General features: G+C 60.7%; 49 protein-coding genes and 1 tRNA gene (2 of these 50 only partly in view). 33 read left to right on the top strand and 17 right to left on the bottom strand.

The window, feature by feature from the left end:
* A protein-coding gene (locus A6U86_RS25895) for a succinoglycan biosynthesis transport protein (RefSeq protein ID WP_068397089.1) crosses the window boundary here: on the top strand, positions 1 to 1016 show its 3' portion. It extends 913 nt beyond the left edge of the window; the window shows 1016 of its 1929 coding nt (coding positions 914-1929); its start codon lies beyond the left edge, outside the window; the stop codon is at positions 1014 to 1016.
* A 117-nt stretch (positions 1017 to 1133) separates the two neighbouring features.
* Positions 1134 to 2033 (top strand): bifunctional methylenetetrahydrofolate dehydrogenase/methenyltetrahydrofolate cyclohydrolase FolD, encoded by a 900-nt coding sequence (gene folD / locus A6U86_RS25890; protein ID WP_068397086.1) that lies wholly within the window; start codon positions 1134 to 1136, stop codon positions 2031 to 2033.
* A 109-nt stretch (positions 2034 to 2142) separates the two neighbouring features.
* Here folD and A6U86_RS25885 read toward each other — a convergent pair whose 3' ends face one another.
* The gene (locus A6U86_RS25885) at positions 2143 to 3168 is read right to left on the bottom strand and encodes a substrate-binding domain-containing protein (RefSeq protein WP_068397898.1); all 1026 of its coding nucleotides are present in this window, start codon (positions 3166 to 3168) and stop codon (positions 2143 to 2145) included.
* Between the two features lie 310 nt (positions 3169 to 3478).
* Between A6U86_RS25885 and A6U86_RS25880 the strand changes: the two genes are divergently transcribed.
* The 6 genes from A6U86_RS25880 to A6U86_RS25855 all read left to right on the top strand — a co-directional run bounded on the left by A6U86_RS25880 (position 3479) and on the right by A6U86_RS25855 (position 10500).
* On the top strand, positions 3479 to 4840 hold the full coding sequence (locus tag A6U86_RS25880; protein WP_068397083.1) for an ABC transporter substrate-binding protein: 1362 nt from the start codon (positions 3479 to 3481) through the stop codon (positions 4838 to 4840).
* A 124-nt stretch (positions 4841 to 4964) separates the two neighbouring features.
* The gene (locus A6U86_RS25875; protein WP_068397080.1) at positions 4965 to 5981 is read left to right on the top strand and encodes a carbohydrate ABC transporter permease; all 1017 of its coding nucleotides are present in this window, start codon (positions 4965 to 4967) and stop codon (positions 5979 to 5981) included.
* Between the two features lies 1 nt (position 5982).
* Entirely contained in the window at positions 5983 to 7146 is a 1164-nt protein-coding gene (locus A6U86_RS25870; protein ID WP_068397077.1) for a carbohydrate ABC transporter permease, read from the top strand.
* Between the two features lie 35 nt (positions 7147 to 7181).
* Positions 7182 to 8834 carry an alpha-glucosidase family protein gene (locus A6U86_RS25865; RefSeq protein WP_068397074.1) on the top strand — a complete coding sequence of 551 codons (1653 nt, stop codon included), beginning with the start codon at positions 7182 to 7184 and terminating at the stop codon, positions 8832 to 8834.
* A gap of 23 nt (positions 8835 to 8857) precedes the next feature.
* On the top strand, positions 8858 to 9949 hold the full coding sequence (locus A6U86_RS25860; RefSeq protein ID WP_068397071.1) for an ABC transporter ATP-binding protein: 1092 nt from the start codon (positions 8858 to 8860) through the stop codon (positions 9947 to 9949).
* Positions 9950 to 10146: 197 nt separating this feature from the next.
* A complete protein-coding gene (locus A6U86_RS25855) occupies positions 10147 to 10500 on the top strand; it encodes a hypothetical protein (protein WP_068397068.1) in 354 nt (117 codons plus the stop codon).
* Positions 10501 to 10519: 19 nt separating this feature from the next.
* Here A6U86_RS25855 and A6U86_RS25850 read toward each other — a convergent pair whose 3' ends face one another.
* The gene (locus A6U86_RS25850) at positions 10520 to 11128 is read right to left on the bottom strand and encodes a TetR/AcrR family transcriptional regulator (protein WP_068397065.1); all 609 of its coding nucleotides are present in this window, start codon (positions 11126 to 11128) and stop codon (positions 10520 to 10522) included.
* Between the two features lie 211 nt (positions 11129 to 11339).
* Between A6U86_RS25850 and A6U86_RS25845 the strand changes: the two genes are divergently transcribed.
* Positions 11340 to 12266, top strand: coding sequence for a DUF3313 domain-containing protein (locus A6U86_RS25845; protein WP_068397894.1), 927 nt, complete (start codon positions 11340 to 11342; stop codon positions 12264 to 12266).
* Between the two features lie 42 nt (positions 12267 to 12308).
* Here the strand turns inward: A6U86_RS25845 and edd are convergent, their stop codons facing one another.
* The 5 genes from edd to A6U86_RS25820 form a co-directional block, all read right to left on the bottom strand.
* The gene (gene edd, locus A6U86_RS25840; RefSeq protein ID WP_068397061.1) at positions 12309 to 14132 is read right to left on the bottom strand and encodes a phosphogluconate dehydratase; all 1824 of its coding nucleotides are present in this window, start codon (positions 14130 to 14132) and stop codon (positions 12309 to 12311) included.
* Positions 14133 to 14310: 178 nt separating this feature from the next.
* The gene (pgl, locus tag A6U86_RS25835; protein WP_068397058.1) at positions 14311 to 15009 is read right to left on the bottom strand and encodes a 6-phosphogluconolactonase; all 699 of its coding nucleotides are present in this window, start codon (positions 15007 to 15009) and stop codon (positions 14311 to 14313) included.
* Between the two features lie 15 nt (positions 15010 to 15024).
* The gene (gene zwf / locus A6U86_RS25830; RefSeq protein WP_068397055.1) at positions 15025 to 16500 is read right to left on the bottom strand and encodes a glucose-6-phosphate dehydrogenase; all 1476 of its coding nucleotides are present in this window, start codon (positions 16498 to 16500) and stop codon (positions 15025 to 15027) included.
* A 130-nt stretch (positions 16501 to 16630) separates the two neighbouring features.
* Positions 16631 to 17929, bottom strand: coding sequence for an FAD-binding oxidoreductase (locus A6U86_RS25825; protein ID WP_068397052.1), 1299 nt, complete (start codon positions 17927 to 17929; stop codon positions 16631 to 16633).
* A gap of 12 nt (positions 17930 to 17941) precedes the next feature.
* Positions 17942 to 19378, bottom strand: a complete 1437-nt coding sequence (locus A6U86_RS25820; protein ID WP_068397049.1) for a glutamine synthetase family protein — start codon at positions 19376 to 19378, stop codon at positions 17942 to 17944.
* A gap of 119 nt (positions 19379 to 19497) precedes the next feature.
* On the opposite strand from A6U86_RS25820, the gene A6U86_RS25815 reads away from it, so the two are divergent.
* The 3 genes from A6U86_RS25815 to A6U86_RS25810 all read left to right on the top strand — a co-directional run bounded on the left by A6U86_RS25815 (position 19498) and on the right by A6U86_RS25810 (position 23867).
* Positions 19498 to 20697, top strand: a complete 1200-nt coding sequence (locus A6U86_RS25815) for an NAD(P)/FAD-dependent oxidoreductase (RefSeq protein ID WP_068397046.1) — start codon at positions 19498 to 19500, stop codon at positions 20695 to 20697.
* Between the two features lie 166 nt (positions 20698 to 20863).
* Positions 20864 to 21007, top strand: coding sequence for a hypothetical protein (locus tag A6U86_RS35695; protein WP_169055370.1), 144 nt, complete (start codon positions 20864 to 20866; stop codon positions 21005 to 21007).
* 322 nt (positions 21008 to 21329) lie between these two features.
* Complete coding sequence (locus A6U86_RS25810) at positions 21330 to 23867, top strand: methyl-accepting chemotaxis protein (protein ID WP_068397044.1); 2538 nt, start codon at positions 21330 to 21332, stop codon at positions 23865 to 23867.
* Here the strand turns inward: A6U86_RS25810 and A6U86_RS25805 are convergent.
* On the bottom strand, positions 23843 to 24082 hold the full coding sequence (locus A6U86_RS25805; RefSeq protein ID WP_141683816.1) for a hypothetical protein: 240 nt from the start codon (positions 24080 to 24082) through the stop codon (positions 23843 to 23845). The two genes, A6U86_RS25810 and A6U86_RS25805, sit on opposite strands and share 25 nt — an antisense overlap.
* Positions 24083 to 24188: 106 nt before the next feature.
* On the opposite strand from A6U86_RS25805, the gene A6U86_RS25800 reads away from it, so the two are divergent.
* A complete protein-coding gene (locus tag A6U86_RS25800; protein WP_068397038.1) occupies positions 24189 to 25061 on the top strand; it encodes a LysR family transcriptional regulator in 873 nt (290 codons plus the stop codon).
* A gap of 35 nt (positions 25062 to 25096) precedes the next feature.
* Here the strand turns inward: A6U86_RS25800 and A6U86_RS25795 are convergent, their stop codons facing one another.
* The gene (locus A6U86_RS25795) at positions 25097 to 26095 is read right to left on the bottom strand and encodes an aldo/keto reductase (RefSeq protein WP_068397035.1); all 999 of its coding nucleotides are present in this window, start codon (positions 26093 to 26095) and stop codon (positions 25097 to 25099) included.
* A 330-nt stretch (positions 26096 to 26425) separates the two neighbouring features.
* On the opposite strand from A6U86_RS25795, the gene A6U86_RS25790 reads away from it, so the two are divergent.
* From A6U86_RS25790 to A6U86_RS25775, 4 genes are all read left to right on the top strand, one after another.
* Positions 26426 to 27514: a polyamine ABC transporter substrate-binding protein gene (locus A6U86_RS25790; protein ID WP_234906161.1), complete on the top strand. Its 1089-nt coding sequence runs from the start codon at positions 26426 to 26428 to the stop codon at positions 27512 to 27514.
* Between the two features lie 229 nt (positions 27515 to 27743).
* A complete protein-coding gene (locus A6U86_RS25785) occupies positions 27744 to 28886 on the top strand; it encodes an ABC transporter ATP-binding protein (protein ID WP_068397029.1) in 1143 nt (380 codons plus the stop codon).
* Positions 28887 to 28888: 2 nt separating this feature from the next.
* Positions 28889 to 29800 (top strand): ABC transporter permease subunit, encoded by a 912-nt coding sequence (locus A6U86_RS25780; protein WP_068397026.1) that lies wholly within the window; start codon positions 28889 to 28891, stop codon positions 29798 to 29800.
* Between the two features lie 3 nt (positions 29801 to 29803).
* Positions 29804 to 30619 (top strand): ABC transporter permease subunit, encoded by an 816-nt coding sequence (locus tag A6U86_RS25775; protein WP_068397023.1) that lies wholly within the window; start codon positions 29804 to 29806, stop codon positions 30617 to 30619.
* A gap of 30 nt (positions 30620 to 30649) precedes the next feature.
* Here the strand turns inward: A6U86_RS25775 and A6U86_RS25770 are convergent, their stop codons facing one another.
* Complete coding sequence (locus A6U86_RS25770) at positions 30650 to 32551, bottom strand: AsmA family protein (RefSeq protein ID WP_068397020.1); 1902 nt, start codon at positions 32549 to 32551, stop codon at positions 30650 to 30652.
* 164 nt (positions 32552 to 32715) lie between these two features.
* Between A6U86_RS25770 and A6U86_RS25765 the strand changes: the two genes are divergently transcribed.
* A complete protein-coding gene (locus A6U86_RS25765) occupies positions 32716 to 34668 on the top strand; it encodes an acetoacetate--CoA ligase (RefSeq protein WP_068397017.1) in 1953 nt (650 codons plus the stop codon).
* Positions 34669 to 35022: 354 nt separating this feature from the next.
* A complete protein-coding gene (locus A6U86_RS25760) occupies positions 35023 to 36981 on the top strand; it encodes a DEAD/DEAH box helicase (RefSeq protein WP_068397014.1) in 1959 nt (652 codons plus the stop codon).
* A 17-nt stretch (positions 36982 to 36998) separates the two neighbouring features.
* Here the strand turns inward: A6U86_RS25760 and A6U86_RS25755 are convergent, their stop codons facing one another.
* Positions 36999 to 37352: a hypothetical protein gene (locus tag A6U86_RS25755; RefSeq protein WP_068397011.1), complete on the bottom strand. Its 354-nt coding sequence runs from the start codon at positions 37350 to 37352 to the stop codon at positions 36999 to 37001.
* 207 nt (positions 37353 to 37559) lie between these two features.
* On the bottom strand, positions 37560 to 38456 hold the full coding sequence (locus A6U86_RS25750; protein ID WP_068397008.1) for a DMT family transporter: 897 nt from the start codon (positions 38454 to 38456) through the stop codon (positions 37560 to 37562).
* Between the two features lie 176 nt (positions 38457 to 38632).
* On the opposite strand from A6U86_RS25750, the gene A6U86_RS25745 reads away from it, so the two are divergent.
* Positions 38633 to 39523, top strand: coding sequence for a LysR family transcriptional regulator (locus A6U86_RS25745; protein WP_068397005.1), 891 nt, complete (start codon positions 38633 to 38635; stop codon positions 39521 to 39523).
* A gap of 118 nt (positions 39524 to 39641) precedes the next feature.
* Positions 39642 to 40043, top strand: a complete 402-nt coding sequence (locus tag A6U86_RS25740; RefSeq protein ID WP_068397890.1) for a GFA family protein — start codon at positions 39642 to 39644, stop codon at positions 40041 to 40043.
* Between the two features lie 20 nt (positions 40044 to 40063).
* Here the strand turns inward: A6U86_RS25740 and A6U86_RS25735 are convergent, their stop codons facing one another.
* On the bottom strand, positions 40064 to 43711 hold the full coding sequence (locus A6U86_RS25735) for an ATP-binding protein (protein WP_068397001.1): 3648 nt from the start codon (positions 43709 to 43711) through the stop codon (positions 40064 to 40066).
* 222 nt (positions 43712 to 43933) lie between these two features.
* On the opposite strand from A6U86_RS25735, the gene A6U86_RS25730 reads away from it, so the two are divergent.
* The gene (locus A6U86_RS25730; RefSeq protein ID WP_068396997.1) at positions 43934 to 44380 is read left to right on the top strand and encodes a phasin; all 447 of its coding nucleotides are present in this window, start codon (positions 43934 to 43936) and stop codon (positions 44378 to 44380) included.
* A gap of 222 nt (positions 44381 to 44602) precedes the next feature.
* Positions 44603 to 44679, top strand: a tRNA-His gene (locus tag A6U86_RS25725).
* A 52-nt stretch (positions 44680 to 44731) separates the two neighbouring features.
* Here the strand turns inward: A6U86_RS25725 and A6U86_RS35690 are convergent.
* Entirely contained in the window at positions 44732 to 44878 is a 147-nt protein-coding gene (locus tag A6U86_RS35690; protein WP_169055369.1) for a hypothetical protein, read from the bottom strand.
* 157 nt (positions 44879 to 45035) lie between these two features.
* Here A6U86_RS35690 and A6U86_RS25720 point away from each other — a divergent pair, with 157 nt between their 5' ends.
* A complete protein-coding gene (locus A6U86_RS25720) occupies positions 45036 to 45281 on the top strand; it encodes a hypothetical protein (protein WP_068396994.1) in 246 nt (81 codons plus the stop codon).
* 146 nt (positions 45282 to 45427) lie between these two features.
* Here the strand turns inward: A6U86_RS25720 and A6U86_RS25715 are convergent, their stop codons facing one another.
* Positions 45428 to 46309, bottom strand: coding sequence for a LysR family transcriptional regulator (locus A6U86_RS25715; RefSeq protein ID WP_068396991.1), 882 nt, complete (start codon positions 46307 to 46309; stop codon positions 45428 to 45430).
* Between the two features lie 112 nt (positions 46310 to 46421).
* Here A6U86_RS25715 and A6U86_RS25710 point away from each other — a divergent pair, with 112 nt between their 5' ends.
* The 9 genes from A6U86_RS25710 (at position 46422) to A6U86_RS25670 (ending at position 55586) form a co-directional block, all read left to right on the top strand.
* Entirely contained in the window at positions 46422 to 47918 is a 1497-nt protein-coding gene (locus tag A6U86_RS25710) for a CoA-acylating methylmalonate-semialdehyde dehydrogenase (RefSeq protein ID WP_068396989.1), read from the top strand.
* A 143-nt stretch (positions 47919 to 48061) separates the two neighbouring features.
* On the top strand, positions 48062 to 48409 hold the full coding sequence (locus A6U86_RS25705) for a glyoxalase/bleomycin resistance/extradiol dioxygenase family protein (protein WP_068396986.1): 348 nt from the start codon (positions 48062 to 48064) through the stop codon (positions 48407 to 48409).
* Positions 48410 to 48595: 186 nt separating this feature from the next.
* Positions 48596 to 49084, top strand: a complete 489-nt coding sequence (gene rirA, locus A6U86_RS25700) for an iron-responsive transcriptional regulator RirA (RefSeq protein ID WP_068396983.1) — start codon at positions 48596 to 48598, stop codon at positions 49082 to 49084.
* 342 nt (positions 49085 to 49426) lie between these two features.
* Positions 49427 to 51022 (top strand): ABC transporter substrate-binding protein, encoded by a 1596-nt coding sequence (locus A6U86_RS25695; protein WP_068396980.1) that lies wholly within the window; start codon positions 49427 to 49429, stop codon positions 51020 to 51022.
* 88 nt (positions 51023 to 51110) lie between these two features.
* Positions 51111 to 52115 (top strand): ABC transporter permease subunit, encoded by a 1005-nt coding sequence (locus tag A6U86_RS25690; RefSeq protein WP_068396977.1) that lies wholly within the window; start codon positions 51111 to 51113, stop codon positions 52113 to 52115.
* A gap of 9 nt (positions 52116 to 52124) precedes the next feature.
* Positions 52125 to 53018 carry an ABC transporter permease subunit gene (locus tag A6U86_RS25685; RefSeq protein WP_068396974.1) on the top strand — a complete coding sequence of 298 codons (894 nt, stop codon included), beginning with the start codon at positions 52125 to 52127 and terminating at the stop codon, positions 53016 to 53018.
* Positions 53018 to 54034 (top strand): ABC transporter ATP-binding protein, encoded by a 1017-nt coding sequence (locus A6U86_RS25680; protein ID WP_068396972.1) that lies wholly within the window; start codon positions 53018 to 53020, stop codon positions 54032 to 54034. The genes A6U86_RS25685 and A6U86_RS25680 overlap by 1 nt, the downstream gene beginning before the upstream one ends.
* Positions 54031 to 54984: a peptide ABC transporter ATP-binding protein gene (locus A6U86_RS25675; protein WP_068396969.1), complete on the top strand. Its 954-nt coding sequence runs from the start codon at positions 54031 to 54033 to the stop codon at positions 54982 to 54984. Before A6U86_RS25680 ends, A6U86_RS25675 begins: the two co-directional genes overlap by 4 nt.
* Positions 54985 to 55058: 74 nt before the next feature.
* On the top strand, positions 55059 to 55586 hold the full coding sequence (locus A6U86_RS25670) for a gluconokinase (RefSeq protein ID WP_068396966.1): 528 nt from the start codon (positions 55059 to 55061) through the stop codon (positions 55584 to 55586).
* Between the two features lie 8 nt (positions 55587 to 55594).
* Here the strand turns inward: A6U86_RS25670 and A6U86_RS25665 are convergent, their stop codons facing one another.
* Both A6U86_RS25665 and A6U86_RS25660 read right to left on the bottom strand, forming a co-directional pair.
* On the bottom strand, positions 55595 to 56842 hold the full coding sequence (locus A6U86_RS25665) for an FAD-binding oxidoreductase (RefSeq protein WP_068396963.1): 1248 nt from the start codon (positions 56840 to 56842) through the stop codon (positions 55595 to 55597).
* A 118-nt stretch (positions 56843 to 56960) separates the two neighbouring features.
* A protein-coding gene (locus A6U86_RS25660; RefSeq protein ID WP_068397889.1) for an isoprenylcysteine carboxyl methyltransferase family protein crosses the window boundary here: on the bottom strand, positions 56961 to 57205 show its final stretch. The gene runs 253 nt beyond the window's last position; the window shows 245 of its 498 coding nt (coding positions 254-498); its start codon lies off the right edge, out of view — the gene reads right to left on this strand; it ends in the stop codon at positions 56961 to 56963.

Here is a 57205-nt window from a genome sequence, read left to right as displayed (position 1 = left end):
AGGCCGCCGGAGCATCCGGCGCAGGCGGCACAGCGGTCGATCGCAGCCGCAAGGAGCTTGATCGCGCCTCGGCCGCACTTGCCAGTTTCAAGGCTCAGTATGGCGAAGACAAGATAACGGCGGCCGTGGCTCTTCAACAGCAGCGTCAGCAGCTGGATAATGACATCAAGGCGGCGGAACTGGCGGTGCGTAGCGCCAGAGCCAATGTCTCGGCAGCGAAAGCCGCAACGCCCGCTTCCCTGATGAGCGGTGCATTGCCACCGGATCTGGCCGCAGCTGGCCTCGATGATATTCGCAGCCGCTACAGCGCCGCCAAGGCGCAGCTCGCCCAGCTTGCGATCCAGCTCGGCCCGCGCCATCCGCGCCTGCTCGCACAGCAGGCGACAGTGAATGATCTTGCCGCTGGTATCCGTAGCCAGCTGCAGCGGCTTGTCGTCAGCAGCGATGCGGCGTTGAAAGCCGCTCTTGCGCAGCAGGACGCGCTTTCCGCGCGCATGACCGCGCTCAGTCAGAAGGGCGTCGATGTCGACATCGCCCATCTTACGCAATTGCAGGAGGCAGTTGCCGCCGCGCAAGCTCGCTTTGAGGCCGACCAGCAAAGCGCCGTTTTCGCTCCGCCGGAAGCCAAGCCGCCGATGACGGTGATTTCGCAGGCCGTCGCGGCCGTCGCGCCGCTTGACGACAATCTCGCCGGCAATCAGGCGATCGGCTTTCTGGCCGGTCTCGGCCTGTCGCTCTGCGTGATCTTCCTGCGAAAATCGCGGGATGACGTCACGTCAGCGGAAGACCATGAGGTCGAGGAAACCGGCGTACGCGATCCCGTTTTCCCTGATCTTATCGAGCCGGCATCTACGGTGCTCCCCGATCCCTCTCATGATCCGGCCGCGGTCGCTGTTACGGATATCGAAGCCCGACCGGTCAGTCTCGATGAATGGGCGGGCATTCAGGAAGAGCTGGCGCTGCTGCGTGCCAAAGTCCAGACATATGCGGCTCGCAGGCATGCCGGGATCGATTGATCCGGCCGCCGTTTCTCCTTGCAATTACCGCTTTCAGACACCATAGGGCGTTGGCAGGCAATTCCAGCGCGCCGATGATTTGTAGATTGGCGCCGAGTTCATATCGGAGAGACCATCGTGACGACAGTGATCGACGGCAAGGTTGCAGCGGCTTCGGTGATCGAGGCTGTGAAGGTGGCGGCGGCAGGGCTTGAGACGGAGACCGGCGTGAAGACCGGGCTTGCGGTCGTCATCGTCGGCGACGATCCGGCCAGCCACGCCTATGTGAATTCCAAGAGCAAGATGGCCAAGGAATGCGGCTTCAAATCGGTGCAGCACACGCTGCCGGCCGAGACGACCCAGGAAGCGCTTGCAAGCCTCGTGGCATCGCTGAACGAAGATCCGTCCATCCACGGCATTCTGGTGCAGCTGCCGCTGCCGAAACATCTGGATTCCGATCCAATCATCCAGTCGATCCGGCCGGACAAGGATGTCGATGGATTGCATGTCGTCAATGCCGGGAAGCTGGCAACCGGCGATCTCGAGACCGGGCTGATCTCCTGCACGCCGGCCGGCGCCATGCTTCTGGTGCGCCGTATCCATGGCGACGACCTGTCGGGACTGAACGCCGTGGTCATCGGCCGTTCCAACCTGTTCGGCAAGCCGATGGCGCAATTGCTGCTGAATGCCAATGCGACAGTGACGACGGCGCATTCGAGGACGAAGGATCTGGCCTCGGTCTCGCGCGGTGCAGACATTCTGGTGGCGGCTGTGGGACGTCCAGAGATGGTCAAGGCTGACTGGATCAAGCCAGGCGCGACTGTTATCGATGTCGGCATCAACCGCATTGCGGCACCGGAGCGGGGCGAGGGCAAGAGCCGGCTGGTGGGCGATGTCGCCTATGCCGAAGCCTCTGACGTTGCCGCTGCCATCACGCCGGTTCCGGGCGGTGTCGGACCGATGACCATTGCCATGCTTATGGCCAATACCGTCATTGCCGCTCATCGCACCGCGGGAAAACAGCCACCGAAGTTCTAGAGCAATTCCAGGAAAAGTGTGCAGCGGTTTTCCGTCTGGAGTTGCGTAAAAACAACAGCTGAGAGCGGTTAGGTATTTCCGTGAAACGCTTGACCGCTATAAGCCGACCTCAAGCGTCCGGCGCGACGCCGGTCGAGGCGCGGACGATCAGCTCCGTCTTCCAGAGCTCCTGCGATGGAAACTCGTCGCTATGCTTGATCTCGCCGATCAGCCGTTCGGCAATCCGGTTGCCGGCGGCACGCAGCGATGAGCGCGTCGTCGTCAGCGGTACGGTGAAATTTTCCGGCTTCAGCAAAGTCAGCACGTCGTCATGGGCGATCAGCGAGATGTCTTCGCCCAGCTTGAGCTTTGCCTGGTTGATGGCACGCACTGCGCCGAGCGCCAGCACGGTACTGGAACAGAGGATAGCGGTTGGACGCTGCTCCATCTGCAGGAGGCGCTCCATGACGAGAAGGCCTTGTTCGTCCGTCATGGCCGTGTGGCTGACACAGGCCTCATCCAGCGTCAGGCCCCGTTCGGCAAGTGCCGCCTCGACACCGTTCTTCCGGCGGATGGCGAAATCGAGATAGACCAGGCCGTTCAGCAGCGCGAAGCGCTTGTGCCCAAGCTGCAGCAACAGCTTCGTGGCATCGTAGAAGGCGGCCTCGTTGTCGATGTCGAGATAGGGGTAGTCCGGCTCCGAGCCGATGGAGCGCCCATGCACGAGGAAGGGGATGGAGAGCGTCTTCAGCATCTCCAGACGCGGATCGTGGCCGCGCAGATAGTTGACGAATAGGGCATCGACATTGCCGCTCGCCGCCAGCCGTCTCAAGGCGCCGACTTCGTCGTTCGGATCTGCCGGCGTCAGCACGAAATGGAAATCATGCCGCAAGGCCTCTTCGCCGAGCCCGGTCAGGAATTCGCTGAAATGCACGTCGGACGAATTGCCGGGTGAGGTCGGCATGACAAGTCCGATCGAGCCCGCCTTGCCGGTCGCGAGCCTCTGCGCCGCCTTATTGGGCCGATAGCCGGTTTCCCGAACCGCTTTGAGGACGCGCTCGCGCGTCTCGCGATTGACCTCCGGATATCCGTTCAATGCCCGGCTGACTGTCGTCTGCGACAGCCCCAGCATTTGCGATAGCTGTTTCAGATTCACGAATTTCGGCTCCTCCAACTCCTGCCGCTAAGATGCCAACGTAACCTCCCGAAACGTCCACGGCTTCCAAAGCGCTTTCAATTATGTAGCAGGCGGAGCGCGTGAGACAAGACGATTGGCGAAAATATTGGCGGTTATTTTATGCTGCAATGCGAGATTTTCCGTGTATACGGGCCGAAATCTGAAAATCGCTTGACTTTCTCCTGTCCTCAATGGATGAGAGAAGGTAGCCAAAGCGCTTTGAGGAACGGAGCGCGCAGCACGATATCGTGTTTCGGCTCGTGGGTTTTATGTTTGGGAGGACAACCACATGAAGAAGTTGTTTTTGATGACCGTTGCCGCCGCCGCTTTGATGGCAGGCACGGCGATTGCTGCCGATCTGAAGTTCCAGCCCGGCCAGGATGCCAAGTTCAATTGGAGGAGCTATGACGACTTCAAGGCCGCTCATACGGACCTGAAGGGTGAGACGCTCACCATTTTCGGCCCCTGGCGCGGCGAAGACGAAGCGCTCTTTACCAGCGTCCTCAACTATTTCACCGAAGCGACGGGCGTGAACGCCAAATATTCGTCCTCGGAAAATTACGAGCAGCAGATCGTTATCGACACGCAGGCCGGCTCGCCGCCGAACGTCGCCATCCTGCCGCAGCCGGGTCTTCTCGCCAATCTCGCCAGCAAGGGCTATCTGACGCCGCTCGGCGATGACCTGGCCTCCTGGGTCAAGACCAATTACGGCGCCGGCGACAGCTGGGTCGGTTATGGCACCTACAAGGGCAAGGACGGCAAGGATGCCTTCTACGCCTTCCCTTATAAGGCCGACCTGAAGTCGCTGGTCTGGTATGTACCGGAGAACTTCGAAGAAGCCGGCTACAAGGTTCCCACCACGATGGAGGACCTGCTCAAGCTTTCCGACCAGATCGTCAAGGATGGCGGCACCCCCTGGTGCATCGGTCTCGGTTCCGGTGGTGCCACCGGCTGGCCGGCAACCGACTGGGTCGAAGATCTGATGCTGCGCCTGAACTCACCGCAGGATTATGATCACTGGGTCGACAACACGTTGAAGTTCAACGACCCGAAGGTCGTCGCCGCAATCGAGGCATTCGGCACGTTCGCGAAGAATCCGAAATACGTCGCCGGTGGCGTCGCAGCGGTTGCTTCCACGGACTTCCGCGACAGCCCGAAGGGTCTCTTCTCGGTGCCGCCGAAGTGCTACCTGCACAAGCAGGCATCCTTCATCCCGTCCTTCTTCCCGGACGGCACCAAGCTCGGCCAGGATGCGGACTTCTTCTACTTCCCGCCCTATGCCGCACATCCTGAACTCGGCAAGCCGGTCGAAGGTGCTGGTACGCTTGCGACCATCACCAAGGACTCGAAGGCCGCTCGCGCCTTCATCCAGTTCCTGCAGACGCCGATCGCCCAGGAAGTCTGGATGGCGCAGTCCGGCTTCCTGACGCCGTACAAGGGTGTCAACACGGCCGCCTATGCCAACGATACGCTGCGCAAGGAAGGTGCACTTCTGACCTCCGCGACCACGTTCCGCTTCGACGGGTCTGACCTGATGCCGGGCAAGATCGGCGCCGGTTCGTTCTGGACAGGCATGGTGGACTTCGTCGGCGGCAAGTCCGCACAGGATGTTGCCGACGGCATCCAGAAGTCCTGGGACGCCATCAAGTAAGACTTAACGAGCCAAGCGTCGCCGGCAGGTTCCGGCGACGCCATGCACCATGTCGCGGCGCGCATTTCGTGCGCGGCCGATGTCGGACGGGTGGTCTCAAGAAGGTCAATTCGGGGAGGGAAGGATGTTTTCGCAGATCGTGTCGGCGATTGGAGCCATGATATTCGGCGTTGCCTTTTGTGCCGCCTATTTCTGGTGTTCCAACAAGCTTCTGGACGTAATTTTCCCGGCAAAGGAAGGGACCGAGGTCCATGCGGCCGCCGTCAACCTGCGCCGCCGTGGCCTGATCCGCCCCTGGCTCTTCCTGGGCCCGGCGATTTTCCTGCTGGTCGTCTACCTCGTCTATCCGGTGATCGCGACCCTCATCCTGTCCTTCTACGGGCCTGACGGCAGCCAGTTCGTCGGCGGCGCCAATTATGTCTGGGCCTTCTACGACACCGAATTCCGCCAGTCGATCTTCAACAACATCCTCTGGCTCGCCGTCGTGCCGGCCGCCTGCACCTTCTTCGGCCTCGTCATCGCCGTCATGACCGACCGCATCTGGTGGGGCAACATCGCCAAGGCCGTCATCTTCATGCCGATGGCGATTTCCTTTGTCGGCGCCTCGGTCATCTGGAAGTTCATCTACGAATATCGCGGCGGTACAGACGCGCAGATCGGCTTGCTGAATGCCGTCGTCCAGCTTTTCGGCGGCACGCCGGAGGTCTGGATCACCATTCCGTTCTGGAACAACTTCTTCCTCATGGTCATGCTGATCTGGATCCAGACCGGCTTTGCCATGGTCATACTGTCGGCTGCATTGCGCGGCATCCCCGAGGAAACCATCGAGGCAGCCGTCATCGACGGCGCCAATGGCTGGCAGATCTTCTGGAAGATCATGGTTCCGCAGGTCTGGGGCACGATCGCCACCGTCTGGACCACCATCACCATTCTCGTCCTCAAGGTCTTCGACATCGTGCTCACCATGACCAACGGTCAATGGAACACGATGGTGCTCGCCAACCTGATGTTCAACTGGATGTTCCGCGGCGGCGGCGACAGCGGCCGAAGCGCCGTTATCGCGCTCGTCATCATGGCGGCTGTGACGCCGATCATGATCTGGAACATTCGTCGTGCAAACGCAGAAACGAAGGGGCGCTGACATGATTGGAACTCTCGGTCGCATCGGCCCCGCCCGCATCTTCGTTCATGCCGCGGTGCTGCTCATCGTTCTCCTCTGGCTGCTGCCGACGCTCGGCATCTTCGTCACCGCTATCCGCGACAAGGACCAGATCGTCGTCTCCGGCTGGTGGACGGCTTTCTCCGGCTCGTCGCAGACGGCGGCCGTCCGTCTCGATGGCCCGGACAAGGCAAAACAGGACGGCGCCAATTACGTTATCTCGGGTACGGTTGCCGGCGAAGGCAACAGCGGCAACGGCAAGATCCAGTCCTTCGGCCTGCGCGTGCAGGAGCCGGCTGCCTACAAGGTCGGCTCAGCCGCCGATCTCGGCAATGGTGAAACACTCACGGTCAATGCTGATGGCAGCTATCGCTATCAGAAAACCGGTCCTTTCGAAGCCGACGCCCGCAGCAAGCGCGTCTATCTGACCATCGCCACACCGCCGCAGTTCACCTTCGACAACTATCGCTCCGTGCTTGGCGGTGAGGGCATCGGCCAATCCTTCATCAATTCGCTGACGGTGACGATCCCGGCAACGGTCATTCCGATCCTGATCGCCGCTTTTGCTGCCTATGCGCTTGCCTGGATGGATTTCCCGGGCCGCGCCTTGCTGATCGCGCTCGTGGTCGGCCTGATCGTCGTGCCGCTGCAGATGTCGCTGATCCCGCTTCTGCGCATCTATAACGAGATCGGCCAGATCTTCGGCGTACCATCGAAGACCTATCCGGGCATATGGCTCGCGCATACGGCCTTCGGCCTGCCGCTCGCCATCTATCTGCTGCGCAATTACATTGCCGGCCTGCCGAAGGAGATCATCGAATCCGCGCGCGTCGATGGCGCCAGCGATTTCGACATCTTCGTCAAGATCATCCTGCCGCTATCCTTCCCGGCTCTGGCCTCCTTCGCGATCTTCCAGTTCTTGTGGGTCTGGAACGACCTGCTGATCGCCATGGTGTTCCTCGGCACGGACAAGGATCACCTGGTCCTGACGGCGGCCCTGAACGCGCTGCTCGGTTCTCGCGGCGGCAACTGGGAAATCCTGACGGCCTCGGCTTTCGTTACCATCCTTATTCCGCTCCTCGTCTTCTTCGGTCTGCAGCGCTATCTCGTGCGCGGTCTGCTCGCCGGGTCGGTGAAGGGGGGCTGATCCAAGACCATCCCAATCCAACAGGACCTACTAGCATGAGCATTGCCCCTCAATCGATTTCGGCCGTTGACAAGGACTGGTGGCGCGGCGCGGTGATCTACCAGATCTATCCGCGCTCCTACCAGGACTCGAATGGCGATGGCATCGGCGACCTCAAGGGGATCGCCGTTCGGCTGCCGCATGTTGCGGCCCTCGGTGTCGACGCGATCTGGGTCTCGCCTTTCTTCACCTCGCCGATGCGCGATTTCGGCTATGACGTCTCCAACTATGAAGATGTCGACCCGATCTTCGGCTCGCTCGCCGATTTCGATGCGATGGTCGCGGAAGCCCACCGCCTCGGCATCAAGGTGATGATCGATCTAGTGCTGTCGCACAGCTCGGATCGTCATCCCTGGTTTGTCGAAAGCCGCTCGAGCAGAGACAATCCCAAGGCCGACTGGTACGTCTGGGCCGATGCCAAGCCGGACGGCACCCCGCCCAACAACTGGCTGTCGATCTTCGGCGGCTCGGCCTGGGCGTGGGATCCGACCCGCATGCAATATTACATGCACAACTTCCTGACCTCGCAGCCGGACATGAACCTGCATAATCCGGAAGTGCAGGACAGGCTGCTGGATGTCGTGCGTTTCTGGCTCGACCGCGGCGTCGATGGCTTCCGGCTCGACACCATCAATTTCTACTTCCATGACAAGGAATTGCGCGACAACCCGGCGCTGGAACCTTCCCGCCGCAACGCCTCGACGGCGCCGGCGGTCAATCCCTATAATTTCCAGGAGCATCTCTACGACAAGAACCGTCCGGAGAACCTGAAGTTCCTCAAGCGTTTCCGCGCCGTCCTCGATGAATATCCGGCGATTGCAGCCGTCGGCGAAGTGGGTGACAGCCAGCGCGGTCTCGAGATCGTCGGCGAATACACCTCCGGCGGCGACAAGATGCATATGTGCTACGCCTTCGAGTTTCTGGCACCCGACGCTCTGTCACCGGAGCGTGTCGAAGAGGTGATGAAGGATTTCGATGCCGCCGCTCCCGAAGGCTGGGCCTGCTGGGCATTCTCCAACCATGACGTCGTGCGCCACGTCAGCCGCTGGGGCAGCCTGGTTGCCGACCGCGATGCCTTCGCCAAGCTCTACGCAGCGCTGCTGCTGACCTTGCGCGGCTCCGTCTGCCTTTATCAGGGTGAAGAGCTGGCGCTCACCGAAGCCGACCTTGCCTATCAGGATCTGCAGGACCCCTATGGCATCCAGTTCTGGCCGGAATTCAAGGGCCGCGACGGCTGCCGCACACCGATGGTCTGGGACAGCCAGGTCGCACAGGGCGGCTTTTCCACGGTCAAGCCCTGGCTGCCCGTGCCTGTCGAACACATCCTGCGCGCGGTCAGCGTGCAGCAGGGCGACGAGAACTCGGTGCTGGAGCAGTATCGTCGCTTCCTCGCCTTCCGCAAGCAATATCCGGCCTTCGCCAAGGGCGAGATCGCCTTTGTGGATCCGCAGGGCGACATACTCATCTTTACCCGCACCTACGGCAACGAGACCATTCTCTGCGCCTTCAATATGAGCGCGGTCGAAGCGCTGGCAACCTTGCCGGAGGGGCAGTGGCAAGCGTTGACGGGGCATGGCTTTAACAGCAACAACTACGGCAACAAGATCGATATTCCGGCATGGGGCGCTTATTTCGCGCGTCTTGCCTGAGCCCTTGGGAGGAGGAAGAACACATGACGGGACTTGTTCTGAAGGATATAAGAAAATCCTATGGCAACGTGCATGTTCTGCACGGCATCGATCTGGAGATCAACGAGGGTGAATTCATCGTCTTCGTGGGTCCTTCCGGTTGCGGCAAGTCCACCTTGCTGCGCATGATCGCCGGGCTGGAGAGCATCACCGCGGGCGACATGCTCATTGCCGGGCAGAAGGTGAACGAGGTTCCGCCTTCCAGGCGCGGCATCGCCATGGTCTTCCAATCCTACGCGCTCTATCCGCACATGACGGTCTACGACAACATGGCATTCGGCATGCGGATCGCCGGCGAAAGCAAGCAGGAGATCGACCGTCGCGTTCGCGCGGCAGCCGCCAGCCTGCAGCTCACCCAATATCTCGAACGTCTGCCGAAAGCTCTCTCGGGTGGCCAGCGTCAGCGCGTCGCCATCGGCCGCGCCATCTGCCGTAACCCGAAGGTCTTCCTCTTCGACGAGCCGTTGTCGAACCTGGATGCCGCGCTTCGCGTCGCGACCCGCATCGAGATCGCCAAGCTCAGCGATTCCATGCCCGAGACGACGATGATCTACGTCACCCACGACCAGGTGGAGGCCATGACGCTTGCCGACCGCATCGTCGTGCTGTCGGCCGGCCGCGTCGAGCAGGTGGGCGCGCCGCTCGAACTCTACGAACGCCCGGCCAACCTCTTCGTCGCCAAGTTCATCGGCTCTCCGGCGATGAACATCATTCCGGCGACCGTGACGGACACCGGCGCGACGACGACCGTGACGCTTAAGGGCGGCAAGTCGGTGACGCTGGATGTGCCCACGCAGGCGTCCGAGAAGGGCAAGTCCGCGAGCTTCGGCGTTCGCCCGGAGGACCTGCGCATTGCGACCGACGAAAACTATCTTTTCGAAGGCGAGGTCTCCATCGTCGAAGCGCTCGGCGAAGTGACGCAGCTCTATATCGAAGGTCTGGTGGATGGCGAGCCGATCATCGTCAAGATCCCGGGCATCACCGATATCCAGCGCGGCCACAAGATGCGCTTTGCCGCCGACCGACAGAAACTGCATCTCTTCGATGCCGATGGTCATAGCTATCGCAAGCAATAGTTGACCGCATTTACGAAACGACGCCGGCCCAAGCAAAGACCAACGACAAAATTCAATTTGGGCCGGCGCCTTCAAACCTTCTGTTAAAGACCCGCTGATAGTCTCGTCCCTGAAATATACTCCAGGGATTTACTCAGATGGCTGCTTTCGGCAGAGCTAATTCAGGTCAGCATTTCCTTAATAAAGAAGAATCCTTCATGTATGACCGCGAAGTGCGGTTCCGCATGGAAGACACGATGAACGCGGCGCGGCTGGAATACACCGAAAAGGGTGTGATGAACCTGGCCTCTCGCCGCTGCGATATCATCCGCATTTCGCAGAGCAGCGCCGTTCTGGCGATCCTCACCCAGTATAATCTGCCGAAGCAATTCTACCTGGATATTCCCGACGCGCGCATCAGCAAGGTCGGCTGCGTGCTGATGAAGGTCTTCCCCAACAACACGGTGGAAGTCCGTTTCCTGCGCCTCCTCACGGAGAAGGAAATGAACAAGATCTTCGTCTACAGCACCCACCCGGCGCACAAGAACCGCGTGCTCGATATCAGGGCATGACCGGGATCCCGAAATAAAGTTATGACCGGACGGCGGATCGGATTTCTTCGCGGAATTTCGTGAGCGCATCTTCAACGTATTCGATCAGCGGCCGCCTGCCATCTTGCTCGATCCAATTGTCGACCGCCATGCGCGTTGGACTTACCGATATCATCGAAATCAGCCGCAATCCGTCCTTGTCCTTGGCTGGAAACAACTCGCACAGGCTCTCATAGACAGCCTGTTCGAGCTGCAGGTAGTTGCCGTGTCTGCGGGCGCGCAATGCCTCGCTTTGCCGCATAAGGCGGGCGGTCGCCAGAAGCTCCGGGCCCTGCAGGCGTGTTATGAGCTTCCGTATCGCGTCATGGACGACATCGATCGGTTGCTTGGCCGAGTCGCTCTCCAGAATGCAGGCCCTGATCCTTTCCATATGCCCGCGTTGATGAGCGAGTAGAATCTCGTCCTTGCTCTTGAAGTAATAGAAGAAGGTCCGACGGGAGATACCGGCTGCCGCCGCAATGTCGTCGAGGGTCGTTTCCTGATAGCCCTTCGAAAGAAAGGATTTCAGTCCAGCATCCACAATACGTTGAAATGTCAGCCGCCGCTTTTGTTCGCGCAGGCTTTCCGGTTTTGAGGCGGGGTCTTGCATGGCTCAATTCTGCCATAAATCATCGCAGCGTACAAACCATGGCGCCTTGCTTCGCCACGCATGCCTCGTTTTGCCACCGCTATTTCCGGCGAAATAATTCTGCATCCTCGTTCACCAACCGCCGCAAAGTAGCCAACATTAATTTTTACACCAAGTGTAATATTTAATGTTGGCACGAAAACCCTGAGGGGTGCGGGAGAGCGATACGTCAATGTCAATCAACCTAATCACGGATCATGAAACTGCTGCGATATCAGGTTCACTCGCCGCCGCAGGCGTCAGACCCGGTCGGTTCAACATAGTGACGATCGTTCTTTCGATGAGCCTATTGGCGGGCTGCGCTGCCGCGCCATTGGATCGTTCAGGATCCCTGCGATCCTATGACGGTCTGACGAAGTCGAATGGGCTCGTCGCCCACTCGCTTCTGAGGGTGAGCAAGGACGATGTTCTGGCGGCAAAGACCGTGAAGATCATTCCCACTGCCTTTTCGATGCAAGCCGAAAGCGCTGCTTTCACATCCGCGCAGCGAAATCTCGTCACCAACGCCGTCGACAGGACGCTTTGCTCCAGCCTGAGCGAACGCTTCGTCGTTGTCGGTCTGTCGGAACCGGCTGATCTGACCGTTCGCGCCGTCGTGACCCAGGTGAAGGCTACAAACGCGACGGCCGTCGGTGCGTCGAAGGTCGCATCGGTGGCGAAAAGCGTGCTGCTGCCTGGCGTCCCCGTGCCTGTTCCGCGCATTCCGATCGGCATGGGCAGCCTTTCGCTCGAGGCCGAGGCGCTCGATCGCCAGGGCGTGCAGAAGGCCGTCATGATCTGGGGACGCGGCGCCAACGCATTTCTCGATTCAGGAACCGTCGCCAAGGAAGGCGACGCCTATAGTCTGGCTGCGAAATTCGGCGACGATTTCAGCAAGCTCTTGGTCAATGGCAAGACGCCGTTCGGAACGATGCCTTCCATGCTTTCCAAAGCGAAACTGGCGGCCCTCGTCGGGCGCGCTCCGAAATACGAGGCATGCAAGGTCTTCGGAAAATCGCCGGGTGTCGCGGGCTTCGTAGGATCACGCCTCGGCCTTCCGCCGAAATGGACGGACAAGGCTCCGGAGAATGCAGAGGCAACGGCATCGAAGGCCCCCTGATCGGCCTTCGATGCAGTCCTACCAAATTCCGGTGCCGCAGCCTTAATGGCGGAACAGGACGCTTGCGCCCTGGTCCGCCGGCCCGGAGGCGTGGCGGAAGGGAGCGAAGAGCTCGCGGCCCATGCCGAATTCGTTTTCGGAGAGGTCCGCGGTCACCGGTTCGCGTTCGGCCATGTCTGCGGCGTCGACAAGCACTTCCAGCGTGCCGGCGATCGCGTCGATGCGGATCATGTCGCCTTCGCGGATGCGGGCGATCGGGCCGCCGTCAACGGCTTCTGGCGTGACATGGATTGCAGCCGGCACCTTGCCCGATGCGCCGGACATGCGCCCGTCGGTCAGAAGCGCCACGCGGAAGCCGCGATCCTGCAGCACGCCGAGCGCCGGCGTCAGCTTATGCAGTTCGGGCATACCGTTGGCCTTCGGGCCCTGGAATCGGACGACCGCAACGAAGTCGCGGTTCAGCTTGCCGTCCTTGAAAGCCTGCTGCATCTCCAACTGGTCGTGGAAGATCACGGCCGGTGCCTCGACGATGTGGCGTTCCAGCTTAACCGCCGAAATCTTGATGACCGCCTTGCCGATATTGCCGCGCAGCATCTTCAAGCCGCCGCTGCCCTGGAACGGTGTCTCGATGCTCGCCAGCACCTTCGGGTCATGGCTCTTCTCCGGCGCAGGCTCGCGGGCGACATTGCCGTCGGCGCCAAGCTTGACGTCGATGGAGTAGTTGCCGAGGCCATGGCCGTAAACGGTGCGCACGTCGTCGTGCAGCAATCCCTTCTTCAAGAGCTCCTTGATGAGAAAGCCCATGCCGCCGGCTGCGTGAAAATGGTTCACGTCGGCAAGCCCGTTTGGATAGACGCGGGCAAGCAGCGGGATGATGTCGGAAAGTTCGGAAATATCCTGCCAGGTCAGCACGATGCCGGCGGCGCGCGCCATGGCGACGATATGCATCGTGTGGTTGGTAGAGCCGCCTGTCGCATGCAGGCCGACGACGCCGTTGACGATCGAGCGCTCGTCGATCATCTCGCCGGCGGGTGTGAATTCATTGCCCATGGCGGTGATCGCAAGCGCACGCTTGGTTGCCTCGCGGGTCAGTGCTTCGCGCAGCGGCGTGCCGGGGTTGACGAAGGATGCGCCGGGCATATGGAAGCCCATGATCTCCATCAGCATCTGGTTGGAATTGGCGGTGCCGTAGAAGGTGCAGGTGCCGGGACCATGATAGGACTTCGATTCCGCTTCCAGCAGTTCGGCGCGTCCGACCTTGCCCTCGGCATAGAGCTGGCGCACGCGCGACTTCTCGTCATTCGGCAGGCCCGAGGTCATCGGCCCGGCCGGAATGAAGACGGCTGGCAGGTGTCCGAAGGAGAGGGCGGCGATGACGAGGCCGGGCACGATCTTGTCGCAGACGCCGAGGAAAACGGCCGCATCGAACATGTTGTGCGAGAGGCCGACCGCTGCCGACATGGCAATCAGGTCACGCGAGAACAGCGAAAGCTCCATACCCGGCTGTCCTTGCGTGACGCCGTCGCACATGGCGGGCACGCCGCCTGCTACCTGGGCGATGCCGCCGACTTGCGCCGCTGCCTCGCGAATGATCGCGGGGTAGGTCTCGAATGGCTGATGCGCCGAGAGCATGTCGTTGTAGGAGGTGATGATTCCGAGATTGGGCACGCGGTCACCCGCCAGTGCATCCTTCTCGGAGGGGGAACAGACTGCGAAGCCATGCGCGAGGTTGGCGCAGCCGAGCACGGAGCGCTGCGCGCCCTTCGTTGCAGCGTTGCGCAGGCGGTCCAGGTAGCGCTCGCGTGTCGGCTTCGAGCGCTCGACGATGCGTGCGGTAATCTTGGAAATGCGGGCGTCAGCGGCCATGGTCGATCTGCCTCCGTCTGTTTGCGCTGTGCCCCGGAAGATCGCCTCGGATCTGTCTCGGTTGAGGGCATGGCGCGGGGTCAAAAGTCAATGCTTTTCCGATACGCCCTTGCGGGCGCATGGCGCAGCACATGTTGCTGTGTCTTTCAGGGTTCGATGACGAGGCCTGTCGGCTGTGTCAGGGAGCCCAATAAATCTCGACCGGGGAGGCCGCCCGGCGCAGCATGGCGCGGATCGGCATCTCGGTTTCTTCGCCTGGCGCTTCCGCCTTGGCAAGAACGTCCTTCTTGCCCGCTCCCTCGATATGGAGCGCGAGCAATCGGGCATCCTGAAGGCTGGAGAAGGTGAACGTCAGCCGTGGCTCGCCCGCATCCTGCGCTTCCATCGTGATGATGCCGCGCGGGGTGTTCGGATCGAGAGCGGTCAGAAGATTGTTGCCGCCGGGAAAGAACGAGGCAGTGTGGCCGTCATTGCCCATGCCGAGGATGGCGACATCGAAGGGATGGCCGACAGCCCTGGTCTTTTCCGTGGCGATGGCGGCCGCCTCCTCGACGGAAGCCACAGCCTGATAGAGCGGAAGAAACTTGGCCGTAGCGGCCTTGTCCTTCAGCAGGTTTTCCTGGACGAGCAGGTGGTTCGAGCGCGGGTTATCCGCCGGCACGAACCGTTCGTCGACGAGGGTGATCGTCACCTTGCCCCAGTCGATCGAACGCGACGACAGCGCCTGGAAAAAGGCCTTCGGCGTCGAGCCGCCGGAGACCGCTATGCTTGCGGAGCCGCGCGCTTCGATGGCAGCCGAGAGGGTCTCGGCCACCTTGTCCGCGAGCTTGCCGGCGAGTTCGGCGCCATTGGCGAAAGCATGCATATTTGCTGTCATCGTTATCGTCCTGGATTAGATATCGTCATGCCAAGTGCGGCCGTCGCGCTCGATGAGAGCGATGGCCTGGCTCGGACCCCAGGTGCCGGCGGTATAGCCCTGCACCTGCTGGCCTGCCTCTTCCCAACCCTTGAGGATCGGATCGACCCATTCCCATGCCGCCTCGACTTCGTCGCGGCGCATGAAGAGCGTCTGGTTGGAGCGGATGACGTCCATCAGCAGGCGTTCGTAGGCATCCGGATTGCGGACGTTGAAGGCCGATGCGAAGCTCATATCGAGCGAGACGTTGCGCAGGCGCATGCCGCCCGGCCCCGGGTCCTTGATCATCAGCGACTGCTTGACGCCTTCGTCGGGCTGCAGGCGGATGATCAGCTGGTTGGCGACGGTGCGACCGGCGGCCTGATCGAAAATATTGTGCGGGATCGGCTTGAAGGTGATGACGATCTCCGACATGCGGCCGGCAAGACGCTTGCCGGTGCGGATGTAGAAGGGAACGCCGGCCCAGCGCCAGTTGCCGATCTCGGCCTTGATGGCGACGAAGGTTTCCGTGTTGGAAACGCCGCCTTCGAGTTCATCGAGGTAGCCCTTGACCGGGCCGCCCGAGGAAGCGCCGGCGCGGTACTGGCCGCGAACCGTTGCCTGCTCGACATTGGAAGCATTGATCGGCTTCAGTGCGCGCAGCACCTTCAGCTTCTCGTCGCGCACGGCTTCGGAATCCATCGAGGAGGGAATTTCCATCGCGGTCAGGCAAAGCAGCTGCAGAATGTGGTTCTGCACCATGTCACGCAGGGCGCCAGCGGTATCGTAGTAGCCGGCGCGGCCTTCGAGACCGACCGATTCCGCGACCGTGATCTGTACGTGGTCGATATGGTTGGCGTTCCATAGCGGCTCGTAAAGGGCGTTGGCGAAGCGCAGCGCCATCAGGTTCTGCACCGTCTCCTTGCCAAGATAGTGGTCGATGCGGAAGATCTGCTCTTCCTTGAAGACCTTGCCGATCGTGTCGTTGAGCTGCAGCGCCGAGGCGAGGTCGCGGCCGATCGGCTTTTCGACGACGATACGCGTCGACTTGGTGATCAGCTTGTGATCATGGATCTTCTGCGAGATGTCGCCAAAGATGCCCGGAGCGACGGCGAGGTAGAAGGCGCGAACGCGATCCTTGCCCTCGTCGAGGATTTTCTTGAGCTGGTCCCAGCCGGCATCGCTGCGCGCATCGACCGGAACATAGAACAGGCGTGCCAGGAATTTCTTGACTTCCGGCTCGTCATATTCGCCCTTTTTCAGGTGTTCCTTGAGGGCGGCGTCGGCAAACTTGCGGTATTCCTCGTTCGAAAGCGCGCTGCGCGATGCGCCGATAATGCGGGTCGGCTCGGAGAACTGGCCTTCGATCTGGCGATGATAAAGAGCGGGCAGGAGCTTGCGCTCGGCAAGGTCGCCGCTGCCGCCGAAAACGACATAATCAAATGGTTCAACGGGAATGATTTGGCTGCTCATGAGGTATCTCTCAATCGGTCTTGGTTGAGGCCCCTTTTAATCTAATCGATTTAAAAAGGCCAGTGTGCATCGCAAAATTCAGACTCGGCTTTTAGAGCGGATCGCCGGTGGAAGAAATCGTCTTCCAGTTTCAAAACCTGTCGCGCAGCGCAAACCACGAGAGCGCCAGGAACAGCAGAGGCGCCCGCATGCGCGCGCCGCCGGGGAAGGGCGGGACGTTCAGCTCCTTGAAAAGGTGCAGCTCGTCCGCATTCCCGAGAACTGTTTTCGCATAGAGTTTACCGCAATAGTTTGACAGCATGACCCCATGGCCAGAATAGCCGCCGATCGAGGTGACGCCCGGCATGATCTCGCGCACGAAGGGCTGGCGCGGCATGGTGATGCCGACCGATCCACCCCAGGCATAGTCGATGTTGATATCAGCCAGAGCCGGATAAATCTCGGCGATCTGCCGGCGTATGTGCTGCGTTATGTCGCGCGGGTTATCTGCGGTATAGGCCTCGCGCCCGCCGAACAGCAGCCGCCCGTCCTTCGATTTGCGGAAGTAGCGCACCACGAACCGCGAATCGGCCACGGCTTCATTGCCGGGGAGAACGGTCGGAAAGCGATCGAGCGGTTCGGTGGCGCCGATGAAGGAGCGGATCGGCATGACGTGGCTTGCCGTCACCGGTTCCAGATTGTCGATATAGCCGTTGCAGGCGATCAGCACCCGATCGGCGGTAATTTCCCCGCCATCCGTTTCGATGATCGTCTTGCCCTCCGATTGCCGGAAGGCTTTCGCCTTGGTCATCTCATAAAGGGAGGCGCCGGCTTCGACGGCGACCCGCGCCAGACCGATCAGCAGTTTCATCGGATGAATATGGCCAGTGCCCATATCCCGGACGCCATAGAGATAGAATTCCGAGCCCAGCCGCTCCTGCGTCTCTGCCCGATCCATGAATTTGACATGCGGATAGCCGTAGCGCGCCGCGGCGATCTCGGCATTGTCGATATAGGCCTGCTTGTAGCTCTGCTTGTGCGTGACATTCATCTGGCCGGGCAGAAAGTCGATGTCGATACCGTGCTCGGTTGCGAAATCGAGCAGATGACGTTTCGCATCCTCGGCAAGGTCGAAAAGCGCCTTCGAGCGCTCGTAGCCGATCTTCTCTTCGATCTCCTCAGGCCAGGAGCGCTGCCCGGTGCCGAGCTGACCGCCATTGCGGCCGGAGGCGCCGTCTCCGAAGCGGTTGCCGTCGATCAGCACGACATCGACACCGCCCTTGGCGAGATTGTAGGCGGCCTGCAGCCCGGTATAGCCGCCGCCAATAATGGCAACATCGGCACGGCGCGAGCCATCCAGCCTAGGATAGCTCGGACGCGGGCCGACGGTTGCCTGATAGAAGGAAAGTCCGGGCGCGATGGGGCTCTGCCATGTTTCCTGCAATGTCATGGGCGATCTCCTTCACACGTTGAGCAGAAGGAATTCCCGCTCCCACGGGCTGATCACCTGCATGAAGGTTTCGAACTCGCCGCGTTTGACGCCGGCATAGATGTCGATGAACTCCTTGCCGAGGACCTCCTCGAAGGCCGGTTCATCTTCCAGCAGCGCAATGGCCTCCAGAAGACCGCGCGGCAGATCGATCGAGCCCTCATTGGCCGAATCCTCGGTCGGTGCCGTCGGGTCCACCTGCTTCATGATGCCGAGCAGGCCGGAGGCGAGCGAGGCGGCAAGCGCCAGATAAGGGTTGGCATCGGAACTCGGCAGCCGGTTCTCCACGCGGCGGGCCTGCGGATCAGAAACCGGCACACGGAAGGCGGTGGTGCGGTTGTCGTAGCCCCAGGCATTGTTGACCGGGCACGACATGTTCGGCGCTAGCCGCCGGTAGGAATTCACATAGGGCGCCAGCATGGCGAGCGCATTAGGCACGTAACGCTGCATGCCGCCGATGAAGTAGAAGAACTCCTGTGATGGGCTGCCGTCCGGATTGGTGAAGACGTTCTTGCCGGTCTCGATATTCACGACGGACTGGTGGATATGCATCGCCGAACCCGCCTGGCTCTGCATCGGCTTGGCCATGAAGGTCGCGTAGATACCGTGCTTCAGCGCCGCCTCGCGAATGGTTCGCTTGAACATGAACACCTGGTCGGCAAGCTCGATCGGATCGCCGTGGCGCAGGTTGATTTCGAGCTGCGCCGGACCTTCTTCATGGATCAGCGTGTCGATCTCCAGACCCTGCTTCTCGGAGAAGTGGTAGATATCGTCGATCAGCTCGTCGAACTCGTTGATCCCGGCGATCGAATAGCCTTGACCGCCGAGGATCGAGCGGCCGGAGCGGCCTTTCGGCGGATGCAGCGGATAGTCGGGGTCGTCATTCTTGGCGACCAGATAGAATTCGATCTCGGGTGCAACCACAGGCTTCCAGCCGCGATCGCGATAGAGTCCCATGATCTTCTTCAAGAGGTTGCGCGGCGTGTAGGACACCGCGTGCCCTTCGGAATTGACGATATCGCAGATCACCTGCGCCGTCGGGTCGGTTTCCCAGGGCACGACGGAAAGCGTCGAAAGGTCCGGCACCAGCTTCAGATCGCTGTCGCGCGGCTCGTAACGGAAGCTTTCGGTCTCTTCCGGATATTCCCCCGAAATCGTGTGGCGATAGATCGCGGAGGGCAACGCCAGCGACGTATTGGAGGTGAATTTCGAGGTCGGCATCATCTTGCCGCGGGGAACGCCGGCAAGGTCTGGCGTGATGCATTCGATGTCTTCGATCCCGCGTGCCCGCAGCCATTGGGCCGCTTCCTTCCAGTTTGCCACGCCGCGTGCCGATCGCAGGCTGGGAGGCACCGTCGGGATTTTCGAGGCAGGCACTGAAGCTTTCAGCGGGGTCTTTCTCGCAGGCATAAAACACCGTATTTGGGTTGATCGGTGATTGCATCATAACCGCAGTTTGCCAATTGGCGAGGGGGAAAACCGCTCGGACTTTCGCCGTATGATGGAAAAGTGGTGAGAGCGCACGGCGAATGATTAGGGGTTCAAGCGTGGTCGGCAAATATGATGTGATCGTTCTCGGAGCGGGTGCGGCGGGCATGATGTGTGCCATCCGCGCCGGCCAGCGCGGGCGCTCCGTTGCGGTGCTGGACCACGCTTCGGCACCGGGAGACAAAATCCGCATTTCCGGCGGCGGACGCTGCAATTTCACCAATATCCATGCCGGCCCGAAGAACTTCCTGTCTGCCAATCCGCATTTCGCCAAGTCGGCCCTGGCGCGTTTCACGCCGAAGGATTTTCTCGCCATGGTGGAGCGCCATGGCATCGCCTGGCATGAAAAGACGCTCGGCCAGCTCTTTTGCGACAACAGCGCCAAGGACATCATCCGCATGCTGACGGATGAGATGCGCGCGGTGGGTGCCGAGCTATGGTTGCGCACGGAAATAAGCGGCGTCGAACAGGCAGGCGACGGTTATCGGGTCAGCACGTCCGAAGGCGTCTTCGAGGCATCCTCACTCGTTGTCGCGACCGGCGGCAAGTCGATCCCGAAAATGGGCGCCACCGGCTTTGCCTATCGCATAGCCGAGCAGTTCGGATTGCCTATGGTCGAGACGCGGCCCGGCCTGGTGCCGCTGACCCTCGATCCGCAACTCCTCCAGCGTCTGGCGCCATTGTCCGGTATCGCCGCACCTGCAGAAATCCGTCACGGCAAGACGGCATTCCGCGAGGCGCTGCTCTTCACCCATCGCGGCTTCAGCGGCCCTGCCATCCTGCAGATTTCCTCCTATTGGCGGGAAGGCGAGGAGATCATCATCGCGATTGAACCCGATGTCGACCTCCTGGCGCTCTTGAAGAAGGCGAAGCAGCTCAACGGCCGGCAGTCGGCGCAGACAGCCCTTGCCGAAATCCTGCCGAAACGGCTCGCGCAGCATTTCGTCGAGAGCGACGGCATGTCGGGCAATCTGGCCGATCAGTCCGACAAGCGCCTGCAGCAGCTTGCGGCCGCCATCCAGTCATGGCCGGTCAAACCGTCCGGCTCGGAAGGCTATCGCACGGCGGAAGTGACGTTGGGTGGTATCGACACCGCCTGCCTCGATTCAAAAACCATGCAGGTAAAAACCATCCCCGGCCTCTTCTTCATCGGCGAATGCGTCGATGTCACAGGCTGGCTCGGCGGCTATAATTTCCAATGGGCATGGGCATCCGGCCATGTTGCCGGCGAGGCCGCCTGAGCTTTCATTTCGATAGTTTGTTCAATAGTTTGTGTGCTGTCCGGGAAAATGGAACCTGGCTCTGGTTCTCGCGTTTTCCTTTCCTACATCATTGTTGAATATATTGGCAGTTGCCGAGATGGCCATTTGCCGGTTATCGTGTCAGTGCGAAAATGGGAATATACTCATGAACAGAACACAGCGTCGCGCTCGCGCCATTGCAATCGCTCAGACCCGGGACAATGCCAAGCTCCTGGCCGCAAGGCTCCTGATGTTGGCGACAGGCGTAACCGCGGCCTGCATCGCATATCTCGCGGTGCGCGGTTACTGATCTGCGCCTCCTGCCGCTCGTGGCCGCCGCCTGGCGACGGCCTTTTTCCATGCGCCGGTGCATATCCGAGGCCTCCATCGCCGCAGCTGATTGCATGCGGCGGCCCGCATTTGGCCCCTTATCCGAAAATTAATTAATCAGACCCACAATCCCCGCTGATTTCATGGGGCGCTCTACTACACGCTAGAGCCGAAGCAATGATTGCTTCCCGTTATGACTCGGGAACCCCGCCTGCGAATATTTTCAAGGATGATGGTTATACATCCGGTCAGCGCCGAGTCGGCGTCGACGGGGGAGCGGTGTGTGAGAGGTCTGGGCCACTATGTTCATTGATAAAATATTATCGCGTTTCAAGATCAAGACGAAGGTTCTCATATTCGTCCTGCCCTTCGTCATCAGCATTTCCGCCGTCGGCCTTACCGGGCTCTATGCCTCCGGCCTTCTGCAGGGGCGCATGGAAATCTCCAACAGCGTGCTGCAATCGCTGACCGGCTTCAAGAACCTCTATGCCTCCATGGATGACTTCCTGCGCATTACCAATACGCAACAGCGCGACAAGCTCTATGAGGACATCAAGTCCCAGCAGGGCGTGCTCAACGCGACGCTCGGCCAGCTCGGCGCGGATGCGGATGGCCGCGACAATCTGACCGAAGCGACCGCCAAGACCGCCGACACCGCCACTCTCGTTGGTACACTGTGGACGCTGCATGAGCAGGAACTCGCATTTCGCAAGACGATCGACGATGCGCAGAGAGCGCTGATCAGCGCCCGCTTCAACGTCGACTTCAACAGCCAGCAGCTTGAAGATCAGATGCGGCAGGATCAGGCCGATGCGACTTCGACGCTGCGCTCCGCCGACCGCCTGCTCAAGGGCGGCGACATGCTGGGTTCCGTGGCGGAAGACTTCAACAAGGCCGCAACCCCGGCTGACAAGGTCAAGCTCCTCAAGGACCGGCTCCCGGATCTGAACAAGGCGCAGCGCTCCATCGATCTGGCTCTGCCGCAGAACCAGAAAAGCGTCGTCCAGTCGCTGGTCGGCACGATCAAGGATCTGACCGCCTTCACCGAAAGCACGGATGTGCCGACCGACGATACCGTCGCCAATATCAGCCGTCTTCTTTCGCGCTTCCGCCAGACGTCGACCTACACGCAGCTGACGGCAACGCAGATGATGCGCCAGGCGACCACCAGCTTCGTATCGCTCGACGCCCGCGTCGCGCAGACCAATTCCGTTCTGCAGGATACGCGCCGGCTGGAAGACTCGGTCTATTCGCTCCAGCTCGTCCTTGCCGAGTTCAACGCCAATACCAACAAGGACAATCTCGTCCGCCTGCGCCAGGAAATCTCCAAGCTCGGCGGTGATATCGATACGCTGAACCAGAGCGCCAAGAGCATGGATTTTGCCGGCGACATCGATGCGGCCATCCGCCCGGCGATCAAATCGATGGATGATGCCGGCGGCAAGCTGGTCGATACCATCACGCAGCGCATCGCCGAATATGCAACCGCTCGCCAGCAGCTCGATCAGGTCTGGGGCCAGCTCACCGCCTTTGCCGAAACACAGAAGCAGAGCGCCGGCACCGAACGCGAGCAGGCAAACTACATATCAATCCTCGCGACGGCTCTGGGCATCATCCTCTCGGTCGCCGGTGGCATCGCGCTGGTGCTGACCCTGCAGCGCCCGATCGGCCAGATCACCGCCGCCATGCGCCGGATTGCCGATGGCATGCTGGAGACCTCGATCTCCGGCGAGCAGCGTCATGACGAAATCGGCGACATGGCGCGGGCGCTCGGCATCTTCAAGGAAAATGCCATCTCGAAGATCCGCATCGAGGAGCAGAGCGACGAGGAGCGCGCTGCCGCCGAACACGAACGCCAGCGCAACGATACCGAAAAGCGCGAGCTCGACCGCCAGATCGACTTTGCGGTGAGCGAACTCGCAGCAGGCCTCGAACGCCTTGCGCAGGGTGATATTTCCGCGACCATCGAGACGCCTTTCATCGGCCGCCTCGAACAGCTCCGCCAGGACTTCAACAGCTCGTTGTCACGCCTGCAGGAGACGCTGAGCCAGGTCCGCGGCAATGTCGAGATGATCCAGAGCAATGGCAGCCAGATGGCCGCCTCCGCCGAGAACCTTTCCAAGCGCACCGAGCAGCAGGCCGCATCGCTCGAACAGACGGCCGCGGCCGTCGACGAGATCACGGTCACCGTCCGCTCCTCGGCCGAGCGCGCCAAGGATGCGGATGCCATCGTGCGCGAAGCCAAGCGCAGCGCCGATGACAGTTCCGTCGTTGTCGGCAATGCCATCGACGCCATGGCACGTATCGAAGATGCGTCACGCAAGATCGAGCAGATCATCGGCGTCATCGACGAGATCGCCTTCCAGACGAACCTGCTGGCGCTCAATGCCGGTATCGAAGCCGCCCGCGCCGGCGATGCCGGCAAGGGCTTCGCCGTCGTCGCCATGGAAGTGCGCGAACTAGCACAGCGCTCCGCCGCCGCCGCCAAGGAAATCAAGGGGCTGATCAACAAGTCGACGCAGGAGGTCAATTCCGGCTCGCAGTTCGTGCAGGAGGCCGGTTCGGTGCTCGCACAGATCAGCAGCCAGATCGTCACGATCAGCCAGCATGTGGAAATGATTGCCCGCGCCAGCCACGACCAGGCAAGCGCGCTGCAGGAAGTGAATGCTTCGGTCAACCACATGGATCAGATGACCCAGCAGAATGCCGGTATGGTCGAAGAGACCACGGCGGCAAGTCGCGAACTCGCCACCGAGGCCGATGCCTTGCTCAGCCTTATCCAGCAGTTCAAGATCGAAGCCGGATACAATGCGGGCTATGCGCGGCAGGAAGCAGCCTGATCGCAGCAACGATCGTTAGCACAGGCGGACCGGCTGATCTCCAGCCGGTCCGCCTTTTTTGTTGCCTTGCGACGCGAGATCAAGCCGGCAAGCATCCGTCCGAGCCACTGGACAAATGGCGAAGGATCGCGCGCATTGTCGCGGTAGAACAGGTCTTCGTTTCGACGCCATTTCTCTTCGCGCGCCCGGCTTTCTATCTCAAGGGCCTTGGCCAAAGCTAAGCTTTCCATCATGGGATGTCTCCTTGTTGTGAGGCATCTCTTCAATTACGCATGGAAATTTGCTTTATAAACAGCCGTTTTCGCCCTATGTTTTTCAATTATGAAAAACACCACATGGGATTCCTATCAGCTCTTTCTGGATGTCGCCCGCGGCGGCGGGCTGACGGGCGCGGTCGCCTCAAGCGGCCTGAGCCCGGCGACGATTGGCCGGCGTATGCTGGAGCTGGAAGGACAGATCGGCCGGCCGCTTTTCGAGCGCAGTCAGGCGGGTTACGCGCTGACGGGTGATGGCCAGGCGCTGTTCGATCAGCTTCTGGAGATGGAGGCCGCTGCCCGCAAGGTCGATAGCTGGCAGCGCGATGCGCACGGAAGCTCGATCGTCCGGATTGCCGCCGGCACCTGGGTCGGCTGGTTGCTCAGCCAGAACATGCCGTCGATCTGCTCGGAACGTGACGGCTTTCGCATCGACCTTTACCTCGGCGAGCGCCGCGCCAGCCTGGCTCATCGCGAAAGCGATATCGGCATCCGGGCCTTCGAGCCGGAGGAGACCAATCTCGCCGCCATCAAGACCGGCGATGTCGCCTATGCCGCTTATCAGGCCCGCAACATGCGCTTTGCCGGCCCGCAGCGCTGGATCGCGGTGGCGGAGGAGGAGGCCATATCCGCCTATCTCCGCTGGCCGCATCAGAACAAGCATGAAGAGATCGCCTTCACGGTCAGCCGGCCGCGATCGCTTCACGATCTGGCGCTGGCGGGATCTGGGATTGCGGTTCTGCCCTGCTTCGTCGGCGATCAGGAGCCGAGGCTGGAGCGGGTCGGCGAGGAGATCGCCTCGCTGCGCCACCGGCAATGGATCGTCATGAACAATGCCGATCGTCATCGCCGGGAAATCCGCACAGTGGTCGACCGCATGACCCGGCTGCTGAAAAGCCATTCGGAGCTGTTTGCCGGCAAGCGCCCGACCTATGCGTGAAGGCCGGCGGTAATTGACCGCCGGTTTCCCGGTCGTCAGCGAGCCGCGTCGCCCCAGCGATATTCGACGGTGGCATCGTCGAGCTTCGCCTTCAGCTCCGGATCTAGCTTGAGATCGATGGCGGCAAGCGTATCCGTCAGCTGATCCGGCCGGCTCGCACCGATGATCGCGGAGGTAATGACCGGATTGGCCGCCACCCAGGCGACGGCAAGCTTGACGAGTGGCTGGCCGGCCTCTTCGGCAATGCCGCGCAGCTTCTCGATTGTCGCGAACTCGCGTTCGTGCCAGTAGCGCTGCAGGTAGTTGCTGCCGGCGGCCCGCAGCTGCGAGCTGAAGCGGCCTTCGGTCGGTGCGACATCATGCTTGTGCTTGCCGGTGAGAAGACCGCCGGCGATTGGGTTGTAGGGGATGACGGCGATGCGCTGTTCTTCGGCGAGCGGCAGCAATTCGCGCTCGATCTGGCGGAAAAGGAGATTGTAGCGCGGCTGCACCGAGACGAAACGGGCCGTGCGCAGAAAGTCAGCGCGGCCAAGCGCCAAAGCCAACCGATAAGCGAGAAAATTCGATACGCCGACATAGCGGGCCTTGCCCGAGCGCACGATGATGTCGAGTGCTTCCAGCGTTTCGTCGATCGGTGTTTCGCGGTCGTCCGAATGGAGCTGGTAGAGGTCGACGTAATCGGTGCCGAGGCGGCGCAGTGAGGCGTCGATGGCGTCGAGCAGATGCTTGCGCGATGCGCCCTGGTCCCATGGCGACGGACCGACCTTGCCGACGGCCTTGGTTGCGACGATGAAGCGGTCGCGCTTGCCCTTCAGCCAGCGGCCGACGATCTCTTCGGTGCGGCCGGCAAGCTGCTCGCCGCCGCCGAGCGGGTAGACATCGGCCGTGTCGATGAAGTTGACGCCGGCATCGGCCGCCTTGTCGAGGATGGCATGAGCCGTGTCTTCCTGCTCGATCTGCAGGCCGAAGGTCATCGTGCCCAGGCAGAGGCGCGAAACGCTGAGGCCGGTATTGCCGAATTTTTGGTACTGCATGATGCACCCTTGCATTATGGGTTGGGTTTGCCCGCTGGGCAGGGCTGCGAAACAGGCGTGGGACTATTCCAGGAGTGAGACCGCGCGATGTTAGCAAAGCTGGTTTGCGCATTCACGAAAGAAGCGGCGATTGAGTTCACAATCGCGTGCAGGCTGCTGTCGCCACCCTTAGCACTGTCCTCCATCGTTTCTGAGCAAATCCTTGAAAGCGCGCGAAGTCGCGCTTTTTCCCTTGTCGCTTTCCGATTTCCTTTCTAGTCTAACGGGAAAAACAGAGGGTTGGGTGTCGCCTCGATACCCTTGAACAAAACAGGAGAGACTATGAAGTCCATGTTCGCACGGCTTGCAGCAACGGCTTTTGCGGTCGTTTCGCTGGCGACGGTCGCTCAGGCAGAAGACAAGGTCGTCAATATCTATAACTGGTCGGATTACATCGATAATTCGATCCTGACGGATTTCACCAAGGAAACCGGCATCAAGGTCGTCTACGACACGTTCGACCAGAACGAGACGCTGGAAACCAAGCTGCTCGCGGGCAAGACCGGCTATGACGTCGTCGTGCCGACGGCCTATTTCCTGCAACGCCAGATCAAGGCTGGCGTCTTCCAGAAGCTCGACAAATCCAAGCTGCCGAACATCTCCAACATGTGGGATACGGTGCAGCAGCGCATCGCCACCTATGATCCCGGCAACCAATACGCCATCGACTATATGTGGGGCACCAGCGGCGTCGGCTATAATGTCGATAAGGTGAAGCAGATCCTCGGTACTGACGAGGCGCCTGATATCAACGTGATCTTCGATCCGAAACTCGCCGCCAAGTTCAAGGATTGCGGCATCTACGTGCTGGATTCTCCGACCGACGTCATTCCGGCCGCGCTGCGCTATCTCGGCCTCGACCCGAACTCGACCAAGGCGGAAGATTTCAAGAAGGCCGAGGAGCTCCTGACGGCGATGCGCCCCTTCGTGCGCAAGTTTCACTCCTCTGAATATATCAATGCACTCGCCAACGGCGATATCTGCATCGCGTTCGGCTATTCAGGCGATGTGCTGCAGGCCCGTAATCGTGCGGCCGAAGCCAAGAACGGCGTCAACATCAGCTATTCGATCCCGACCAAGGGCGCACAGATGTGGTTCGACGTCATGGCGATCCCCGCCGATGCGCCGCATGTCGAAGAGGCGCATATCTTCCTCAACTATATCATGAGGCCGGAAGTCATCGCCAAGGCGAGCGATTTCGTTGCCTATGCCAACGGCAACAAGGCGTCGCAGCAGTTCGTGAGCAAGGACGTGCTCAACGATCCGGCTGTCTATCCGACCGATGCGGTCCGCGAGAAGCTGTACACGCTGACCCCTTGGGATGCGAAAACGCAGCGCGTGGCAACGCGCTTGTGGACAAAGGTCACCACCGGCCAATAATTCGAAAAGGCCCGGACGGCAACGTCCGGGCCTTTCCTTAAGAGGACAGCGTAAGAACGAAAAGGGTGCCGGGAAGGGGAAGAGCCGGCTCTAAAGCATTTCCAGGAAAAGTGCGCAGCGGTTTTCCGTCCGGAATGCGAAAAACAAAAAGATGGAGCGTTTTCGCGATTCGAAGAAAAGCGGAAATGCTCTGGGAAAGCCCGCCCGGGCATCCATTTGGGGATAGATAATGAAGTCACTCGGTAATATCCGGCGTTCCTTTGCTCCTTGGACCGATCCTTCGGCCAAGCCTTACATTTCCTTCAAGAACGTGACGAAGAAGTTCGGTGATTTCACCGCCGTCGACAATCTCTCCCTGGATATCTATAACCGCGAATTCTTCGCCCTTCTGGGCGCCTCCGGCTGCGGCAAGTCCACGCTGCTGCGTATGCTGGCGGGCTTCGAACAACCGACGACCGGTGAAATCGTTCTCGATGGCCAGAACATGGCCGGCACGCCGCCCTATCGCCGCCCCGTCAACATGATGTTCCAGTCCTACGCGCTCTTTCCGCATATGTCGGTGGAAAAGAATATCGCTTTCGGATTGCGCCAGGATGGCATGCCGAAGGCCGAGATCGACGATCGCGTCGCGCAGATGCTGAAGCTCGTCAAGCTGGAGCAATTCGCCAAGCGCAAGCCCAATCAGCTGTCCGGCGGCCAGCGCCAGCGCGTGGCCTTGGCCCGCTCTCTCGCCAAGCGCCCGAAGGTGCTGCTGCTCGACGAGCCGCTCGGCGCGCTCGACAAGAAGCTGCGCGAGGAAACGCAGTTCGAGCTCATGGACCTGCAGCAGAGCCTTGGCCTGACCTTCGTCGTCGTTACCCATGACCAGGAAGAGGCGATGACCATGGCCGACCGCATCGCGGTCATGAGCCACGGCAAGGTGGTGCAGGTGGCGACCCCCGCGGAGATCTATGAGGCGCCCAATTGCCGCTTCGTCGCCGACTTCATCGGCGATGTGAACATACTCGACGGCAACGTCACTTCAACGCAATCCGGCATTGTCGAAATCGCCGTCGATTCCGCCCTGACGTTACGCACCGCCTCCAGCGACACGCCGGCTACGGGAAGTCGCGCCAGCCTCGCCATCCGGCCGGAGAAGCTGAGGGTAACGCCACGCCCACCCGCCAATGCCTCAGTCAATGCTACCGAGGGTGAAATCTGGGATATCGCTTATCTCGGCGACATGACCGTCTTCCACGTCAAGCTGAAGAACGGGCAGGTGCTCAAGGCCTCGTCGCTGAACGCGGTCCGCGCCGTGGAAGAACCCTTCGCCTATGACCAGAACGTCTGGGTGTCCTTCGATGAAAATGCCGGCATATTGTTGAAGGACTGATCATGAGAGCGCTTGGTTCCTCCATCTATCAGCGCCTTGTCATCGTCATTCCTTATGCTTGGCTGCTGATCTTCTTCCTCGCACCCTTTCTCATCGTCTTCCGCATCTCGCTATCGACGAAGGTGCTTTCCGTCCCGCCTTACGATCCCTCATTCACCTGGACGGACAGCTTCGGCGACTGGTGGGACAAGCTGCAGACCATGTCGTTCGACAACTACGTATGGTTGACGGGCGATCCGCTCTATATGAACGCCTATATACAGAGCCTGCAGATTGCCGGTATCTCAACCTTGCTGACGCTGATCATCGCCTATCCCATCGCATACGGCATGGCGCAGGCGCCGCGAACGATCCGTCCCACGCTGCTCATGCTCGTCATCCTGCCGTTCTGGACGAGCTTCCTGATCCGCGTCTATTCCTGGATGTCGATTCTCAGCACCACGGGCCTCTTGAACCAGCTGCTGATGACACTCGGCATCATCCATGAACCGCTGGTCATCCTCAACACCAATACGGCCGTCTATATCGGCATGGTCTATTCCTATCTGCCTTTCATGATCCTGCCGCTCTATGCCGCGCTGGAGAAAATGGACGGCACGCTGATCGAGGCGGCGCAGGATCTCGGCTGCACGCCGATCGGCGCCTTCTGGCGCGTCACCTTTCCGCTGTCGCTTCCAGGCGTTATCGCCGGCTGCATGCTGGTCTTCATTCCGGCCGTCGGCGAATTCGTCATTCCCGATCTGCTCGGCGGCTCGGAAACCCTGATGATCGGCAAGGTGCTCTGGACCGAATTCTACAGCAACACCGACTGGCCGCTGGCTTCGGCGGTGGCGACCATCCTCCTTCTGGTGCTGGTGGTGCCCATCGTCTTCTTCCAGCATTTCCAGGCCAAGGCCGACGAGAAAGGGAGATAACAGATGATCCGCTGGTCTCGCTTCAACATCGTCTCGGTCACGCTCGGTCTGGCCTTCCTCTATCTGCCGATCCTGCTGCTGGTCCTTTATTCCTTCAACCGGTCCCGGCTCGTCACCGTCTGGGGCGGCTTCTCGACGCAATGGTACGTGCACCTGTTGAGCAACGACACCATGCTGAGCGCTGCCTGGCTGACGGTGCGCATCGCGCTGCTGTCGGCAACCATCGCCACCGTGCTCGGCACCATGGCGGCGCTGACCCTGGTGCGCTACACGCGCTTCCGCGGGCGTATCCTGTTTTCGGGCATGATCTATGCGCCCCTGGTCATGCCCGACGTCATTACTGGCCTGTCGCTGCTGCTGCTCTTCGTGACGTCAGGCGTCGATCGCGGCTTTTGGACGATCGTCATGGCCCACACGACGCTGACCATGTGCTTCGTCGCCGTCGTCGTGCAGTCTCGCCTCTTGACCTTCGACCGCTCGATCGAGGAAGCGGCGCTGGATCTGGGCGCTCCGCCGGTGCGCACCTTCTTCGAGATTACTCTGCCGATCATCGCGCCGGCGGTATTCTCCGGCTGGGTGCTCGCTCTGACCCTGTCGCTCGACGATCTGGTGATTGCAACCTTCGCGTCCGGCGCCGGCGCCAAGACGCTGCCGATGCTGATCTACAGTCAGGTCAAGCTCGGCGTGACGCCGGAGATCAACGCCATCTGCACCATCCTGATCGGGGTCGTCGCCATCGGCGTGATTTGCGCCTCGATCGTCACCAAGCGCCGCGAGGTGCAGCGTCAAAGGGACGAGCAGGCGGCTGCTGCCGGCTGAGACGCGGCCGTGACTTGCGTCGGGGAAAGCCTATTGCTCCGGCTGCTGTATCGGCTTCTGCAGCAGCGTCGTCACCGGCGAGACGACCGGGTTTGGCCAGCTGCCGCCAAGGAAGAACGGCAGCATCGGCAGTTCGTCGGCATCGGAAGGCGAGGTCGCCTCGATCGCTCCCGATAACGCCAGACCATTGGTGCGGAAGGGAACCACGCCGTTCAGCGTGATCGTCTCGTTGCGGCCGGCAATCGCCGCGTTCTGCACTTCGGCCGAACCCTTAGCAAAGCTCGCATCGATATTGATGCTGTCGAAATCGAAGGTCGCGTCAGCGATGTCGCTCATCCGGAAGAAAGCCTTCTCGGTGGCGAGCGACCGGAAGGACGAGATGTCGAATTGACGGAAAGACCCTGCGGACGAGGTGAAATGCATCTGGCCCGCAACGTCGCTCAATGTTGCCACCCAGATCGGCCGCGTCGTGCTCAAGGCAAGATCCAGCGATCCAGATGTCGTCAACGGCAGTGGCCCTTCCAGCTTCAGCCGGGTGAAGAGCCCGCCGAAATCCGCATTGCGGATCGATATCTGCAGCTTGCCGCCGCCGTCGAAGTCACCCGGAGCGACCTCGAGATGCGCGGTGAGCGAGCCACCTTCAAAGCCGCTGTCGCCGATATCGAATTTTGCCTTGCCGCCTGAAACCAGCAGGCTGGCGCCGATATTGTCGAACTGGAAGGGGCCGAGCCCCGCCTTGTTGGACGAGAGGCGCAAGTCGAGATCGAGGCGCTGCAGGGGATTGCCGTTCAGAATGGCATTGATGGCAGTCTCGGCGGCAAGGCGCATGGAGAAGGCGGCCAGGAACGGATTGAGGTTCATCTGGTCGAAGGCGAGCGTGCCAGAAATTTTCGGTTTGCCGGCTGGCGTGTAGTTCAGGTCCATGACGCCGGAAGCCGCGGAATCATTGACCTTGAAATTGAGATTGTCGAAGCGCAGGCCGTTCTGGATCGCGGCGACATCGGCATTGAGCGACACGTTCTTGAGCGCATCTGCGGCGGGCAGGCGTTGCCCGCTCCACGCCAGGAAGGACGGGACGTTCGGAACGCTCAGCTGAAGATTGCCCGATAGCGTGGAAAAGTCCGATATGCTTGTCGTTCCCGTGTAGGCCCAGCTGATCAAGGGTGAGGAGAAGCTGGTCTTGGCATCCACGCTCTTGCCGGCAAAGAACAGCAGCGGCTGCGTCGAGTCGAAGTTCAGCTTGATGTCCTGATCGTTGAAGCGTGCAAGGATGACGGCCGTCATCGGTTGGGACAGCCGCGGCCATGATATGTCCGCGTTGACACCATTCATCTTGTAGAGGTTGCCGCTGCGCTCGTCCGTCATCTCGACGCTGCCATCCTCGATGGTCAGCGTGCCGATGGCGGCATCTTGTTCCTTGGGGATGGACACGCCCTTGGCGGAGGAGGCGTCCACCTGCTCGATCGCCTTGGAGAGACGACCCTCGTTCGTCCAGTCGATCAGGCCGTTCTCGTCGCGACGGATGTAGAGGGTAGGGCGCAGGAAATGGAATTCATGAAAATGCGCATGTCCGCGGATGGCTGACAGCAGCGAGAAATCCGCCGAGAGACTGTCGACATGGCCGAGCACCTTGCCGTTTTTTGCCGGTTCGCGAATGGTGACCTGGTTGAGCGTCACGCGTGGTGTCGGCCAGAATTCGAGTGTCGGGTCGCCTTCGATCTGCGCCCTGTATCCCGTCCATTCCGAAAGCGCCTTCTCGATGCCGGAGCGCACCAGGCCGCTGGAGATCAGGAAAGGTGCTGTCGCTCTGAAGACAGCAAAGAGAATGAGGACTGTTAGAAGAATGATGCCGGTTGTACGGGCGACGGCAGGTAGCCAGCGCGAGGCCGATCGGATCGTCAACCGCCACTTGTTGTTTCTCGACGCTCTCATATCCCGTGGAAACTCTCAAACTGATAGGGACGATCTGCCTGTGTTGCCGGATATAGGAAATGTTTGGCGGATGCAAACATTGCACACTGGAAATGCCCACGACTCCGTGACTTTATAATGCGCTGCAGCATTGCTATATAGATCGAAAAGTGGGGGAGAGAAACATGCACGATCAAGACCTGCTCTGGACGCCATCGGAAGAATTTCGTCGTCAGAGTCCGATGTTTTCCTTCATGCAGGAATGCAACCGGCGTTTCGGCCTGTCAATCTCCGATTTCACCGGCCTGCATGCCTGGTCTATCGCCGATCGCGAGAATTTCTGGACCGCCGTGTGGGATTTCTGTGGCGTCAAGGGACATCGCGGCGAGCGAGCGCTTGTTAATGGCGACCTCATGCTGGAAGCCCGTTTCTTTCCCGATGCGGAACTGAATTTCGCCGAGAACCTGTTGTCGAGAAGCGGCAAGGGCGATGCGCTGGTGTTCTGGGGCGAGGATAAGGTGCGCGATCGCTGGTCCTGGGATCGGCTGGCCGAGACCGTATCGCGCCTGCAGCAGGCCTACCGAGCGCTCGGCATCGGCAAGGGAGATCGCGTCGCGGCAATGATGCCGAACATGCCCGAAACCATTGCCTGCATGCTGGCAGCCACGTCGATCGGAGCGATCTGGTCCTCCTGCTCCCCGGATTTCGGCGAACAGGGCGTCATGGATCGGTTCGGCCAGATCGAGCCGAAGCTTTTCATTGCCTGCAGCGGCTATTGGTATGGCGGCAAGCTTCAGGACGTCACGACGAAGGTCAGCGCCATCGCGCAGCGCCTGAACGTACCGACCTTGGTCGTACCCTATGCCGGCAGTGCCGATGCGGTGGTCGCGGCAACGCCCGGCGCACGGACGCTGGATGCTTTTGTCGCACCCTTTGAGGCAAGGCCGGTCGAGTTTGTCCCCGTATCCTTCTCTCATCCACTGTTCATCCTGTTTTCCTCGGGCACGACCGGGGTGCCGAAATGCATTGTGCATTCGACGGGCGGCGCACTGCTGCAGCTCATCAAGGAGCATTGCCTGCATTGCGGCGTCGTTCCCGGCGAAAAGGTCTTCTACTTCACCACTTGCGGCTGGATGATGTGGAACTGGCTGGTGACCGGCCTTGCCGCCGGCGCGACGCTCTGCCTCTACGATGGCTCGCCCTTCGCACCCGACGGCAACATCCTGTTCGACTATGCCCAGGAAGAGAAATTCGCGCTGTTCGGCACTTCGGCCAAATATATCGACGCCGTGCACAAGAGCGGCCTGACGCCGAAGACCTCGCATGACCTTTCAAGCTTGCGGCTGATGACCTCGACCGGTTCGCCGCTGTCGCCTGAGGGTTTCACTTTCGTCTATGAAGGCATCAAGGATGATATCCAGCTGGCCTCGATTTCCGGCGGCACCGATATCGTTTCCTGCTTCGTGCTCGGCAATCCGCTGCAGCCTGTCTGGCGTGGTGAAATCCAGGGGCCTGGCCTCGGCCTTGCCGTCGATGTCTGGAACGATGAAGGAAAGCCGGTGCGCGGTGAGAAGGGTGAGCTGGTCTGCACCAAGGCCTTCCCCTCTATGCCTGTCATGTTCTGGAACGATCCGGAGCGCTCGAAATATCAAGCTGCCTATTTCGAGCGTTTCGACAATGTCTGGTGCCACGGCGACTTCGCCGCCTGGACCGAGCATGGCGGCCTTATCATCCACGGTCGCTCGGACGCGACGCTCAACCCCGGCGGCGTGCGTATCGGTACCGCCGAAATCTACAATCAGGTCGAGCAGATTCCCGAAGTCCTGGAAGCGCTCTGCATCGGCCAGGATTGGGACGACGATGTCCGTGTCGTGCTCTTCGTCCGCCTGGCAGCTGGCGCCTCGCTGACGGAAGATCTGGTCAAGGCGATGAAGACCCGCATTCGCACCGGGGCTTCGCCGCGACATGTGCCGGCCAAGATCATCGCGGTTGCCGATATTCCGCGCACCAAGTCCGGCAAGATCGTCGAGCTTGCGGTGCGCGATGTGGTGCATAGTCGCCAGGTCAAGAACAAGGAAGCGCTCGCCAACCCCGAGGCGCTCGATCTCTTCGTCGGGCTGGAAGAGCTCAGGAGCTGAGGCCTCCCCAAAAACTGATGGGCAAACGATGACCCCCGTTTGGTAACGCCGCGTTAAGAAAGATTGGTCAAAGGTAAAAGCCAACTTGAGACCGTTCGCATGAGCTAGAGCGGATTGGAGCCGGCTTCTGGCTCCGGAGACATGAAGTTCACCGACTCGAGCTTTCTTTAGGCAGCATCATTCTCAAAGGCAGCGTCGTTCGCTGCCTTTTTTTCGTTCTGTCGCGCACAAATACGCATGTGCTCTGTACATTAGCTTGCCGAGCAAGTATGTGCAGGCCTGAAGAAGAGGCCTGCGACGTGCGGGCCACGATGATCCGTGCCGTTTGGCGCGAAGAATTCCGAAAGACAAATTATGACCGAATTCGAAGGCATCGTTCCTGCGATTGCCCAGGCTTTGGCAAAGCGTGGTTATGAAACGCTGACGCCGGTGCAAAAGGCCATGCTCGATCCCGGCCTGGCCGGCAAGGATGCTCTCGTTTCAGCCCAGACAGGCTCGGGCAAGACGGTTGCCTTCGGTCTGGCGCTGGCGCCGACCCTGCTTGAAGGTGCGGAACGCTTTGGCCGCGCCGGCACGCCATTGGCTTTGGCTATCGCCCCCACCCGCGAACTGGCGCTACAGGTTCAGCGCGAGCTGGAATGGCTCTATGAACTGACGGGCGCGACAATCGTCTCCTGCGTTGGTGGCATGGACATGCGCACCGAGAAGCGGGCGCTGGAGCGTGGCGCGCACATTGTCGTCGGCACGCCGGGCCGCCTCTGCGACCATATTCGCCGCAACTCGCTGGATATTTCCGAACTGAAGGCTGTCGTGCTCGATGAGGCCGACGAAATGCTCGATCTCGGCTTCCGCGAGGATCTCGAATACATCCTCGAGACTTCGCCGGCCGACCGGCGGACGCTGATGTTCTCAGCGACCGTGCCGCGCACCATTGCCAAGCTTGCCGAAAATTACCAGCGCGATGCGGTCCGTATCGCCACGGCTTCGGAAACCAAGCAGCACGTCGATATCGACTATCGCGCCCTGACCGTTACGCCGAGCGACAGGGAGAATGCCATCATCAATGTCCTGCGCTACTACGAAGCGCAGAATGCCATCGTCTTCTGCTCGACCCGTGCAGCGGTCAACCATCTGACGGCACGCTTCAACAATCGCGGCTTCTCCGTCGTGGCTCTCTCGGGTGAGCTTAGCCAGAGCGAGCGTACGCATGCGCTGCAGGCCATGCGCGATGGCCGCGCCCGCGTCTGCATCGCCACCGACGTCGCCGCTCGCGGCATCGACCTGCCGGGCCTCGATCTGGTGGTTCATGCCGACATACCGACCAATCCGGAAACGCTGCTGCATCGTAGCGGCCGCACCGGCCGTGCCGGCCGCAAGGGCGTCAGCGCCCTGATCGTGCCGCTCAGCGCACGCCGCCGCACCGAACGCTTGCTGGAGGCCGCTCGCCTGCGCGCCACCTGGGCAAAGCCGCCGTCTGCGGATGAGGTCAATGAGCGCGACGACGAGCGTCTGCTCGCCGATCCGATTTTCGCCGAACCTCTGCGGGAAGAAGAAGAGTCGCTGGTAAAGCAGCTGCTGGAAAGCCACGGCGCAGAGCAGATCGCGGCCGCATTCCTGCGTCACTATCGGGCGCGTCACTCCGCGCCGGAAGAGCTGCAAGACGTGCCGGCCGAAGGCGAGCGCAAGAAACCTCGCCGTGACGATTTCCCGGTTACGCCTCGCGATGACGGCCCGGGTGCGGGACGCAATGATTTCACCGACGGCGTCTGGGTGTCGCTCTCGGTGGGGCGCAAGCAGAATGCCGAGCCGCGCTGGCTGATCCCCATGCTCTGCCGCAACGGCAATCTGACCAAGCGCGACATCGGCGCCATCAAGATGCAGCCGGAAGAAACCTTCGTCGAGTTCTCGCAGGAAGGCGCTGAGCGCTTCCTGGTCGCCATTGGCCCCGACAAGACGCTGGAACGCGGCATCCGCGTGAAGCCGCTCGACGGCGTACCGGATTTTTCGCAGGGCAGGCGGGAAGGGGCTTTCGAGAAAAAGAAGCCTTTCGCCGACCGAGGTCCCCGCCCGCAGGAGGGCGGCAAGCCGAAGTGGAAGTCCGATCGCAAGCCGGAACGGGCGCAGGCCGGCGAAGGTGGCGTTTCCGAGCGTTCCGACAAGAAGCCTTGGGTGAAGAAGGCCGGCAAGCCGAATTTCGCCAAGAACGACGGCGCTCCCCGGGGCGAAGGTGCTCCCAGGGGCGATGGCCCTCCCAAGAGCGGCAAGCCCAATTCCAGAGCCGCGCGCAAGGCTGCGAAGGTGCGCGGCGAATAACCGGGTCGCTTCCGCGATCAGTTCGAAGGGTCGTCAGGGTCTGATTTTGCAGCCCTGCCGACCCAATAATGGTCGGATATGTTCCGGCCATTTTCGATGATGCGGGCAGCGATATCGGGGTTTCCACCCATGAACGTTTCCGGATCGGCGCCGCACAACAGAAGGAAAAGCTTCTGGTGGGCGACGGCGGCAAAATAGTCATATGCCGGCGGCGTCAGCTCTGATCCAACGGAACTCAGCTCGTCGGCCGCCTGTTGGCGTGCCTTCTCGATCGCTGCATAAATCGTCGCCAACATCGCGTGTTCGGCTCTCCCCTGGATGTCGACATATTGTCTCTCGTCGGGAGAGAGAACGGGGCAGCTCTCGTTCATCACGTGTGTCTCCTACGTCGATGTTTCGTCCTTTGGATGCCGGCCAATGCCATACGATTGCGTCCGCTTTAGGCCGTTCGCGAAGGAGGCCGCAGGGAACTTCGCCTTGGAACATTTTCGCTTTTCTTCGAATCGCGAAAACGCTCTATCTCCTTGTTTGTACGCATTCCGGACGGAAAACCGCTGCGCACTTTTCCTGGACATGCTTTAGCTGCGCGAGGTCAGCCATACCCCGACCAGCGTCACCGCCAGCCCCGCGAACATCGCCATCGTCAGCGGTTCTGAAAACAGGGCCCAGGCCCAGAGCATGGTCACCGGCGGGCTCAGATAGATGGCGGCGCTCACCTGCGCCACCGGGAAAAGACGCAGGCTGGCATAATAGACCGAATAGGCGACAAAGGTTGCGATCAGAACCAGCCAGACAATGCCGATGGCGAAGCCGGATGTCAGCGGCGGGGCAAGACTGCCCTGCATCATGGCGCAGGCGCCGAACAGCACCGAAGCCGTGAGGGTATGGATGCACAGGCTCTGGTGAACGGGCATGTGCCCGGTGCGCTGCCGCTTGTGCAGGACCGAGGCGAATGCAAAGACGAGCATGGAGCCGACCGTCACGCCATAGGCCCAGATGGGAGCCGCGCCAAAACTGAGACTATCCACCGAGACGATCAGCACGCCCGCCACAGCAATCGCCGTTCCCAGCCATTGGCGTCGGCTCAACCGTTCTCCGAGAACAGGTTGGGAAAGGGCAGCAATTGCAAGCGGAAGCAGATCGGAGATCAGCGCCACCAGTCCCGTCGGCACGCGTTGTTCGATCGCCAGTGCGAAGCCGCCGAGATAGAGGAAGACCGACATCACGCCGAACAGCATCTGCTGCCCTATCGCTCGCATTCGCATCCGCGGCCCGATCGCCAGGGCGAAAGGCAGCAGGATCAGACCCGAAAGAAGCGTACGCCAGAATAGGACCAGCATGACGCTTGCCTCCTGGCTGGCATAGCGAATGCCGATGAAGCCGGAGCTCCAGCTGATAATCAGAAGCCCGGCCAGCAACGGCCAAAGGAAACGGCGTTCACCCGGCGCTGGCCGGGATAGGTATTGGTCTGTCATCGGGCTCCCGATCGAATATGCTGCACCATCAAGCCATAGGGGAGCGCCGGCTCGATGGCATATGACAAATATCGATCATGTCATGACAACTCAGTCTCATAGATCATAAATATTTGCTAGAAATAGCCGCAACATGGCATTCTGCCTGTCAAACCATCATCGAGGCCAAGTTTGCCATGACCGAATTGACGAGCCGCCGTTTGGAAATCGATGCTCTGCGCGCCTTGTGGGCAATCCGTCATCACGGCGGCATCACCCGCGCCGCTGAAGCCCTGGGACTGTCGCAATCGGCCGTCAGCCACAAGATCAAGCGGCTTGAGACGAGCCTTGATTGCGATCTCTTGAGCCGCAAGCCTGGAGCGTCAATGTTCACCGCGGCAGGGGAGGATCTGCTCGATTATGCCGGGCGCATCCTCGGACTGCATGACGAGGCACTGTTGAGCCTGTCGAAGACTTCGCTTGCCGGCCGCGTTGCACTCGGTCTGACCGAGGATACGACCTGCACCGATCTTGCCCGCATATTGGGGCGTTTTCGCCGCCTGCATCCAAATGTCTCCGTGCGCACCAAGGTTCGCATGAGCCTGGTTCTGCGAGGTATGCTGGACAAGGGAGAACTCGACGCCGCCATCATCCAGGTTTTCGCCCATGAGGTCCGCCCGACGGATGTCGTTCTCTTTCGCGAGCAGCTTCACTGGGTCAAGCACCCTGAGCTGACCTTAGCTCCGGACGGCCCGATACCGTTCCTGTCCTTCGACGATGAATGCTTCTATCGCCGCTGGGCGCTCGATATCGGGCAGGATGACGGCGTTGTCCTCGAAACCGTGTTCGAATGCACCAGTTCGGCCGGAATTATCGCGGCGGTCAGCGCTGGCCTGGGCGTGGCGCTTCTGAGCGGCCGTCACCTGCTGCCCGACATGGAGGTCATCAGCCATGGCCTGCCGGCGCCGCCCGCCCTGGCCTATGTGGTGCGCCGCGGCCGCAAGGTGAGAAACCCCGCGCTGGATACGCTCATTGCCGAGATTGAGAGCGAAATTAGCCGTTACGGTGGTCTGGCTCTGGCGGGCTGAGCTGATGGATGTCAGGCGAGAACGGGTTCGATCCCCTGTAAGAGAGCGCCATTTGCAGACACTCAGCGACTGAGGCAGAATGTCACCTCCGCCAGACGGTGAAGGGAGCGCGCAACTCATGCTGATCGGTTCATGTCATTGCGGCAAGACAGGCTGGACGCTTGAAGGCGATCCGGGTTCGATTACGGCCTGCAACTGCACGCTCTGCCGGCGCTACGGTGCGCTATGGGCCTATGATTTCGAGGGAGAGCGTGTCGCGGTCACCGGGGAGACGGCCGCTTATAGCCGCGCCGAGGGAAAACAACCGTCCCTCGAAATATTGTTCTGCCCATCCTGCGCCAATGTATTGAGCTGGCGCGGCCTGCGGCTTGAGAAAGATGGCCGACGGCGCATGGCCGTCAATCTTCGTTTAGCGCCGCCGGATCTCGTTGACGATCTGCCGATCGATCATTTCGATGGGCTGGACACATTCGAAGATCTCCCGTCCAAGGGGCGGTGCGTGCGCGATCTCTGGTTCTGATAGCTGGCTGACGATCTCTCTCAGTTCGCCAGCACCCTCGGCGAAGGGAAGGTGACTTCCACCAGCGTACCCTCGTTGGGTGAGGAGTTGATCGAGAAGGTGGCGCGGTTGGCGTCGACCATGGCCTTGGTCAGCGGCAGGCCAAGGCCGGTGCCGTCGCCGCGTTTGCGCGCATTGGTCGCCACCTGCCGGAAGGGCTTCATCGCCTGTTCGAGTTCCGAGCGGGTCATGCCGACGCCGGTATCCCTGATGCGTAAGACTACGCTGCCATTGCCCTCATAGGACGTCGATACAACGATCTGGCCGCCAGACGGCGTGAAGCGGATGGCATTCGAGAGGATGTTCAGCGCGATCTGCTTGATCGAACGCAGATCGGCCACGACATTTGGCACGGCCTGCGAAAGCGCGGTGCGGATGATCACGCGCTGGCTGTTGGCCTGCGGCTGCACCAGCGATACCGCCTCGGTGATCGCCTCGTTGAGGCCGACCGATGCGAACTCCAGATCCATCTCGCCGGCTTCGATCTTGGAGATATCCAGCAGGTCGTTGACGATGTCGAGCACATGCCGGCCCGAGCGGCCGATATCGGTCGCGTATTCGATGTAGCGCGAATGGCCGATGGGGCCGAAACGTTCGCCGGCCATCATGTCGGAAAAGCCGATGATGGCGTTGAGCGGCGTGCGGATCTCGTGGCTGACGCGGGCGAGGAAATCGGTCTTGTGGGCATTGGCGGTTTCGGCGGCACGCTTGGCGTTGCGCAGCTCTTCTTCGGTCCGCTTCCACTGCGTGATGTCGCGGATGACTGCACAGTAGCCGTTGGAGGAGTTGAGCTGGCCCATGGTCATGAACAGCGGCAGGAAGCCGCCGGATGCCTCGCGGCCGATCACTTCGCGGCCATCGTTGAGCACACTGGCAACGCCGTGGCCGGAAAGACCGCCGAGATAATCCAGCACCGCCTTCTGGCTTTCATGGGCAAACAGCATGACGAAGGGCTTGCCGCGGATTTCCTGGTCGTCATAGTTGAAGAGCGCGCTTGCCGAGCGGTTCATCGAACGGATCTCGCCGTCCTGGCCAACGATAATGACGCCATCGGTCGCGGTTTCCAGCGTCGAGCGCAGTTCCTCGATCTCCACCTGCAGCTTGGCGACCTTCTCGAGAATGCGTTCGGGGCGGGCTTCTTCCGATACCGGCTCCGGCGGTGCGGGTTGCGCGGCCTTTTCCACTGGCATCAACGCCAGCATCAAGGCGGTGCCGTCTTCCCAGCGGATCGATTGCAGCCGTGCGGTCACCGGCACCAGCGCATCATCGGCGCGCACGACCATCATCGTGCCCGGCTGTTCGGTCTTGCCTTCCAGGTCGTTGCGCTGCAGCAGCGCATCGAGCCCACCTACCTGTTCGAGACCCTCCAGATTCTCATAGCCGGTCAGCCGCAGGAATTCCGGGTTGCCGTGGATCAACCGGTCGCCGGCATGAACGAGGACGGCGAGCGGCAGCTGGTCGACGATATCGACTGACAGGCCGGTGCGCATCTTGACGCGCGGCGGGATGGCTGTGCTCAGGGCATCGAGCGGATCGAAATCCTCTTCCGGCTCGCTGGATGTGACCAATGTCTCAGGCTGAGGAGTGTGGTCGACCGTCACTGCCGTTTCGATAGGCTCGGCCACTTCCTCTGTCGAGGAAGCCTCGGTCAGCGACGCCGTGCTTTCATGGTCGGCCTCGACATTGTCGTTGTCGTTTCCGATCGCCGTTTCAGGCGTCTCGGAAAAGAGCTCATCGGCTGCATTTGCCTGCGGTACAATATCGGCATTCTCTGCGGCCGGCTCGACCGGGGGCTGTTCGACAGGCGGCTCGGTGCGCTTGCCGAAGGGCTCGAGCTGCCGGGCAATTTCGCGGAAGGCGGCCTGCTCGCTCAGCGAAAGGCCTGCCTGCGTCAACGTCCGATGTTCGTGCAGGCGGATGATCTTGTCCGTTTCCCGGCGGTTCGGCGTCTCGGCGATATTAAGGGCTGGCGGTTCGTAATTGGGCGCGCCAACATCCTCCGCGGCCTCGTGCGCCGTGCCTTCGGCCTCTTCGATCGCGGCGGGGTCTTCCAGCTCCGCCGCCGGCGGCTCGTTTGAGGTTGCTTCCGTCTCTGCGGGTTGATCGGCAACTTCTGGCGCAGTGGCCTGCTGGTTGCCTTCGAGATCCAGCGACATGCCGCGCTTCGCCGGATCCTCGATGACATCCGCCAGGCGAACGACGCCGAAGCCTCTGAAGCCATCGAATTCGCGGCTGCGTGTATAGGTCGGCAGAGCCGCCAGATCGACCGGCACCATCAGGCTGGTGCCTTCGACCGGCCAATAGATCGTGCGACCCGACCAGGTGTCGCGCCTTGCCAGAAGTTCGGCGATCTTGCCATCCGGATCGAGATTGAAGCGCGCGGCGATATCGGCAAAGGCGCTACCGGCTATTTTTGCCGCATGCGGTCCCACAGCATCCGCAAATTCGCGCGAAACCTCGCTGAAACGACCGGCAGCATCGATCTTCCAGACGAAACGGGTTGCACGGCCATTGCGCTTGAAGGCAAAGCCTTCGACGGAGCTGTCTTCGGCGCTGGTTGCTTCGGGCTGAGCCGGCTCGGGGTTTTCGGCGGTCTGGCTGTCTGCGACGTGATCTTCGCGATGGTCAGGCGCTTCCAGGTGCTGTTCGTCGGCTTGAGCCGCAGCCTCGATATCGGCTTGGCTTGCTCCATCCATCACGGCGAGCGCATGGATATCTTCCGCTGTCTCCTCGGCAGCTGGAGCCACCTCGGGCTGCTCGTCTGGCTGATATTCCGGTGTCTCGTCCAATTCCTCGATGCCGGCAACCGCGTCGATGACGTCGCCGAAGGGCGCTGCCAGTACGGGCTTTGCTGTTTCTTCGGCTGCCGCTGCCTCGAGTTCGGCGCGGGCCTCTTCAGCCTGTGGTTCAACCGCGGCAACGCCCGCCGCACTGGCCGGGCTTTCCGTCGGATCGAGATGGCCGAGCACGGTCTCGACAACGAAGAGCAGATGCAATGCAGGTATTTCCGCCAGCTTGCCGATGGCGGCCGGCAGATAGCCGCGCCCGGTCGGGATCGGCCGCTTGATCAGGCGATCCGGCTGCGCGCCGGCCATGGTCGTCAGCATCCGCGCCGTCTGCGGCGTTATGCCGAGTGTCGCAAAGCGGGTGGAGGCGGAGATGACTTCGCCATCGCGGCCGATGACTGCCATGTGGGTATCGGGGTCATCGAAGCCGTCGATCATGCGCCGGGCGCATTCGGCCGGCGCCATCGGCTTGGCCGAGACCGGCGATGAGAACAGGATCGCCTCTTCGCCCGCCTGGATGCGGATGAGCTCGACCGCCGCATTGACCACTGCGCGCTGGAAGCCGGAGGCCATGCGGATGAGGAAGGTGCGCTGGTCGCCAACGGCGCCAAGTCCGCGTGCCGTCGCCTCGATCTGGCGGAACGACACATCGCCCGGCTTTGGCCCCTGGTCGAGGAAATCGTAAATGACATCAAAGCCGAAGAGGTTGGCGCCGGCGCCGTTCGCCCACAGCACGCGATCCATCCCGGTCGAGAACATGACCATGGCTTCGCCACGAGCGAAGCGCTCCCGCACCCGCGGATGCACGGCAATGTCAATGAACGGATATTGAACTGCGGGCATATTCCAACCTGTTTTGCGGGCGTGACCGCCTCTCGTGTTTTAACGGTTTATTAATAACCGTGCCCTGCTTTCGGGTCCAGCGAAGGGCCCATCTTTCGGCCGGAAAGGTTAACGCGTTGTGCGCTGCAAAATTATGTTGCACTGCACAATATTTTATATTATATAAGCCTCACACAGGTTCACGAAGGGCGCCTCGAAGAGGGCCCATATAGGAGCGTAATCATGGCTACTGTAAAGAAAGACGACGTTTTTTCAACGGCTGCATTCGATCCGTCCAAGCTCTCTGAATCCTTCCGCGACTTCGCGGAAAAGGGCGCTGTCCAGTCCAAGGAAGCCTTCGCCAAGTTGAAGACCGCCACTGAAGAAGCTGGCAAGACGGTTGAAGCAACCGTACAGACCGCCCAGGCTGGTTCCGTCGAGATCGGCCTCAAGGCCATCGACGTTCTGCGCACCAATGCCGAAAGCTCGCTGGCGCACATGGAAGCCCTGCTTCGCGTCAAGTCCGTTGCCGAACTCTTTGAACTTCAGACCGCTTTCATCCGCAAGCAGGCAGAAGTCACCGTAGAGCAGGCCAAGTCCATTCAGGAAACCACCAAGAAGGTTGCTGAAAAGCTGGCAAAGCCGGCCAAGGACGCCGCTGAAAAGGCAATGTCCTCCTTCAAGGCCTAATTTTAACGGTCAGCCTCCCAAGGCTTATATGTCCCGCTCCCAGGTGAAAGACCCGGAGGCGGGACTTTTCTTTTGGCAGGCCAGACGCGCTTTGCCCGATGAATGTCAGAGCGCATCATTGTCTGGATATCTTTGAAGCTTTTTCACATTGCGGGGAGATAGGACTTGAAATAGTTTTAAAGTCCTCGTATGTCACCCCCGTTCGCGGCGACGCGAGCATGTGCGGTTGTAGCTCAGTTGGTTAGAGCGCAGGTTTGTGGCACCTGAGGTCGGAGGTTCGAGACCCCCCAACCGTACCATTTCTTCCCGAAGCCTATTGAAAACAGTATGCGCGCCACCGGCGAGCGTCGGCTATTTCTTGTCTTCCGGCTTCTTGGCCACGCGTCCGGGCGATATCGGATCGCTTGCCGGAAAAGTCTCTTCCAGAGCTTCTTCGAGATAGTCGTCCTGTTCCTTGCGCTGCTTTTCGTCGAGTTTCGGCTGCTTCTTATCGCTCATGATCCTGGCTCCCTGATCCCTGCCTGAAATACTAGGCTCCCGCTGCCCTTTGTCCAGCTCCGGGGCTGACAGCTCGTCGCAGGCGGCATTTATATTGGAACTGTGCGTGCTTCCCATCGTTCTCTCGGTATCAGCAACGAGACGAAAGGATCAGGCCATGTCCGTACCCAACGAGCCTATTCCAGAGTCGCCTCCGATGCCGGAGCCCGGCTGGACGCCGAAGCCGCCAATCGAGGAGCCGGAACCGGACAGGTTGCCGGACGAGGTTCCCGTTCCCAACCCGGATGAAAATGACGAGCCGCCGAAACATGCAGCCGCTTACCGTCTCATCACCCGCCCTCGTGGTTCGAGGCTTCGCCCCTTCGACAAGCTCGGGGTCTCCGCACCTCACCATGAGGGCTAATCTTCAGCGCCCCATCCGGACTCCAACAAGCATTTCCCTTCGGGGCGCAGCAGTCTTTCCGCCCTCATGGTGAGGTGCTTTGATGCCGGAGCACTAGCGAAGGCGCAAAGCCTCGAACCACGAGGGTCGGCCCCGGACGAGCAACCTCACAAAAACATCCGCCGTTCTTCGCTGACCAGCTCCTGCAGGAAATCGGCGACCGTGCGCACCCGCACGAGATCGCGGGCGCTTTCGTGGTAGGTGGTCCAGTAGGCGCGCTTGATCGATATATCGGGCAGGATGCGGGTCAGTTCCGGAAATTGCCTTGCGACATAATCGTGCAGGATGCCGATGCCGGCGCCGGAGCGAACGGCTTCCGTCTGGCCGATGGCGGTGGAAATTTCGAAGGATGCATCCCAGCTGCGCATGATCTCGCCGGAGAAATTCAGCGAGGCGGTAAAGATCAGGTCTTCGACATAGCCGACGCGGGGATGCAGCTTCAGCGCCTCGACGCTATCAGGCAATCCGGCCTGTTCCAGATAGGCTTTCGAGGCATAGAGGCCGAGCGTGTAGTCTGTCAGCTTGGATGAGACGAGCCGGCCTTGCTCGGGGCGCTCCAGCGTGATGGCGATATCCGCTTCGCGCTGCGACAGGGAAAAGGAGCGGGGGACCGGCACGAGCTGGATACGCAGCTCGGGATAACGGGCGATCAGCCGGCCGAGGCGGGGGGCGAGGAAGGAAACGCCGAAACCATCAGGCGCGCCGATGCGCACCGTGCCGGTAATGGCGGTATCAAGATGGCCAATGCTTGCCTGGGCGCGCAGCATTTCGGTTTCCATGCGCTCGGCGGCATGCAGGAAAATTTCGCCCTCTGCTGTCAGGTCGCAGCCATTGGTGCGGCGCACGAGCAGCCGCGTCTTCAGCCGCTCCTCAAGCGTCGTCACGCGGCGGGAAAGCGTGGCATGGTTGACGCCGAGCCGCTTGGATGCGGCCAGAATCTGCCCCGTGCGAGCCACGGCGAGAAACATGCGGACGTCGTCCCAATCCATTTGCACATCCGGGGCTTTAATTTTTGCACAACGGTTGCTTATAACAGCTCATTGATTTGTGCAAATTGAAGTGCGATCCTGCACCCATCCAAGAAAACGAGGAGGCACACCCATGCATCAGATCGGTCATTTCATCGGCGGCAAGCACGTCGCCGGCACCAGCGGTCGCACCAGCAACGTCTACAATCCGGCAACCGGCGAAGTGCAGGCGACCGTCTCGCTCGCCAGCGTCGAGGAACTCCGCGCCGCCGTCGAAAATGCCAAGGCAGCGCAGCCCAAATGGGCCGCCACCAATCCGCAGCGCCGCGCTCGCGTCTTCTTCAAGTTCGTCGAGCTCCTCAACCAGAACATGGATGAACTCGCGACCCTGCTTTCCAAGGAGCATGGCAAGACGGTCGAAGATTCCAAGGGCGACCTCATTCGCGGCCTGGAAGTCTGCGAATTCGTTTGCGGCATTCCGCATCTCGCCAAGGGTGAGTTCACCGAAGGCGCCGGCCCGGCAATCGACATGTATTCCATCCGCCAGGCAGTCGGCGTCGGCGCCGGCATCACGCCGTTCAATTTCCCGGCCATGATCCCGATGTGGATGTTTGCGCCTGCGATCGCCTGCGGCAACGCCTTCATCCTGAAGCCGTCCGAGCGTGACCCTTCCGTGCCGCTCCGCCTTGCCGAGCTGATGATTGAAGCCGGTCTTCCGGCCGGCATCCTCAATGTCGTCAACGGCGACAAGACCGCCGTCGATGCCATCCTGACCGATCCTGATATCGCTGCCGTTTCCTTCGTCGGCTCCACGCCGATCGCCCGCTACGTCTATGGCACGGCTGCCATGAACGGCAAGCGCGCTCAGTGCTTCGGCGGCGCCAAGAACCACATGATCATCATGCCGGATGCCGATATGGACCAGGCTGTCAACGCCCTGATGGGCGCCGGCTACGGCTCGGCCGGCGAGCGTTGCATGGCGGTCTCCGTTGCCGTGCCTGTTGGCGAGGATACCGCCAACCGTCTCGTCGAGAAGCTGGTGCCGAAGATCGAATCCCTGCGCATCGGCCCCTATACCGACGACAAGGCCGATCTCGGCCCGCTCGTCACCAAGGATGCCTACAACCGCGTTACCGGCCTGATCGACCGTGGCGTCGAGGAAGGCGCCAAGCTCGTCGTCGACGGCCGCGGCTTCAAGCTGCAGGGCTATGAAGACGGCTACTTCGTCGGCGGCACGCTGTTCGACCACGTCACCCCGAGCATGGATATCTACAAGACCGAGATCTTCGGACCGGTTCTGTCGGTCGTGCGTGCCAAGAACTATGAAGAAGCACTCGAACTGCCGATGAAGCACGAATATGGCAACGGCGTCGCCATCTATACCCGCGACGGCGATGCCGCCCGCGACTTCGCCTCGCGCATCAACATCGGCATGATCGGTGTCAACGTTCCGATCCCGGTTCCGCTCGCCTATCACTCCTTCGGCGGCTGGAAGGCTTCCAGCTTCGGCGATCTCAACCAGCACGGCACGGATTCGATCAAGTTCTGGACGCGCACCAAGACGATCACCGCCCGCTGGCCGTCCGGCATCAAGGACGGTGCCGAATTCGTCATGCCGACGATGAAATAAGCGTCGCGATTTTAGACTGGCATCGACCGCCGCCCGACAGATTTGCGGGCGGCGGTTTTTATTGGAGCGGTTTTCGGTAGAGTGATCTTGTCTGCATCCTTGTTTTGCATTAGAACAAAACGAGAACAATGGGAGGGCTGTTGATGTCCGCGACCTATCAGATCGACTATCTCGAATTTCCGTCGAAAGACGGCCTCAAGACCCGGCGCTTCTTCGAGGAAGCCTTTGACTGGAGCTTCGTCAGCTATGGACCGACCTACCACGTGATCGAAGCCGCAGGCATAGATGCCGGCATTGACGGCAATGCGGGGGAGGCGGCCGGTGCGCCCTTGCCCGTGGTCCGCACCACCGATCTGGAAGCCGCCCAGCGCGCGGTCGAGTTTGCCGGCGGTGTCATAACCCGCCCCGCGTTTGATTTTCCCGGGGGCCGGCGCTTTCATTTCCGAGAACCGGGTGGCTGTGAAATGGCGGTCTGGATTGCCGTGCCTTGAGCACTTCAGCCTTGGCGCCGCCGCTCCTCCATTGTGAGCGGTGCAGGCCGGCGGTGCGCAATGAGCGTGTGGCCGAGGTTTTCGAAAATACGTGAATATTAATTTCATATTTTGGAATTGTTCAAAACTAAGAAAGCCACTATATACCATCCGACCCCTAAGCAGCCTCGATTCCAGGAGATCGGCATGCGCTTGACGAAACAGACCAATTACGCGGTGCGCATGTTGATGTATTGCGCTGCCAATGACGGCCATCTGAGCCGCATCCCGGAGATCGCGAAGGCATATGGCGTCTCCGAGCTCTTCCTGTTCAAGATCCTGCAGCCGCTGACAAAGGCCGGCCTCGTCGAAACCGTGCGTGGCCGCAACGGCGGCGTTCGCCTCGGCAGGGCCGCGACCGCGATCAGCCTCTTCGACGTTGTTCGCGTGACGGAAGACAGCTTTGCCATGGCGGAATGCTTCGAGGACGGCGTCGTGGAATGCCCGCTGGTCGATAGCTGCGGCCTCAATTCGGCGCTGCGTAAGGCCTTGAATGCGTTCTTCGATGTTCTGACCGAATATTCCATCGACGATCTCGTCAAGGCGCGCCCGCAGATCAACTTCCTGCTCGGCCTGACGGATGTGGATCACCGGGTGATCGCCAAGAAGCCGTCGATCACTGCACCCGCGGCCTGATCGGCCACGTTCAATCGTTTGATGTTTTCCATCCGTGGTTGCCGCCGGCAGCCGCGGATTTTTGTTTTTATTGCCTCGCATCCGGGCAGTGGATGATGAACGGATCGCGATGGGAAAGCGTCAAATCATCCTGAATCTGATAAAATCACGCAAAATTTCGGCAGAATATTACCAATCCAGAGGTTTTTTCGTCCGAAAATTTCCAAACTCTACGATTTGGAAAAAATTTAGGCGGCGCTTGTTGCTTTCAAACTTAAAATAAAGTTCCATCGGCGCGATCCGAATGGGAACCTCTGGGGTGTCCACGGTTTCAAAAGAATAACAAATCTGGGAAACGATATCATGAAAAAGATTTCTGCCCTGCTGGCAGTGACAGCCCTGGCTTCGGTCATGGCAACGTCCGCCTGGTCGAAAACACTTGTTTATTGCTCGGAAAGCTCGCCGGAAGGCTTCGACCCGGGCCTGTACACCGGAGGCAATACTTTCGATGCCTCTTCGCGTACCGTTTACAGCCGCCTCGTCGAATTCAAGCACGGCAGCACCGAGATCGAGCCTGGCCTCGCCGAAAGCTGGACCGTTTCCCCCGACGGCAAGGAATACACCTTCAAGCTGCGCAAGGGCGTGAAGTTCCAGACCACCGACTTCTTTACGCCGACGCGTGATCTCAACGCCGATGACGTGATCTTCTCCATCACCCGTCAGCTGGGCACGGACAATCCGTGGGCAAAGTATGTTGCCGGCGGCTCTTATGAATATGCCGATGGCATGGGCTTCCCGAAGCTCATCAAGTCGATCGACAAGGTTGACGACCTCACGGTCAAGTTCGTCCTGAACCGTCCGGAAGCTCCGTTCCTCGCCGACCTCGCGATGGACTTCGCTTCTGTGCTGTCGAAGGAATATGCCGACAAGCTGCAGGCCGATGGCAAGATGGAGCAGATGAACCAGCAGCCGCTGGGCACTGGCGCATTCACCTTCGTCGCCTATCAGCCGGATGCCGTCATTCGCTACAAGGCAAACGAAACCTACTTCAAGGGCAAGGAAAAGATCGACGATCTCGTCTTTGCGATCACGCCGGATGCATCCGTTCGCGCGCAGAAGCTGAAGTCCGGCGAATGCAATATCATGCCGTACCCGAACGCAGCTGACATCAAGGACCTCAAGGCCGACAAGAACCTCAAGGTTCTCGAGCAGGCCGGTCTGAACGTTTCCTACCTCGCCTACAACACGCTGGTTGCACCGTTCGACAAGGCTGAAGTCCGTCGCGCCATCAACATGGCCGTCAACAAGCAGGCCATCGTCGACGCCGTCTTCCAGGGTTCGGCAACGGTTGCCATCAACCCGATCCCGCCGACCATGTGGTCCTACAACAAGGAAGTGAAGGACGACGCCTACAAGCCGGAAGAGGCCAAGAAGCTGCTTGAAAAGGCTGGCGTAAAGGATCTCAGCATGAAGATCTGGGCGATGCCGGTTTCGCGTCCTTACATGCTGAATGCTCGTCGCGCTGCCGAGCTGATGCAGGCAGACCTGGCCAAGATCGGCGTCAAGGTCGAGATTGTCACCTATGACTGGGCTCAGTACCTGAAGCTCTCCGCCGCGAAGGACCGCGATGGTGCGGCGATCCTCGGCTGGACCGGCGACAACGGCGACCCGGACAATTTCCTTGACACCCTGCTCGGCTGCGATGCCGTCGGCGGCAACAACCGTGCTCAGTGGTGCAACAAGGAATTCGACGATCTGGTGAAGAAGGCCAAGCAGACGGCTGACATCAAGGAGCGCACCAAGCTCTACGAACAGGCCCAGGTCGTCTTCAAGCGCGAAGCACCGTGGATGACCATCGACCATTCGGAAGAGTTCATCCCGATGACGAAGAATGTCTCCGGCTACCATCAGGATCCGGTCGGCGTTCATCGCTTCGACGGCGTCGATATCGCCGAATAACGAAAAATCTGTGAGAATGCCCGGCTAGGCCGGGCGACCCGGCGGTCAGGCACATTGTCTGGCCGCCGGAAAAATTTGGACAACTGTCATGTTGCGATTCCTTTTCAGCCGCCTTGCGGTCTTGATCCCGACATTCCTCGGCGTATCGATTGTCGCCTTTTCGCTCATTCGCCTGCTTCCCGGCGATCCGGTCATGCTGCTATCCGGCGAACGTGTGATGTCGCCGGAACGGCATGCGCAGATCTCGCATGATCTTGGCTACGACCAGCCGATTGTCGTCCAGTACGGCAGATATCTCTGGAACGTCCTGCACGGCGATTTCGGCGCCTCGATCACCACCAAGCGTGACGTGCTGACCGACTTCTTCACCTTCTTTCCAGCAACGCTGGAGCTGTCGATCTGCGCCATGATCCTGGCTGCCTGTCTTGGTATCCCGGCCGGTGTCTTCGCCGCCGTCAAGCGAGGCACATGGTTTGACCAGAGCGTCATGGGCGTGGCCCTCGTCGGCTTTTCCATGCCGATCTTCTGGTGGGGCTTGCTGCTGATCATCTTTTTCAGCGGCTATCTGCACTGGACGCCGGTTTCCGGCCGCATCGGTCTCATCTATTTCTTCAAGCCGATCACCGGCTTCATGCTGATCGACAGCCTGCTCTCCGGTCAGAAGGGTGCTTTCTGGTCCGCGTTCAGTTCGCTGATCCTGCCGACTATCGTTCTCGGCACCATTCCGCTAGCCGTCATCGCCCGCCAGACGCGCTCGGCGATGCTGGAAGTGCTTGGCGAGGATTACGTCCGCACCGCCCGTTCCAAGGGCCTGTCGCCACTGCGCGTCGTGTCGGTGCATGCGCTGCGCAACGCCATGATCCCCGTCATCACCACGATCGGCCTGCAGACGGGTGTGCTGCTTGGCGGCGCCATCCTGACGGAGAGCATCTTCTCCTGGCCGGGCATCGGCAAATGGATGATCGATGCCGTCACCAAGCGCGATTATCCGGTGGTGCAGGGTGGCCTGTTGCTGATTGCCGGCATTGTTATGTCCGTCAATCTCGCTGTCGACCTGCTCTACGGCTTCATCAATCCACGCATTCGTCATTAGGAGCGGCCCATGAGCACGGTTAGCGTCAAATCCGACCGCCCCTCCGCTCTTGCGGAGTTCTGGTACTATTTCTCTCGTAACAAAGGCGCTGTCATCGGTCTCGCGATCTTCGTCTTCGTTCTGTTGCTGGCGATCTTCGCCAGCGTCGTCTCACCTCATAATCCTGACACCGCCTATGGCAGCACAATGCAGCGCTTGCCGCCGGTCTGGGCGGAAGGCGGCAACAGCAGCTTCCTGCTCGGCACGGATGCCATTGGCCGCGATCTGCTGTCACGCCTCATCTACGGCACGCGGTATTCGCTGTTCATCGGCCTCGTGGTCGCTTCGGTTTCCGCTGCGGCTGGCGTCCTGATCGGCCTTGTCGCCGGCTATGTTCGTGGCTACACGGACACGATCATCATGCGCGTCATGGACATTATTCTCGCCGTTCCATCGCTGCTGCTCGCTCTGGTGCTGGTGGCGATCCTCGGGGCTGGCCTGACGAATGCGATGATCGCCATCGCCATCACCTACCAGCCGCATTTCGTTCGCCTGACCCGCGCCTCGGTCATGGCCGAGCGTGACAAGGAATACGTTATTGCCTCGCGCGTCGCCGGCGCTGGTTCGCTGCGGCTGATGTTCAAGACGATCCTGCCCAACTGTCTTGGGCCGCTGATCGTGCAGGTGACGCTCTCCTTCTCGTCCGCTATTCTCGATGCGGCAGCACTCGGCTTCCTCGGCCAGGGTGCCCAACCGCCGACGGCGGAATGGGGCACGATGCTCGCGGATTCGCGCGAATTCTTCCTGAGCAACCCTTGGCTTGTCACTTTTCCCGGTCTCTGCATCCTCATCACGGTTCTCGCCATCAATCTGATGGGCGACGGCCTGCGCGATGCCTTCGACCCGAAGCTGAAGAGGTCGTAATGGCACTTCTCGATATTGAAAATCTCACCGTGGAATTCCAGACCTCATCCGGCCTGTTCCGGGCGGTAGACGGTGTCTCGCTCCAGTGCGACAAGGGCGAAATTCTGTCGATCGTCGGTGAGTCTGGCTCCGGCAAATCGGTCTCCATGCTTGCCATGATGGGGCTTCTGCCCTGGACGGCGAAGATCACAGCCGACCGCATGATGTTTGATGGCAAGGACCTGCGCGGGATCTCCTCGCGCCAGCGCCGCAAGATCATCGGCAAGGACATGGCGATGATCTTCCAGGAGCCGATGTCGAGCCTCAATCCGTGCTTCACGGTCGGCTTCCAGCTCGGCGAAACCCTGCGCATCCACATGGGGCTCGATCGAAAGGCGCGTCGCGAGCGCTCCATCGAGCTTTTGAAGCTTGTCGGCATTCCGGCGCCGGAAGATCGACTGTCGAACTTCCCGCACCAGATGTCGGGCGGCATGAGCCAGCGCGTCATGATCGCCATGGCGCTTGCCTGCAATCCGAAGCTGTTGATCGCCGACGAGCCGACCACCGCGCTCGACGTGACCATTCAGGCACAGATCCTCGATCTGCTTGTCCGCCTGCAGCAGGAACAGGGCATGGCGCTGGTGCTCATCACCCACGACATGGGCGTCGTTGCCGAAACGGCAGAGCGCGTGCAGGTGCAATATGCCGGTCAGAAGGTCGAGGAGCAGCCGGTCAAGGCTCTGTTCCGCGACCCGCATCATCCCTATACGGCAGCACTTCTTTCGGCATTGCCGGAGCGTGCCGTGGTCGGTGAACGCCTGCCATCCATCGCCGGTGTCGTCCCCGGTCAGCATGATCGCCCGACGGGCTGCCTCTTCGCACCACGCTGTTCCTTCGCCACGCCGGAATGCGACAAGGGCGTCACGCGCCAGGATGTCGCTCTGGGCAGAACACTTTGCAACTATCCGCTGGAACACGGCAAGCCGCTCGGCCATCCCGGCATTGCCGCCACGCAAGCAGCAGGAGGTGCCGCATGACCGGCGCTGTTCTCGAAGGGCGCGATCTCGCCCGTTTCTACACCGTCAAGCGCGGCAGCTTCAAACCGGAGGCGACCGTCAAGGCGCTGAACGGCGTCAGCTTCAGCCTTCAGTCGGGCCGCACGCTCGCTGTCGTCGGTGAATCCGGCTGTGGCAAGTCTACGCTTGCCCGCCTGGTGACGATGATCGAACATCCCACGGCCGGCGAACTGCTGATCGATGGCAAGCCGGCAAAGCTTGGCGACCGCAGCCTGCGCAGCGCCGTGCAGATCGTCTTCCAGAACCCCTATGGCTCGCTCAATCCGCGCCAGAAGGTAGGCTCCATCCTTGAGGAGCCATTGAAGATCAACACCGATGACGATGCCGCCACCCGTCGCAGCAAGGCTGAGGCGATGATGGCACGCGTAGGCTTGCGTCCGGAACATTACGACCGCTACCCGCATATGTTCTCCGGTGGCCAGCGCCAGCGCATCGCCATTGCCCGCGCGCTCATGCTGCGGCCGAAGGTGCTTGTGCTCGATGAGCCGGTTTCCGCGCTCGACCTGTCGATCCAGGCGCAGGTGCTGAACCTGTTGATGGACCTGCAGAAAGAGATGGGCCTTGCCTATCTCTTCATCTCGCATGGCCTGTCGGTGGTCCGCCACATCGCTGACGATGTCATGGTGATGTATCTCGGGCGCCCGGTCGAGACCGGCACGGCCGAAGAGGTCTTCACGCGGCCACGCCATCCCTATACCGCGGCACTCCTGTCGGCGACGCCGATTGCCGATCCGGATCGCGAGAAGAACCGCATCCGTCTGCAGGGCGAGCTGCCATCGCCGCTCAACCCGCCGAAAGGATGCCACTTCAACCCGCGCTGCTGGCGTGCTCAGGAGCAATGTCGGCAGGTCGAGCCGGAATTGACGGGCGAGGGAACGCATAAATTTTCCTGTTTCTTTCCGCTGGATTGATCCAAGTTGCGAATCGGGCGTGTCTGGCCAGACCGGCCGCGCCCGATTGAATCCATTCGTTCCGGACGGTCTCCATGCGCAACAATCAAGACACTCCACTTGCCCTCATCGTCATGGGCGTGAGCGGCAGCGGTAAAACCTCGATCGGTGAGGGCGTGGCGGCCCGGCTCGGCGTGCACTTCATCGAAGGTGACGCGCTGCATCCTGCTGCCAATGTCGAGAAGATGAGCAAGGGCATTCCGCTAACCGACGAGGATCGCTGGCCGTGGCTCGAAAAGATCGGCCAGGAGATCGCCGCGAGCCTTTCCAAGGGTGAGGGGATCGCCGTTTCCTGCTCTGCGCTCAAGCGCACTTATCGCGAGCGCCTGCGGGCGGCTGCCGGCGGCCATCTCTATTTCGTCTATCTCGATGGCTCCAAGGAACTGCTGACCAAGCGCATGGGCGAGCGCAAGGGCCATTTCATGCCGGCTTCGCTATTGGAAAGCCAATTGCAGACGCTGGAAGTGCCGACCGGCGAGCCGGGCGTCGTCACCATCGATATCGACGATACGATCGACGGCATTGTCGACGCCTCCATCAAGGCTCTCGCGGCAATTCGCTAGGCTCGCGTTCAGGGCGCGAACCGGTCAGGCGCATAGGCCGAAATATCGATGAAGGGTTTCTCGCCAGTGATGAGTTCGGCGAGCACGCGGCCGGTCACGGGACCGAGCGTCAGGCCGTGATGCGCATGGCCGAAGGCGAACCATAGTCCGTCATGGCGCGGCGCCTTGCCGATGATCGGCATCATGTCGGGGGTGCAGGGGCGGGCGCCCATCCAGGGCTCCGGGTCGAGCCGTTCACCAAGCGGGAAAACACTACGAGCAACAGCCTCGGCGCGGTCAAGCTGCACCGGTGTCTTCGGCGCGTCGCGCCGCGCGAATTCGGCCCCGGTCGTCAGTCGTATGCCGCGGCTCATCGGCGCCAGCAGATAGCCGCGTTCGGCATCCAGCGTCCAGTTGTTGAGGACGGCATTGCCTTCTGCGGCATAGTGCATGTGATAGCCGCGCTTCACGCCGAGCGGAAAGGCATAGCCGAAGCGCTTCGTCACCAGATCGGCCCAGGGACCGAGCGCCACGACGACATCTTCCGCTTCGATCGAGCCTTCCGCCGTCACCATTCTCCAGGCAGATCCGGCCCGCCCGAGCGAGACGGCATCCCCTGTGGTCACGCGGCCGCCGATGCTTTCGAAATAACGGCGATAGGCCGATGTCAGCCCATGCGGATCGAGCACCGACCAGGGATCGCGCCAGCGCAAGGCACCGGCAAAGGCGCCTCTCAGATGTGGCTCCGCCGCCGCTAGCTCCGCGCTGGTCAAGGCGTCGTAGCCAATGCCGAATTCGTGATTGAGCCTTTCGGCCTCGGCAAACTCCGCGTCGCGCTTTTCGTTTGTGCGGAACACCTCCACCCAGCCGTTCTTGCGGATCAGCTCCTCGGCGTGCGAGGCCTCGATGAGGTCATGGTGCTCGCTGACCGAATGTTCGATCAAGGGCGCATAGGCACGCGAGATCATCTCATGACGCTTAGTGTTGGAATTCCACCAATAGCGGGCGAGGAAAGCAATCTGCGAAGGCAGGGCGCGCAGATGATAATGCGCGTCGACGCGGTTGTTGAAGGCGTAGCGCAGCAGCAGGCCGAATTGCTGCGGAAAGCCATAGGGCACCACGCCCTCCCGCTGGATGAGGCCGGCATTGCCGAAGGACGTTTCCCGGCCCGGCTCCTTCCTGTCGACGAGGACGACCTGGCGCCCCCGCTGCTGCAGATGGATTGCCGTCGATACGCCGACGATGCCGGCGCCGAGAACGATTGCGTCCTTTGTCATTTTACCCTGCTACCCGCATGCTCATTGCCTTGCCGCACGGCCCTCTTTTCTTGCCGGGGCCGTGAACTAAGCATCGAAAATGCCTGCCAAATTTCAGCGGCGCAAATGAAAAATGCGGTCAGGTCGCACTCTGTTTCAGGCAGGCGTTTTCGGCGCGGATGCGGACGGCGAGAATGATGCCGTTGAGCACGGAAAAGATCGCAGCGTAAAGCGGCATACCGAAGGCGAGCGGCAGCACGGCGATCTCGCCGACGACGATCGCATAATTGGGATGACTGAGGAAACGATAGGGTCCTTTCCTCACAAGAGGCGCTCCGGGCAATATGATGATGCGCGTCGTCCAGCGTTCCCCAAGCGTTGCCA

This window comes from Rhizobium sp. AC27/96 (genome assembly GCF_001692325.1).
In the GTDB taxonomy this organism is placed as follows: Bacteria; Pseudomonadota; Alphaproteobacteria; order Rhizobiales; family Rhizobiaceae; genus Rhizobium.
Note: the sequence above shows the minus strand (reverse complement) of the source record. Positions and strands in the feature narration are given on the sequence as shown.

What these genes read in the sequence shown, in the direction of transcription:
- A6U86_RS25810 (WP_068397044.1), top strand. Translation starts at nt 21,330, where the DNA reads ATGTTCATTGATAAAATATTATCGCGTTTCAAGATCAAGACGAAGGTT.
- zwf (WP_068397055.1), bottom strand. Translation starts at nt 16,500, where the DNA reads ATGAGCAGCCAAATCATTCCCGTTGAACCATTTGATTATGTCGTTTTC.
- A6U86_RS25685 (WP_068396974.1), top strand. Translation starts at nt 52,125, where the DNA reads ATGAGCACGGTTAGCGTCAAATCCGACCGCCCCTCCGCTCTTGCGGAG.
- A6U86_RS25755 (WP_068397011.1), bottom strand. Translation starts at nt 37,352, where the DNA reads ATGAACGAGAGCTGCCCCGTTCTCTCTCCCGACGAGAGACAATATGTC.
- A6U86_RS25845 (WP_068397894.1), top strand. Translation starts at nt 11,340, where the DNA reads ATGTCAATCAACCTAATCACGGATCATGAAACTGCTGCGATATCAGGT.
- A6U86_RS25785 (WP_068397029.1), top strand. Translation starts at nt 27,744, where the DNA reads ATGAAGTCACTCGGTAATATCCGGCGTTCCTTTGCTCCTTGGACCGAT.
- A6U86_RS25710 (WP_068396989.1), top strand. Translation starts at nt 46,422, where the DNA reads ATGCATCAGATCGGTCATTTCATCGGCGGCAAGCACGTCGCCGGCACC.
- A6U86_RS25825 (WP_068397052.1), bottom strand. Translation starts at nt 17,929, where the DNA reads ATGACATTGCAGGAAACATGGCAGAGCCCCATCGCGCCCGGACTTTCC.
- A6U86_RS25870 (WP_068397077.1), top strand. Translation starts at nt 5,983, where the DNA reads ATGATTGGAACTCTCGGTCGCATCGGCCCCGCCCGCATCTTCGTTCAT.
- A6U86_RS25665 (WP_068396963.1), bottom strand. Translation starts at nt 56,842, where the DNA reads ATGACAAAGGACGCAATCGTTCTCGGCGCCGGCATCGTCGGCGTATCG.
- A6U86_RS25675 (WP_068396969.1), top strand. Translation starts at nt 54,031, where the DNA reads ATGACCGGCGCTGTTCTCGAAGGGCGCGATCTCGCCCGTTTCTACACC.
- A6U86_RS25780 (WP_068397026.1), top strand. Translation starts at nt 28,889, where the DNA reads ATGAGAGCGCTTGGTTCCTCCATCTATCAGCGCCTTGTCATCGTCATT.
- A6U86_RS25850 (WP_068397065.1), bottom strand. Translation starts at nt 11,128, where the DNA reads ATGCAAGACCCCGCCTCAAAACCGGAAAGCCTGCGCGAACAAAAGCGG.
- A6U86_RS25815 (WP_068397046.1), top strand. Translation starts at nt 19,498, where the DNA reads ATGATTAGGGGTTCAAGCGTGGTCGGCAAATATGATGTGATCGTTCTC.
- rirA (WP_068396983.1), top strand. Translation starts at nt 48,596, where the DNA reads ATGCGCTTGACGAAACAGACCAATTACGCGGTGCGCATGTTGATGTAT.
- A6U86_RS25795 (WP_068397035.1), bottom strand. Translation starts at nt 26,095, where the DNA reads ATGCAGTACCAAAAATTCGGCAATACCGGCCTCAGCGTTTCGCGCCTC.
- A6U86_RS25695 (WP_068396980.1), top strand. Translation starts at nt 49,427, where the DNA reads ATGAAAAAGATTTCTGCCCTGCTGGCAGTGACAGCCCTGGCTTCGGTC.
- A6U86_RS25790 (WP_234906161.1), top strand. Translation starts at nt 26,426, where the DNA reads ATGTTCGCACGGCTTGCAGCAACGGCTTTTGCGGTCGTTTCGCTGGCG.
- A6U86_RS25770 (WP_068397020.1), bottom strand. Translation starts at nt 32,551, where the DNA reads ATGAGAGCGTCGAGAAACAACAAGTGGCGGTTGACGATCCGATCGGCC.
- A6U86_RS25690 (WP_068396977.1), top strand. Translation starts at nt 51,111, where the DNA reads ATGTTGCGATTCCTTTTCAGCCGCCTTGCGGTCTTGATCCCGACATTC.
- A6U86_RS25775 (WP_068397023.1), top strand. Translation starts at nt 29,804, where the DNA reads ATGATCCGCTGGTCTCGCTTCAACATCGTCTCGGTCACGCTCGGTCTG.
- A6U86_RS25730 (WP_068396997.1), top strand. Translation starts at nt 43,934, where the DNA reads ATGGCTACTGTAAAGAAAGACGACGTTTTTTCAACGGCTGCATTCGAT.
- A6U86_RS25740 (WP_068397890.1), top strand. Translation starts at nt 39,642, where the DNA reads ATGCTGATCGGTTCATGTCATTGCGGCAAGACAGGCTGGACGCTTGAA.
- A6U86_RS25750 (WP_068397008.1), bottom strand. Translation starts at nt 38,456, where the DNA reads ATGACAGACCAATACCTATCCCGGCCAGCGCCGGGTGAACGCCGTTTC.
- A6U86_RS25680 (WP_068396972.1), top strand. Translation starts at nt 53,018, where the DNA reads ATGGCACTTCTCGATATTGAAAATCTCACCGTGGAATTCCAGACCTCA.
- A6U86_RS35695 (WP_169055370.1), top strand. Translation starts at nt 20,864, where the DNA reads ATGAACAGAACACAGCGTCGCGCTCGCGCCATTGCAATCGCTCAGACC.
- A6U86_RS35690 (WP_169055369.1), bottom strand. Translation starts at nt 44,878, where the DNA reads ATGAGCGATAAGAAGCAGCCGAAACTCGACGAAAAGCAGCGCAAGGAA.
- pgl (WP_068397058.1), bottom strand. Translation starts at nt 15,009, where the DNA reads ATGACAGCAAATATGCATGCTTTCGCCAATGGCGCCGAACTCGCCGGC.
- A6U86_RS25705 (WP_068396986.1), top strand. Translation starts at nt 48,062, where the DNA reads ATGTCCGCGACCTATCAGATCGACTATCTCGAATTTCCGTCGAAAGAC.
- A6U86_RS25820 (WP_068397049.1), bottom strand. Translation starts at nt 19,378, where the DNA reads ATGCCTGCGAGAAAGACCCCGCTGAAAGCTTCAGTGCCTGCCTCGAAA.
- A6U86_RS25800 (WP_068397038.1), top strand. Translation starts at nt 24,189, where the DNA reads ATGAAAAACACCACATGGGATTCCTATCAGCTCTTTCTGGATGTCGCC.
- edd (WP_068397061.1), bottom strand. Translation starts at nt 14,132, where the DNA reads ATGGCCGCTGACGCCCGCATTTCCAAGATTACCGCACGCATCGTCGAG.
- A6U86_RS25720 (WP_068396994.1), top strand. Translation starts at nt 45,036, where the DNA reads ATGTCCGTACCCAACGAGCCTATTCCAGAGTCGCCTCCGATGCCGGAG.
- A6U86_RS25765 (WP_068397017.1), top strand. Translation starts at nt 32,716, where the DNA reads ATGCACGATCAAGACCTGCTCTGGACGCCATCGGAAGAATTTCGTCGT.
- A6U86_RS25745 (WP_068397005.1), top strand. Translation starts at nt 38,633, where the DNA reads ATGACCGAATTGACGAGCCGCCGTTTGGAAATCGATGCTCTGCGCGCC.
- A6U86_RS25715 (WP_068396991.1), bottom strand. Translation starts at nt 46,309, where the DNA reads ATGGATTGGGACGACGTCCGCATGTTTCTCGCCGTGGCTCGCACGGGG.
- A6U86_RS25855 (WP_068397068.1), top strand. Translation starts at nt 10,147, where the DNA reads ATGTATGACCGCGAAGTGCGGTTCCGCATGGAAGACACGATGAACGCG.
- A6U86_RS25760 (WP_068397014.1), top strand. Translation starts at nt 35,023, where the DNA reads ATGACCGAATTCGAAGGCATCGTTCCTGCGATTGCCCAGGCTTTGGCA.
- A6U86_RS25880 (WP_068397083.1), top strand. Translation starts at nt 3,479, where the DNA reads ATGAAGAAGTTGTTTTTGATGACCGTTGCCGCCGCCGCTTTGATGGCA.
- A6U86_RS25735 (WP_068397001.1), bottom strand. Translation starts at nt 43,711, where the DNA reads ATGCCCGCAGTTCAATATCCGTTCATTGACATTGCCGTGCATCCGCGG.
- A6U86_RS25865 (WP_068397074.1), top strand. Translation starts at nt 7,182, where the DNA reads ATGAGCATTGCCCCTCAATCGATTTCGGCCGTTGACAAGGACTGGTGG.
- A6U86_RS25670 (WP_068396966.1), top strand. Translation starts at nt 55,059, where the DNA reads ATGCGCAACAATCAAGACACTCCACTTGCCCTCATCGTCATGGGCGTG.
- A6U86_RS25875 (WP_068397080.1), top strand. Translation starts at nt 4,965, where the DNA reads ATGTTTTCGCAGATCGTGTCGGCGATTGGAGCCATGATATTCGGCGTT.
- A6U86_RS25860 (WP_068397071.1), top strand. Translation starts at nt 8,858, where the DNA reads ATGACGGGACTTGTTCTGAAGGATATAAGAAAATCCTATGGCAACGTG.